Annotated in this window: 43 protein-coding genes; 26 read left to right on the top strand and 17 right to left on the bottom strand. The window is 71.8% G+C overall.

The window, feature by feature from the left end:
- Nucleotides 1-153: 153 nt before the first annotated feature.
- Both OG2516_RS04790 and OG2516_RS04795 read right to left on the bottom strand, forming a co-directional pair.
- The gene (locus tag OG2516_RS04790; protein ID WP_007254497.1) at nt 154-609 is read right to left on the bottom strand and encodes a DNA polymerase III subunit chi; all 456 of its coding nucleotides are present in this window, start codon (nt 607-609) and stop codon (nt 154-156) included.
- Nucleotides 609-2,078, bottom strand: coding sequence for a leucyl aminopeptidase (locus tag OG2516_RS04795; RefSeq protein WP_007254498.1), 1,470 nt, complete (start codon nt 2,076-2,078; stop codon nt 609-611). Before OG2516_RS04795 ends, OG2516_RS04790 begins: the two co-directional genes overlap by 1 nt.
- Nucleotides 2,079-2,144: 66 nt before the next feature.
- On the opposite strand from OG2516_RS04795, the gene lptF reads away from it, so the two are divergent.
- Genes lptF through rsmA form a run of 6 tightly spaced genes read left to right on the top strand, consistent with a single transcriptional unit; the run spans nt 2,145 to nt 9,622 of the window.
- Nucleotides 2,145-3,353 (top strand): LPS export ABC transporter permease LptF, encoded by a 1,209-nt coding sequence (lptF, locus tag OG2516_RS04800; protein WP_342626084.1) that lies wholly within the window; start codon nt 2,145-2,147, stop codon nt 3,351-3,353.
- Nucleotides 3,350-4,450 (top strand): LPS export ABC transporter permease LptG, encoded by a 1,101-nt coding sequence (lptG, locus tag OG2516_RS04805; protein ID WP_007254500.1) that lies wholly within the window; start codon nt 3,350-3,352, stop codon nt 4,448-4,450. Before lptF ends, lptG begins: the two co-directional genes overlap by 4 nt.
- A complete protein-coding gene (locus tag OG2516_RS04810) occupies nt 4,447-6,573 on the top strand; it encodes an LPS-assembly protein LptD (protein ID WP_007254501.1) in 2,127 nt (708 codons plus the stop codon). The genes lptG and OG2516_RS04810 overlap by 4 nt, the downstream gene beginning before the upstream one ends.
- 18 nt (nt 6,574-6,591) lie before the next feature.
- Nucleotides 6,592-7,809, top strand: coding sequence for a peptidylprolyl isomerase (locus OG2516_RS04815; RefSeq protein ID WP_007254502.1), 1,218 nt, complete (start codon nt 6,592-6,594; stop codon nt 7,807-7,809).
- Nucleotides 7,806-8,777, top strand: a complete 972-nt coding sequence (gene pdxA, locus OG2516_RS04820; protein ID WP_007254503.1) for a 4-hydroxythreonine-4-phosphate dehydrogenase PdxA — start codon at nt 7,806-7,808, stop codon at nt 8,775-8,777. Before OG2516_RS04815 ends, pdxA begins: the two co-directional genes overlap by 4 nt.
- Nucleotides 8,777-9,622: a 16S rRNA (adenine(1518)-N(6)/adenine(1519)-N(6))-dimethyltransferase RsmA gene (rsmA, locus tag OG2516_RS04825; protein ID WP_007254504.1), complete on the top strand. Its 846-nt coding sequence runs from the start codon at nt 8,777-8,779 to the stop codon at nt 9,620-9,622. The genes pdxA and rsmA overlap by 1 nt, the downstream gene beginning before the upstream one ends.
- A gap of 66 nt (nt 9,623-9,688) precedes the next feature.
- Here rsmA and OG2516_RS04830 read toward each other — a convergent pair whose 3' ends face one another.
- On the bottom strand, nt 9,689-10,522 hold the full coding sequence (locus OG2516_RS04830) for an inositol monophosphatase family protein (RefSeq protein WP_007254505.1): 834 nt from the start codon (nt 10,520-10,522) through the stop codon (nt 9,689-9,691).
- Between the two features lie 107 nt (nt 10,523-10,629).
- A complete protein-coding gene (locus OG2516_RS04835) occupies nt 10,630-11,364 on the bottom strand; it encodes a GntR family transcriptional regulator (RefSeq protein WP_040614978.1) in 735 nt (244 codons plus the stop codon).
- Nucleotides 11,365-11,622: 258 nt separating this feature from the next.
- Between OG2516_RS04835 and OG2516_RS04840 the strand changes: the two genes are divergently transcribed.
- Complete coding sequence (locus OG2516_RS04840; protein ID WP_007254507.1) at nt 11,623-12,129, top strand: flavin reductase family protein; 507 nt, start codon at nt 11,623-11,625, stop codon at nt 12,127-12,129.
- 73 nt (nt 12,130-12,202) lie between these two features.
- Here the strand turns inward: OG2516_RS04840 and xylA are convergent, their stop codons facing one another.
- The 5 genes from xylA to xylF all read right to left on the bottom strand — a co-directional run bounded on the left by xylA (nt 12,203) and on the right by xylF (nt 18,108).
- Complete coding sequence (xylA, locus tag OG2516_RS04845) at nt 12,203-13,507, bottom strand: xylose isomerase (RefSeq protein WP_007254508.1); 1,305 nt, start codon at nt 13,505-13,507, stop codon at nt 12,203-12,205.
- A gap of 1 nt (nt 13,508) precedes the next feature.
- A complete protein-coding gene (gene xylB / locus OG2516_RS04850) occupies nt 13,509-14,945 on the bottom strand; it encodes a xylulokinase (protein ID WP_007254509.1) in 1,437 nt (478 codons plus the stop codon).
- A complete protein-coding gene (locus tag OG2516_RS04855; RefSeq protein WP_007254510.1) occupies nt 14,945-15,709 on the bottom strand; it encodes an ATP-binding cassette domain-containing protein in 765 nt (254 codons plus the stop codon). The genes xylB and OG2516_RS04855 overlap by 1 nt, the downstream gene beginning before the upstream one ends.
- Before the next feature lie 3 nt (nt 15,710-15,712).
- Nucleotides 15,713-17,005, bottom strand: coding sequence for a sugar ABC transporter permease (locus OG2516_RS04860; RefSeq protein WP_007254511.1), 1,293 nt, complete (start codon nt 17,003-17,005; stop codon nt 15,713-15,715).
- A 77-nt stretch (nt 17,006-17,082) separates the two neighbouring features.
- The gene (xylF, locus tag OG2516_RS04865) at nt 17,083-18,108 is read right to left on the bottom strand and encodes a D-xylose ABC transporter substrate-binding protein (RefSeq protein ID WP_007254512.1); all 1,026 of its coding nucleotides are present in this window, start codon (nt 18,106-18,108) and stop codon (nt 17,083-17,085) included.
- Between the two features lie 289 nt (nt 18,109-18,397).
- Between xylF and OG2516_RS04870 the strand changes: the two genes are divergently transcribed.
- The 11 genes from OG2516_RS04870 to OG2516_RS04920 all read left to right on the top strand — a co-directional run bounded on the left by OG2516_RS04870 (nt 18,398) and on the right by OG2516_RS04920 (nt 30,339).
- Nucleotides 18,398-19,558 carry an ROK family protein gene (locus OG2516_RS04870; protein WP_007254513.1) on the top strand — a complete coding sequence of 387 codons (1,161 nt, stop codon included), beginning with the start codon at nt 18,398-18,400 and terminating at the stop codon, nt 19,556-19,558.
- Nucleotides 19,559-19,604: 46 nt separating this feature from the next.
- On the top strand, nt 19,605-19,958 hold the full coding sequence (locus OG2516_RS04875; RefSeq protein WP_007254514.1) for a hypothetical protein: 354 nt from the start codon (nt 19,605-19,607) through the stop codon (nt 19,956-19,958).
- Nucleotides 19,955-20,524: a DedA family protein gene (locus OG2516_RS04880; RefSeq protein ID WP_007254515.1), complete on the top strand. Its 570-nt coding sequence runs from the start codon at nt 19,955-19,957 to the stop codon at nt 20,522-20,524. The genes OG2516_RS04875 and OG2516_RS04880 overlap by 4 nt, the downstream gene beginning before the upstream one ends.
- A 127-nt stretch (nt 20,525-20,651) precedes the next feature.
- Nucleotides 20,652-21,554, top strand: a complete 903-nt coding sequence (locus tag OG2516_RS04885) for a siderophore ABC transporter substrate-binding protein (protein WP_007254516.1) — start codon at nt 20,652-20,654, stop codon at nt 21,552-21,554.
- 1 nt (nt 21,555) lies between these two features.
- Complete coding sequence (locus OG2516_RS04890) at nt 21,556-22,500, top strand: iron chelate uptake ABC transporter family permease subunit (RefSeq protein WP_007254517.1); 945 nt, start codon at nt 21,556-21,558, stop codon at nt 22,498-22,500.
- A complete protein-coding gene (locus OG2516_RS04895) occupies nt 22,493-23,437 on the top strand; it encodes an iron chelate uptake ABC transporter family permease subunit (protein ID WP_007254518.1) in 945 nt (314 codons plus the stop codon). The genes OG2516_RS04890 and OG2516_RS04895 overlap by 8 nt, the downstream gene beginning before the upstream one ends.
- Complete coding sequence (locus OG2516_RS04900) at nt 23,434-24,195, top strand: ATP-binding cassette domain-containing protein (protein WP_007254519.1); 762 nt, start codon at nt 23,434-23,436, stop codon at nt 24,193-24,195. Before OG2516_RS04895 ends, OG2516_RS04900 begins: the two co-directional genes overlap by 4 nt.
- 91 nt (nt 24,196-24,286) lie before the next feature.
- The gene (locus tag OG2516_RS04905) at nt 24,287-25,132 is read left to right on the top strand and encodes a sulfotransferase domain-containing protein (RefSeq protein ID WP_007254520.1); all 846 of its coding nucleotides are present in this window, start codon (nt 24,287-24,289) and stop codon (nt 25,130-25,132) included.
- Nucleotides 25,133-25,203: 71 nt separating this feature from the next.
- Entirely contained in the window at nt 25,204-26,286 is a 1,083-nt protein-coding gene (locus OG2516_RS04910) for a Gfo/Idh/MocA family protein (RefSeq protein ID WP_007254521.1), read from the top strand.
- Between the two features lie 307 nt (nt 26,287-26,593).
- Nucleotides 26,594-28,468 carry an ABC transporter ATP-binding protein gene (locus OG2516_RS04915; RefSeq protein ID WP_040615511.1) on the top strand — a complete coding sequence of 625 codons (1,875 nt, stop codon included), beginning with the start codon at nt 26,594-26,596 and terminating at the stop codon, nt 28,466-28,468.
- Nucleotides 28,465-30,339 (top strand): ABC transporter ATP-binding protein, encoded by a 1,875-nt coding sequence (locus OG2516_RS04920; protein ID WP_007254523.1) that lies wholly within the window; start codon nt 28,465-28,467, stop codon nt 30,337-30,339. Before OG2516_RS04915 ends, OG2516_RS04920 begins: the two co-directional genes overlap by 4 nt.
- A gap of 2 nt (nt 30,340-30,341) precedes the next feature.
- Here the strand turns inward: OG2516_RS04920 and OG2516_RS04925 are convergent, their stop codons facing one another.
- Both OG2516_RS04925 and OG2516_RS04930 read right to left on the bottom strand, forming a co-directional pair.
- Nucleotides 30,342-30,752, bottom strand: a complete 411-nt coding sequence (locus OG2516_RS04925; protein ID WP_007254524.1) for an SRPBCC domain-containing protein — start codon at nt 30,750-30,752, stop codon at nt 30,342-30,344.
- A gap of 5 nt (nt 30,753-30,757) precedes the next feature.
- The gene (locus tag OG2516_RS04930; RefSeq protein WP_007254525.1) at nt 30,758-31,099 is read right to left on the bottom strand and encodes an ArsR/SmtB family transcription factor; all 342 of its coding nucleotides are present in this window, start codon (nt 31,097-31,099) and stop codon (nt 30,758-30,760) included.
- A 137-nt stretch (nt 31,100-31,236) separates the two neighbouring features.
- Between OG2516_RS04930 and OG2516_RS04935 the strand changes: the two genes are divergently transcribed.
- The gene (locus OG2516_RS04935) at nt 31,237-31,866 is read left to right on the top strand and encodes an ATP-dependent Clp protease proteolytic subunit (RefSeq protein ID WP_007254526.1); all 630 of its coding nucleotides are present in this window, start codon (nt 31,237-31,239) and stop codon (nt 31,864-31,866) included.
- A gap of 107 nt (nt 31,867-31,973) precedes the next feature.
- Nucleotides 31,974-33,242: an ATP-dependent Clp protease ATP-binding subunit ClpX gene (gene clpX, locus OG2516_RS04940; RefSeq protein ID WP_007254527.1), complete on the top strand. Its 1,269-nt coding sequence runs from the start codon at nt 31,974-31,976 to the stop codon at nt 33,240-33,242.
- A 20-nt stretch (nt 33,243-33,262) separates the two neighbouring features.
- On the opposite strand, the gene OG2516_RS04945 is transcribed toward clpX, so the two are convergent.
- Nucleotides 33,263-34,615: an enoyl-CoA hydratase/isomerase family protein gene (locus OG2516_RS04945; protein ID WP_007254528.1), complete on the bottom strand. Its 1,353-nt coding sequence runs from the start codon at nt 34,613-34,615 to the stop codon at nt 33,263-33,265.
- Between the two features lie 176 nt (nt 34,616-34,791).
- On the opposite strand from OG2516_RS04945, the gene OG2516_RS04950 reads away from it, so the two are divergent.
- Nucleotides 34,792-35,223, top strand: coding sequence for a protein tyrosine phosphatase family protein (locus OG2516_RS04950; RefSeq protein ID WP_007254529.1), 432 nt, complete (start codon nt 34,792-34,794; stop codon nt 35,221-35,223).
- A gap of 4 nt (nt 35,224-35,227) precedes the next feature.
- Here OG2516_RS04950 and OG2516_RS04955 read toward each other — a convergent pair whose 3' ends face one another.
- From OG2516_RS04955 to OG2516_RS04975, 5 genes are all read right to left on the bottom strand, one after another.
- The gene (locus OG2516_RS04955) at nt 35,228-36,397 is read right to left on the bottom strand and encodes a FliM/FliN family flagellar motor C-terminal domain-containing protein (RefSeq protein WP_050769113.1); all 1,170 of its coding nucleotides are present in this window, start codon (nt 36,395-36,397) and stop codon (nt 35,228-35,230) included.
- A 65-nt stretch (nt 36,398-36,462) separates the two neighbouring features.
- Nucleotides 36,463-39,144, bottom strand: a complete 2,682-nt coding sequence (locus OG2516_RS04960; RefSeq protein WP_007254531.1) for an ATP-binding protein — start codon at nt 39,142-39,144, stop codon at nt 36,463-36,465.
- Nucleotides 39,144-39,404 (bottom strand): hypothetical protein, encoded by a 261-nt coding sequence (locus OG2516_RS04965; protein ID WP_007254532.1) that lies wholly within the window; start codon nt 39,402-39,404, stop codon nt 39,144-39,146. Before OG2516_RS04965 ends, OG2516_RS04960 begins: the two co-directional genes overlap by 1 nt.
- Nucleotides 39,401-39,769: a response regulator transcription factor gene (locus tag OG2516_RS04970; protein ID WP_007254533.1), complete on the bottom strand. Its 369-nt coding sequence runs from the start codon at nt 39,767-39,769 to the stop codon at nt 39,401-39,403. The genes OG2516_RS04965 and OG2516_RS04970 overlap by 4 nt, the downstream gene beginning before the upstream one ends.
- A gap of 181 nt (nt 39,770-39,950) precedes the next feature.
- Complete coding sequence (locus OG2516_RS04975; protein ID WP_040615521.1) at nt 39,951-40,709, bottom strand: MipA/OmpV family protein; 759 nt, start codon at nt 40,707-40,709, stop codon at nt 39,951-39,953.
- A 115-nt stretch (nt 40,710-40,824) separates the two neighbouring features.
- Here OG2516_RS04975 and rlmJ point away from each other — a divergent pair, with 115 nt between their 5' ends.
- The 5 genes from rlmJ to OG2516_RS05000 all read left to right on the top strand — a co-directional run.
- Nucleotides 40,825-41,613, top strand: coding sequence for a 23S rRNA (adenine(2030)-N(6))-methyltransferase RlmJ (gene rlmJ / locus OG2516_RS04980; protein WP_007254535.1), 789 nt, complete (start codon nt 40,825-40,827; stop codon nt 41,611-41,613).
- 6 nt (nt 41,614-41,619) lie between these two features.
- A complete protein-coding gene (locus OG2516_RS04985; RefSeq protein ID WP_007254536.1) occupies nt 41,620-42,063 on the top strand; it encodes a tellurite resistance TerB family protein in 444 nt (147 codons plus the stop codon).
- Nucleotides 42,060-42,821, top strand: coding sequence for a phosphate/phosphite/phosphonate ABC transporter substrate-binding protein (locus OG2516_RS04990; RefSeq protein WP_007254537.1), 762 nt, complete (start codon nt 42,060-42,062; stop codon nt 42,819-42,821). Before OG2516_RS04985 ends, OG2516_RS04990 begins: the two co-directional genes overlap by 4 nt.
- Nucleotides 42,822-43,019: 198 nt before the next feature.
- Nucleotides 43,020-43,796, top strand: a complete 777-nt coding sequence (locus OG2516_RS04995; protein ID WP_007254538.1) for an ABC transporter ATP-binding protein — start codon at nt 43,020-43,022, stop codon at nt 43,794-43,796.
- 77 nt (nt 43,797-43,873) lie between these two features.
- A partial coding sequence (locus OG2516_RS05000) for a transporter substrate-binding domain-containing protein (protein ID WP_007254540.1) occupies nt 43,874-44,517 on the top strand: 644 nt, incomplete at its 3' end.

The following is a 44,517-nucleotide window of genomic DNA, read 5'->3' on the forward strand; positions in this document are numbered from 1 at the left end:
ATCTGGCTGCTGGGGCTGTCGTTCATCGAGATCGCCTCCATCGCGGCGGCGGTGGAGCTGATCGTGGGGACGCTCAAGTGCCGGCCGCCGGGGATGCGGGTCAACATCATGCCGCTCTATGCGTGGTACGTGATGGTGGTACCCCCCTCGCCCCTAGCGCTCCGCCTTCTTCTCCCAGCGCCCGCTCTCCTGGCTCCAGTACTGCGCCGCACATCCGGCGTCGGTGAGGCGGGCCCACTGGCCGCGGGCGATCTGGACGGCGCCGGGGTCGGCGCCGTCGAAGAGGATGCAGGTGCGCTCCAGCGCCTGCACCTCCTCCGCCGACACCTCCGCCCCCTCCACCGCGAGCAGGCAGGCGGCGTTGTTGGTGCCGCGGGTGTCGGTCAGCAGCACCGGCTGGTCGGCGTCGTGGGGGCCGCCGGCGAGGCCGTGCGGCAGGAAGCCGTCCTCGGGGTGCAGCCAGAGCTGCTCGTCGAGCCGGGCGAGGAGCGCGCGCGAGGTGGCGCGCACCTCGCAGCGCCAGCCGACCGTGCGCGCCTTCTCCAGCAGCATCGGCAGCGTCCGCTCGAGCGGGTCGCGCGTCAGGTGGTAGAAGTACGCCGCCCCCATCAGCCCTCGAACCGCTCCTTCACCAGCCGGTTCAGCGCCAGCACGCCCCAGCCGCTCGCGCCCTTCGGGGCGAGGTCGGTGGCGGCGTTGGCGAGCGCGACGCCGGCGATGTCGAGGTGGATCCACGGCACCTCGTCCTTGACGAAGCGGCCGAGGAACTGCGCGGCGGTGATCGAGCCGGCGGCGCGGCCGCCGACGTTCTTCATGTCGGCGATGCGGCTCTTGAGCAGCTTGTCGTAGCTGTCGCCCATCGGCAGCCGCCAAGCGCCCTCGCCCTCGGCGCGCGCGGCGGCGAGGAAGGCGTCGGCAAGCGCGTCGTCGTTGCCGAAGACGCCGGCCATGTCGTGGCCGAGCGCGACGATCATCGCGCCGGTGAGGGTGGCGAGGTCGACGATGGCGGCGGGCTTGAAGCGCTCCTGGGCGTACCAGAGCACGTCGGCGAGGACGAGGCGACCCTCGGCGTCGGTGTTGATCACCTCGATCGTGTCGCCCTTCATCGAGGTCACCACGTCGCCGGGCCGCATCGCGGTGCCCGAGGGCATGTTCTCGACGATGCCGACGAGGCCGACCACGTTGGCCTTCGCCTTGCGCAGCGCCAGCGCGCGCATCACGCCCGAGACGACGCCGGCGCCGCCCATGTCCATCGTCATCTCCTCCATGCCGCCCGCGGGCTTGATCGAGATGCCGCCGGTGTCGAACACCACGCCCTTGCCCACCAGCGCCAGCGGCGGCGTGTCGGCGTCGCCGCCCTGCCAGCGCATGACGACGACCTTTGACGGGCTGGCCGAGCCCTGCCCCACCGCGAGCAGCGCGGCCATGCCGAGCTCGACGAGCTGGTCCTCCTCGAGGATCTCCACCTCGAGGCCCAATTCCTGCATCGCGCCGAGGCGGGCGGCGAAGTCGTCGGTGGTGAGCACGTTGGAGGGCTCGTTGATCAGGTCGCGGGTGAAGAAGATGCCCTCGGCGAGCGCCGCGGCCTCCGCCGACGCCCCGGCCAGCGCCTCGGGCTCGCTCGCCATCACCGTCACTGCGCCGGGGGCGTCGGCGCGCGCCGACTTGTGCGCGTCGAAGCCGTAGCCGCGCAGCACGAGGCCGAAGGCGATGTCGGCGGCGCGGCGGCTCTTGCCGGCGAGCACCAGGAGCGGCGCGCTGCCCCGGCTCGCCGCGAGCGTGCCCCCGGCCTTGCGCGCCTCGGCCACGCCGGCGCGGCGCGGCAGCTTCACCAGGTGCACCGACTCCGCGGCGATGCCGACGGGGAACGCGATCTCCATGCCCTCGCCCGCCTTCAGCTTCTCGAACCGCTCGCTCTCCAGCGCCCGCACCAGCGCCCGGCGGGTGAGCGTGTTGAGCTTGCGCCCCGTGACGTCGAGCTTGCCCTCCTCGTCGGCGAACACGGCGATCCGTCCCTCGAAGCCGCCGAGGGCGTCGTGGTCGGTCTCGATGAAGCGCAGGGCGGCGGGAGCGGGCATGGGCAATCTCCGGTCTGGGGTCGGGTTGAGCCGTAGCTAGCCTGCCGGGGCGGGGAATGGCCAGATATGAGTTCAAACCGGCCGGGCGATCGGCTAGCTAGGGCCGATACCGGCAGCGGAGTGCCAGTGGGGCGGTTCGACAGATATCTACTCGGCCAGCTGATGACCCTGTTCGGCTTCTTCAGCCTCGTGCTGATCCTGCTCTACTGGGTCAACCGCGCCGTCGTGCTGTTCGATCAGCTGATCTCCGACGGCCAGTCGGCGCTGGTGTTCCTCGAGTTCTCCGCCCTGTCGCTGCCCGCGATCATCCGCATCGTGCTGCCGCTCGCCGCCTTCATCGCGGCGCTCTACGTCACCAACAAGCTGACCACCGAGAGCGAGCTGCTGGTGGTGCAGTCGACGGGCTTCTCGCCGGTGCGGCTGGCGCGGCCGGCGTTCGTCTTCGGACTGATCGTGACGCTGCTGACGGGGGCGCTGACCCACGTGCTCGTCCCCGTCGCCGCCGCGCAGCTCGGCGCGCGGCAGGACGAGATCGCCAGCAACATCACCGCCCGCTTCCTCACGCCCGGGCAGTTCCTGAACCCGGTCGACGGCATCACCGTCTACGTGCGCGACATCAACGACGCGGGCGCGCTGCAGGATTTGTTCCTCGCCGACACCCGCGAGTCCGGCCGGCAGGTGATCTACACCGCCGCGACCGCCTACCTCGTGCGCTCCGAGGGGGGGCCGCAGCTGGTGATGGTCGACGGCCTCGCCCAGACCCTGCGCGGCTCCGACCAGCGGCTCTACACCACCCGCTTCGACGACTTCACCTACGACATCGGCCGCCTGATCGTGTCCGAGGAGCCCGGCCGGCTGCGCGAGCGCAACGTCTGGAGCGGGCCGTTGCTGCAGGCGAGCCCGGCGCTGCAGGCGCAGATCGAGCGGCCGGCGGTGGCGCTGCGCGCGGAGGTGCACGACCGGATGAACAAGGCGCTGCTCGGCTTCGTGGGGCCGGTGCTCGGCTTCGCGGCGTTGCTGATCGGCGGCTTCTCGCGCTTCGGCGTGTGGCGCCAGATCGTCGTCGCGGTGGTGCTGGTGGTCGTCGTCACCTCGCTCGAGAGCGTCAGCTCCACCCTCGTCGACGCCGACCCGACGCGCTGGCCGCTGCTCTACATGCCCACCCTCGTCGGCCTCGCCATCGCGTCGGCGCTGTTCTGGCTCGCCGCCCACCCCGCCCTGCTGCGCCGCCGCCCCGCACCGCCGCCGCCCGAGCCGGCCGGAGGCGCGGCATGATCCTGCACCGCTACTTCGCCCGCCGCTACCTGACGTCGTTCCTGACCGTCTCGGGGCTGTTCTTCGTGCTGCTCGGGGCGATGGACCTCGTGGAGCAGGCCAACGAGGTCTCCGACGAGGCGGCGGCGCGCTGGAGCGACGTGCTGGCGCTGACGCTGCTCAACGCGCCCGCGAGCCTCTACGAGATCCTGCCGCTGCTGGTGATCCTGTCGACGATCGCGCTGTTCCTCGGCCTGGCGCGCTCGTCGGAGCTGGTCGTCACCCGCGCGGCGGGCCGCTCGGCGCTGCACGCGCTGGTGGCGCCGGTGCTGGTGGTGGCGCTGATCGGGGCGGTGGCGCTGGCGGTGCTGAACCCGCTCGTGGCGGCGACGTCGAAGGAGTACGAGGCGCGGGTCAGCGCGCTCGAGGATCGCGGCGCGAGCATCGTCAGCGTCGATGCCGGCGGGCTCTGGCTGCGCCAGGGCGGGCCCGAGGGGCAGTCGGTGATCCGCGCCGCGCGCGCCAACACCGACGGCACCGAGCTGTCGGGCGTCACCTTCATCACCTTCGCCGAGGAAGGCCGCCCCTCACGGCGCATCGACGCCCGCCGCGCGCGGCTCGAGGCGGGGGTGTGGCGGCTGGTGGAGGCGAAGTCGTGGCCGCTCGGCGACGCCGGCGTGCCCGAGGCGGCGGCGGAGGAGCACGACGTCTACGAGGTCGCCACCAGCCTCACGGCCGCGCAGATCCGCGACTCCTTCGGCGCCCCCTCCTCGATCCCGATCTGGGAGCTGCCGCGCTTCATCGACCGGCTGCAGACCGCCGGCTTCTCCGCCCGACGCCACCAGGTCTGGCTGCAGACCGAGCTGGCCAAGCCCGCGTTCCTCGTGGCGATGCTGCTGATCGGTGCGGCCTTCACCATGCGCCACCAGCGCGGCGGGCGCACCGGGCTGATGGCGCTGGTGGCGATCCTGCTCAGTTTCGGGCTCTACTTCCTGCGCAACTTCGCGCAGATACTCGGCGAGAACGGCCAGATCCCGGTGCTGCTCGCCGCCTGGGCACCGCCGCTGGCGGGGATCGCGGCGAGCGTGGCGCTGCTGCTGCACAAGGAGGACGGATGAGGGCCCTGCTGCTGCTCTGGCTGACGCTGACCCTGACGCTGACGATGGGGTTGCTCGCCGCCCCGGCGCGCGCGCAGATCCCGGCGACGCTCGTCGCCGACAGCGTCACCGTCACCCCCGAGCGCCAGCTGATCGCGCGGGGCAACGTCGAGGCGTTCTACGAGGACACGCGCCTGTCGGCCGAGGCGATCGTCTACGACGAGGCCAGCGACCGGCTCACCATCACCGGGCCGATCTTCATCCAGACCGCCGACGGCGACATCTTCACCGCCGAGCGGGCGAACCTGGACCCGCGGCTCGAGAACGGGCTGCTGATCGGCGCGCGGCTGGTGCTGAACGAGCAGCTCCAGCTCGCCGCCAACCAGATCGACCGCGTCGACGGGCGGCTGACCCAGCTCTACAAGGTCGCCGCCACCGCCTGCCGGGTCTGCGGCGGCGGCCCGCCGCTGTGGGAGATCCGCGCCCGCCGGGTGATCCACGACGAGGCCGCCGGCCAGCTCTACTTCGAGGCGGCGCAGTTCCGCATCGGCGGCGTGCCGGTGTTCTACCTGCCCCGGATGCGCCTGCCCGACCCGACCAACGCGCGCTCCACCGGCCTGCTGATCCCGCGCCTGCGCACCACCGACCGGCTCGGCACGGGCATCAAGCTGCCCTACTTCATCACCCTGGGCCCGCACGCCGACCTCACCCTGACGCCGTACCTCTCGCCCGCCACCCGCACCCTCGAGGCGCGCTTCCGCCGGGCGTTCCTGCGCGGCGACGTCGAGATCGACGCCGCCGTCACCAGCGACGACATCCTCGACGGCGGCAAGACCCGCGACTACGTCTTCGCCGAGGCGGAGTTCGCCTGGCCGGGCAACTGGCGGCTCGAGGCGCAGCTCCAGGCGGTGAGCGACCAGGCCTACCTGATCGACTACGACTATTCCGACACCGACCTGCTGACCTCGTTCCTGCGGCTCGGCCGGATCACCGAGGACAGCCGGCTGGGCTTCGACCTCACCGTCGTCGAGAGCCTGCGCGACGGCGACGAGAACGAGCTGCTGCCGACGCTGCTGCCCTCGGCCGTCTACGAACGTGTCCTGCGCTACCCGGGCCTGCCCGGCGCGCTGACGGCCTACGCCGAGGCCGAGGTCGCCGTGCGCACCTCCGAGCGCGACCGGGTCGGGCGCGACATCGTGCGGCTCGGCACCGGGCTCGGCTGGCGGCATCAGTCGGTGCTGCCGGGCGGGCTGCTGGCGGTGAGCGCGGCGGGGGTCGAGGTCGACCGCTACCGCATCGACGAGGACAGCGCCTTCCCCGACCACGTCACCCGCCGCACCCCCTACCTGCAGGCCGAGCTGCGCTGGCCGCTGGCGCGCACCACCGCGACGGGCAGCACCCACGTGCTCGAGCCGGTGCTCGCGCTGACCTGGTCCGACACCTACGGCGGGCGCGTGCCCAACGAGGACAGCCAGGTCGTCGAGCTCGACGAGACCAACCTGTTCGCCCTGTCGCGCTTCCCCGGCGAGGACGCCCGTGAGGACGGCTGGCGCGCCGCCGCCGCGCTGAGCTGGACCGTCGCCCGCCCCAGCGGCTGGCAGGCGCGCACCACAGTGGGGCGGCTGCTGCGCGCGTCGCCCGACCCGCGCTTCGCCTCCGGCACCGGGCTCGACGGCGACACCTCCGACTGGGTCGCCGTGGTCGGCCTCGACACCCCCACCGGGCTCAGCCTCGACGCCCGCGCGCTGTTCGACGACGATTACGACTTCGCGCGCACCGAGGCCCGGCTCGACTGGTCCAACGCGCGCTTCGACCTCGCCGCCACCTACGTCGAGCTCGCCGCCAACGAGGCCGAGGCCCGCCCCGCCGCCGTCGCCGAGTGGACCTTCGACGCCGACTACCGGGTCAGCGAGATGTGGGAAGTCTCCGCCGAGGCGCGCTACGACATCGCCGCCGACGCGCCGAAGTTCGCGGGGGTCGGGGTCGAGTACACCAACGAGTGCGTCACCGTGGGGCTTTCGGTCTCGCGCCGCTTCACCTCATCGACTACGCTTGAGCCCGAGACGGACTACGGGCTAAGCGTTGGCCTCAACGGCTTTTCGGCGGGGCGCCAAGGCACCCCGGTGCGCAGCTGCCGGAACTGACAGGGGATCTCTCGACCTATGACGACCCGCACGATCGCCACGCTCTTCGCCCTCGCGCTCGCCGCCCTGTCGCCCGCCGCCGCCGCGGCGCAGTCGCAGTTCTCGCCCGCGATCACCGTCAACGACAGCGCGATCAGCTTCTACGAGATCGACCAGCGCGCCAAGCTGCTGCGGGTCTTCAACACCCCCGGCGACCTCGAGGCGCTGGCCCGCGAGCAGCTCGTCGAGGACCGCCTCAAGCTCGCCGAGCTCGACCGCGCCGGGCTGCAGCTGTCGGAGGAGTCGCTCGCCGCCGAGATGGAGGCCTTTGCCGGCCGCGCCGACCTGCCTTACGAGCAGTTCATCGGGGTGCTCGCCGAGGCCGGCGTCGCCGAGGAGACGCTGCGCGACTTCGTCCGCGTCGGGGTGAGCTGGCGCGACTACATCCGCACCCGCTACCGCGGCCGCGCCGAGGTCAACGAGGCCGACGTCGACCAGACCCTCGCCGCGCCGCCCAACGGCGGCACCCAGATCGAGGTGCTGCTCAACGAGATCATCATCCCCGCCCCGCCGCCCCGCGCCGCCGAAGCGCAGGCAATCGCCGAGCGCATCAGCCAGACCACCAGCACCGCCGCCTTCGAGGCCGCGGCGCGGGAATATTCCGCCCTGCCCTCGCGCGAGCGCGGCGGCCGGCTCGACTGGCTGCCGATCGCCAACTACCCGCCGCCGATCCAGGCGCTGGTGCTCGGCCTCGCGCCCGGCGAGGTGACCGCGCCGCTGCCGATCCCCAACGGCATCGCGCTGTTCCAGCTGCGCGCGGTGCGCGAGGTGGCGGGGAGCCGGCCGCAGCCCGTCTCCGTCGAGTACGCCACGCTCTACCTCCCCGGCGGGCGCAGCGCCGCCGCGGTGGCCGAGGCGCGCGCCATCGAGGCGCGGCTCGACACCTGCGACGACCTCTACGGCATCGCGCGCGGCCTGCCGCCCGAGCAGCTGGTGCGCCGGGACCTGCCCGTCGGGCAGGTGCCCACCGACATCGCGCTCGAGCTGGCGCGGCTCGACGACGGCGAGACCTCGACCGCGCTGACCGCCAACGGCGGCCAGAGCCTCGTGCTGCTGATGCTGTGCGAGCGGCGCTACAGCGAGGAGCCGGTCGACCGCGAGGCGGTGGCGAGCAACCTGCGCTCGCAGCGGCTCTCGGGCTTCGCCGACCAGCTGCTCGCCGAGCTGCGCGCGGCTGCGGTGATCCGCGGCCAATGACCGTCGCGCTGACCTGCGGCGAGCCCGCGGGGATCGGACCGGAGATCGCCGTGGCCGCCTGGGCGGCGCTGCGCGGCGAGCTGGGCCTGCTCTACATCGGCGACCCGGCGCACCTGCCCGAGGGCACGCCCTGGGAGGCGACCGACCCGGCCGGCGCGCCGGAGGTCATGGCCCGCGCGCTGCCGGTGCTGGCGCGCGACTTCGGCGCGCCCCGCACCCCCGGCCGCCCCGACCCGACGCACGCGGCCCATGTCGTCGACGCCATCGCCGAGGCGGTGGCGCTGGTGAGTTCGGGCGCCTGCAGCGCGCTCTGCACCGCGCCGATCCACAAGCAGGCGCTGATCGACGGCGCCGCCTTCGCCTATCCCGGTCACACCGAATTCCTCGCCGCCCTCGCCGGCGGCGGCCGCCGGGCGGTGATGATGCTCGCCTGCCCCGAGCTGCGCGTCGTTCCGGCGACGATCCACATCCCGCTCGCCGACGTCCCCGCCGCGCTGACGGCGGAGCTGCTGGAGGAGACGATCCGCACCACCCGCGACGCGCTGGTGCGCGACTTCGGCATCGACGCCCCCCGCCTCGCCGTCGCCGGGCTCAACCCGCATGCCGGCGAGGGCGGCAAGATGGGCCGCGAGGAGATCGAGACCATCGCGCCGCTGCTCGAGCGGCTGCGCGGCGAGGGCTTCGACCTCGCCGGGCCGCTCTCGGCCGACACGATGTTTCACCCGCCCGCGCGCGCCCGCTACGACGCCGCGATCTGCGCCTACCACGACCAGGCGCTGATCCCGATCAAGACGGTGGACTTCGCCAGCGGCGTCAACGTCACGCTCGGCCTGCCCTTCGTGCGGACCTCGCCCGACCACGGCACCGCGTTCGACCTCGCCGGCACCGGCCGCGCCGACGCCACCTCGCTGATCGCGGCGCTGCGGATGGCGCACGAGCTCGGCGCGCGGCGGGCGGCGGTGGGCTGATGGCGGGCATCGACGACCTGCCGCCGCTGCGCGAGGTGATCGCGACGCACGGGCTCTCGGCGAAGAAGGCGCTTGGGCAGAACTTCCTGCTCGACCTAAACCTCACCGCCAAGATCGCGCGCGCGGCGGGCGATCTGACGGCGGCGGACGTGCTGGAGATCGGCCCCGGCCCCGGCGGGCTGACGCGCGGGCTGCTCGCCTCGGGCGCGCGCCATGTCGTCGCCATCGAGAAGGACCCGCGCTGCCTGCCCGCGCTCGCCGAGATCGCCGCCGCCTATCCCGGCCGGCTGACCGTGCTCGAGGGCGACGCGCTCGCCACCGATGCGACGGTGCACCTGACCCCGCCCTACCGGATCGCGGCGAACCTGCCCTACAATGTCGGCACCGAGCTGCTCGTGCGCTGGCTGACGCCGCCGAGCTGGCCGCCGGCATGGGAGAGCCTGACGCTGATGTTCCAGAAGGAGGTCGCGCAGCGCATCGTCGCGCGGCCGGGCTCGAAGGCCTACGGCCGGCTGGCGCTGCTGGCCCAGTGGCGGGCCGACGCGCAGATCGTGATGTCGCTGCCGCCCGGAGCCTTCACGCCGCCACCGAAGGTGTCGTCGGCGGTGGTGCGCCTCGACGCCCTGCCCCAGCCGCGCTACCCGGCCGACGCGGCGACGCTCTCGCGGATCACCGCGACGGCCTTCAACCAGCGCCGCAAGATGCTGCGCGCGTCGCTGAAGGGGCTGGCGCCGGACATCGAGCGCCACCTCGAGGCGGTCGGGATCGCGCCGACGGACCGGGCGGAGCAGATCGACCTCGAGCGGTTCTGCGCCCTCGCGCGGCGCCTCGCGCCGGAGCGGTAGCGCGGGGGCCCGGGCGGCGGAGCCTCCGGCGGGGATATTTTTAGGACAGAGACCGGGGCGGCGCGCTCAGGCGGTGAGCGGCGGCGCCCAGAGGGGCTGCAGCTCGTCCCAGAGGGCGGGGCTGCGGGCGATGAGCATGGGGCCCTCGGTGCGGGTCGGGCTGTAGGGGGCGGCGTCGAGCAGCGCGGCGCGCCCGCCCGCCTCCTGCACCGCGAGGACGCCCGCGGCGTGGTCCCACGGCTTGAGCTTGGCCGCGATCATGTAGTCGCCCGCGCCGGTGAGCAGCATCCGGTATTCGTGGCACGAGCAGCGCAGGGTGCGGGTGCCGGCGGTCTTCAGCCCGGTGAGGGCGAGGTCGGAGCGGCGGCGGCGGGCGAAGAGGTGGAGCGACATGTAGCCCGAGGCGGAGCGCGCCGCGCCGCCGGGCGCGAAGGTGAGGCGGCGGGGGGCGTCGCCGGGGCGCGCGAACCAGGTGCCGCCGTCCTTGTGGCTGACGATCCAGTCGTCGAACACCGGATCGTAGAGCAGGCCCCAGACCGTCTCGCCCTCCTCCACCACCGCGACGATCACGCCGAAGACGGCGAGGCCGCGGGCGTAGTTCCAGGTGCCGTCGACCGGGTCGACGATCACCGTGCGGCCCCGGCCGACGAGATCGAGCCGGGCGGGATCGGCGGCGACGCCCTCCTCGCCGACGACGTTGGCGCCGGGCAGGAGGCGCGCGACGCCGTCCGCGATGGCGGCCTCGGCGGCAATGTCGGCCTCGGTGACGAGATCGGTGGGGCCGGACTTGCTCGAGATCTCGTCGGGCGCGAGGCGGCGGAAGCGGGGCAGGATCTCGCGCTTGGCGACGGCGCGCACGAGGTCGATCAGCGCCGCGCTCTCGGTGTCGGTGAGGCTCATGGGCGCGCCCCCGCCTTGGTCCGCTCGGTCATCTGGCGCGTCCTCCGTCTGTGCGTGGCGGCTGCATGCAGGACGCGCCCGACCGGGTCAAGCGCGACGGCCGGCTGTCACTTTTCCAACCTGGCGCTGGCCTGCTTGAGGCGCGACACGTAGTTGGCCTTGGAGGAATCGAACCAGAAGCGGCCGTACTCGACCACCTCGCCGGTATGGCCGGTGGAGCGGCGCTCGCAGAAGGCGGAGACGTCGCCCGGCGCGACGCCGAAGCGGGCGGGCGCCCAATCGGGCACTTCGCGCGCGCCGAGGCGGTCCTCGACGGAGCGGATCTCGAGTCCGAGGGTCTCCTTGTAGAAGAAGTGAAGGCTCTCCACGATCTGGCTCGCCTTCAGCCGCTCGGCCCAGACCCCGTCGAGCCAGACCTCCTCGAGCGCGACCGGTTCGCCGTCCATCTCGCGCAGGCGGCGGACGCGGTGGGCGTCGGTGGACTGGCCGAACGGGGGCAGGTCGTCGGGCTTTTCCATGCGCTCGATCGACAGGATCTCGCCGCTCGGCAGGCCGGCGCCGGTGGGCGACTCGAGCCGGAAGAAGGCGTAGACCGACTCCACCGCCTCGCGCACGCGGATGTAGTTGCCCGAGCCCTGGACCCGCTCGAGCAGCCCCTGCTCCGCCATCCCCTCGAGCGCCTTGCGCAGGGTGCCCACCGAGACGCCGAGTTCCTGCGCCATCTGCCGCTCGGGCGGCAGGCGCTGCCCGTCGACGAGGCGGCCCGCGGTGATGTCGCGGATCAGCATTTCGGAAATCTGCAGGTACCTCGGCAGCGATCGCGCATATGCGGTTTCGCCCATAATGCTACACCCCCTAAAAAAACTTTCATGATCTTTTTGTCCGCGAGCGCCGGAAAAAGGCAAGGTATAACCAAGCTTTGTTTGCGTTCGCGGTAGTAGATGTCACCGATTTGCACGTATGGCGCGAAGATGTCATTCAGTCAACGTGAGACGAAGGAGACCCGTCGGAGGCGCCTGTCCGCCCGCTTGGTCTCGCCAAAGCCGGCTTGCGCCCCAAGTCTGTGGCAGGATAGCCCGAGGTGCTCGAATGGAGACGACATGGACGGAACCGGCGCGCCGATGACCAGCTTCGACCCCGATACCTCGCCGCGCGCCTTTCGCGATGCGCTGGGACGTTTCGCGACCGGCGTGACGGTGATCACCACCCAGGGCCCCGACGGACCGGTGGGGATCACCGCCAACAGCTTCGCCTCGGTGTCGCTCGACCCGCCGCTGGTGCTCTGGTGCCCGGCCCGGGCGACGCGGCGCTACGAGTTGTTCGCCGACGCCCGCCATTACGCCATCCACGTGCTCGACGGGCATCAGCAGGCGATCTGCGACGCCTTCACCCAGAGCGCCGACGGCTTCGAGGGGCTGGACTGGCGCCGGGGGGAGCACGACGTGCCGCTGATCGAGGGATGCCTGGCGCGCTTCGAGTGCCGTCTGGAGGCGGCGCACGAGGGGGGCGATCACCTGATCCTCGTCGGCCGGGTGCTGCGGGCGGCGGCGCGGGACGGGCTGCCGTTGCTGTTCCAGGCGGGGCGGTTCGTGAGCTTGAAGGGGTAGGCCGAGGCGGGCCGGGCTGAAGCCCGGCCTACGGGGCGTGAGGGTGGGCGGGCCGGGCCGCCCACCCTGCTCGTCAGAGGTAGCGGTTGACGAGGTTTTCGAGCCGCTCCTGGCGGCCTGAGACGGGCTGCGGCTCGAGGCCCTCGGCCTCGACGCGCGCGGCAGCGTCTTCCAGCGTGCCCTCCAGCATCTGCATCGCCGGCTCGCCGTTCCAGCCCGTGTAGCGAGCCTCGCGGGCCTCCTCGAGCTTGCCGTCCTCGAGCATCCGCGCCGCCGCCTTGAAGCCGGCCGCGCAGGTATCCATGCCGCCGACATGGCCGAGAATGAGGTCCTCGGCGTCGAGCGACTGGCGGCGCAGCTTGGCGTCGAAGTTGGTGCCGCCGGTGGTGAAGCCGCCGGCCTTGAGCACTTCGTAGTAGGCCAGCGCGACCTCGGGGACGTTGTTGGGGAACTGGTCGGTGTCCCAGCCGGATTGGTAGTCGTTGCGGTTCATGTCGATGGAGCCGAAGATCCCCAGCGCCGTCGCCAGCGCCAGCTCGTGCTCGAAGGAATGGCCGGCGAGGATGGCGTGGCCCTGCTCGATGTTGACCTGCACCTCCTTCTCGAGGCCCGCGTCCTTGAGCATGCCGTAGACCGTGGCGACGTCGTAGTCGTACTGGTGCTTGGTCGGCTCCTGCGGCTTGGGCTCGATCAGGATCGCGCCCTTGAAGCCGATCTTGTGCTTGTACTCCACCACCTGCTGCAGGAACCGGATCGCGTGGTCGCGCTCGCGCTTCATGTCGGTGTTGAGCAGCGTCTCGTAGCCCTCGCGGCCGCCCCAGAGCACGTAGTTCTCGCCGTTCAGGCGGTGCGTGACGTCCATGCACGCCTTCACCGACGCGGCGGCGTAGGCGTAGACGTCCGGGTCGGGGTTGGTGGCCGCGCCGGACATGAAGCGGCGCTCGGAGAACATGTTGGCCGTGCCCCAGAGCAGCTTGACGCCGGTTTCGTCCATCTTGCGCTCGAAGATGTCGGCCATCTCGTTGAGCCGGTCGCGGCTCTCGGCGAAGGTGGCGCCCTCGGGGCGGACGTCGGCGTCGTGGAAGCAGAAGAACGGCGCGCCGAGCAGGGTGAACATCTCGAAGGCCACGTCGGCCTTGAGGCGGGCGTTGTCCATCTCGTCCTGCGGATACCAGGGCCGCTCGAAGGTGCGCCCGCCGAACGGATCGCCGCCTTCCCAGGCGAAGCTGTGCCAGTAGGCGATCGAGAAGCGCAGGTGCTCCTTGAGCGGCTTGCCCATGACCACCTCGTCGGGATTGTAGCGGCGGAAGGCGAAATCGTTTTCGGAAGTCGGCCCTTCGTACTTGATCGGGCCGAGCCCGTTGAAGAAATCACTCATGTTACTGTCCTTTCAGTGCCTCGTAGGCGGCGCGGTAGCGCAGGTGCGCCTCGGCGAAGTCGCCCGCCAGTTCGATCTCCGGGTCCACGATGCGCGCGATGGGCGGTGCCGTGGCGATCTCGACGCCGGCCCCGGTGGCCGCCATCATTCCCAGTCGGGCGGCGCCGAAGGCCCCGCCGAAATCTCCCGCCTCGGGCAGCTCGACGGGCAGGCCGAGCGCGGTGGCGATGGCCTGCACCCAGTAGTCCGAGCGCGAGCCGCCGCCGACGGCGATGAGCCGCTCGATCCGCGTGCCCGTGGCCGAGAGGGCCATGAAGCTGTCGCGGATGGCGAAGGTCACCCCTTCGAGCACCGCGCGGGTCAGCGCGTCGCGGTCGGAGGCGTGGTCGAGATGCAGGAAGTGGCCGCGCACGGCGGCGTCGTTGTGGGGCGTGCGCTCGCCGCCGAGGTAGGGCAGGAACAGCGTGCGGCCGGGGGCCCGCAGCGCGCCGAGCCCGTCGGTCAGTGCCGAGGCGGGCCGGTCGACGAGGCGCGCGTACCAGTTCAGCGCGTCGGCCGCGGCGAGGATCACGCCCATCTGGTGCCAGGTGCCGGGCAGCGCGTGGCAGAAGGTGTGCACCGCCGTCGCCGCGTCGGGCTGGTAGGCGTCGGAGGCCGCGAACAGTACCCCCGAGGTGCCCAGCGACACGAAGGCCTCGCCCGCCTTGACCACGCCGACGCCGACGCCCGAGGCGGCGTTGTCACCCCCGCCCCCGGCCACCACCACGCCCGCTGGCAGGCCCCAGCGGCTGGCCAGCGCGTCGCGCAGGGTGCCCGAGACCTCCGAGCCCTCGACGAGGCGCGGCATGTGCTCGCGGCCCAGGTCGGTGGCGGCGAGCAGCTCGTCGGACCAGTCGCGCGCGCCGGTGTCGAGCCAGGCGGTGCCGGCGGCGTCGGACATCTCGGCGACGTGCTCGCCGGTCAGCCACAGCCGCAGGTAATCCTTGGGCAGCAGCACCTTGGCGACCTTGGCGAAGGTCTCGGGCTCGTTGTTCCTCACCCAGGCGAGCTTGGGCGCGGTGAAGCCGGGGAAGACGATGTTGCCGGTCAGCGCGCGGAAGGCGGGCTCGGCGTCGAGCGCCGCCGCCTCCTCGGCCGAGCGGGTGTCGTTCCACAGGATGCAGGGGCGCAGCACCCTGTCGGAGGCGTCGAGCAGGGTGGCGCCGTGCATCTGCCCCGAGAGGCCGATGCCGCGCACGGCGGACAGGTCCACCTTCCCCTTCAGCGCGTCGAACACCGCCTCGCAGGCGGCGATCCAGTCGGCCGGGTCCTGCTCCGACCAGCCGCTGTGGGGCCGGGCGACGGAGAGCTCCGCCGTCGCCTCGCCCAGCACGTTCTGCGCGTCGTCCATCACGAGCGCCTTGAGGCCGCTCGTCCCGAGGTCCAGTCCGATATACATCAGGCGGCCAGGTGCTCGGGTCGCTTGCCCAGGATGATCATCGCCAACAGGTCGTCCTCGCTCACCTCGTCCACCTTCACCACGCCCACGAGCTTGCCGTTCTTCATCACCGCCGCGCGGTCGCACAGTTCCTTCACCGCGCGCACGTCGTGGTCAATGAGGAAGATCCCGAGCCCGTCCTTCTTGAGCTCCTGGATCAGCTCGGCGACCATCTGCGTCTCCTGAGGGCCGAGCGCGGCGGTCGGCTCGTCCATGATGAGGATCTTGGCGTTGAAATAGACCGCGCGCGCGATGGCGACGGACTGGCGCTGCCCGCCCGAGAGCGCGCTGACGGGGGCGGAGAACTTCTGGAAGTTGGGGTTGAGGCGGTGCATGATCTTGCGCGTCTCGGCCTCCATGCGCGCGTCGTCGACCATGCCGAAGGGGGTGACGAGCTCGCGCCCGAGGAAGAGGTTGGCCGAGGCGTCGAGATTGTCGGCCAGCGCGAGCGTCTGGTAGATCGTCTCGACGTTGTACTTCCGCGCGTCGCGCGGGTTGTGGATCGTCGCCTTCTTGCCGTTGATGCGGATCTCGCCGCTGTCCATCTGGTAGGCGCCCGAGAGCACCTTGATGAGCGTCGACTTGCCCGCGCCGTTGTGGCCCAGCAGGCCGACGACCTCGCCGGGATAGAGATCGACCGAGACGTGGTCGACCGCGTGGATGCCGCCGAAGGAGACGGAGATGTCGTCCATCTCGACGAGCGGGGTGCCGGTTTGCGTGGTCATGGCTCAGTCTCCCGTGCGGCGGCGGTAGAGGATGTCGACGAAGACGGCGAGCACGAGGACCGCGCCGACCACGATGTTCTGGTAGGGCGCGTCGACGCCAACCATCGCCATGCCCGATTGCAGCGACTGCATGATCAGCGCGCCGAGGATGGCGCCGTAGATGGTGCCGATGCCGCCCGAGAGCGCGGTGCCCCCGATCACGGCGGCGGCGATGACGCGCAGCTCGTCGAGGGTGCCGATGTCGTTGGAGTGGAACGACAGCCGGGCCGAGGCGACGACGGCGGAGAGCGCGGCGAGGAAGCCCATCAGCGCGAAGACCTTCACTGTCAGCATCCGCGTGTTGATCCCCGACAGCTCGGCGGCGTCGGGGTTGCCGCCGGTGGCGAAGATGTAGCGGCCGAGACGGGTGCGCTGCGCGATCACCGTCATCACGATGGCGACCGCGATGAGCAGCAGCACCGAGATCGGCAGCCCGTAGGAGGCGGTGAAGCCCTCGGGCATGGTCTCGCCCCGCGCCTCGAACTGGCGCGACAACACCCGCGAGGGGATCTCGTAGGAGGTCAGCACCCAAATGAAGCCGAGGATGCCGGCGGCGACGATGCCGGCGACGACGTACTCCGCCCAGAGTGGCTTGACCGCGAAGCCGTGCGCCACCTTCGTGCGCCGCGCGTTCCACAGCGCGGCGAGCGCGGCCACCGTGGCGACGAGGCCGACGATCCACGACCAGAAGGTGCCGAGGGTGCCCTGGATGCCGCCGAAGAGCTGGAACGTCTCGTCGAGCGGGCCGATGGTCTGGCCGTTGGTGAGGTGCCAGGCGACGTTGCGCCAGATCAGCAGGCCGCCGAGCGTGACGATGAAGGCCGGGATGGTCAGGTAGCCGACCAGCCAGCCCTGGAACGCGCCGATGGCCGCGCCGACGAGCAGACCGCCGAGGATCGCGAGCCACGGCAGCGAGGCCGCGCCGAGGTCGAGGCCGAACCAGTCGAGCAGCCAGCGCGTCTGCAGCATCGCCATCACCGCCGAGCAGGTGGCGAGCAGCGAGCCGACGGAGAGGTCGATGTGGCGGGTGACGATGATGAACACCATCCCCGTCGCCATGATCGCGACGCTGACGGTCTGGATCGTCAGGTTGAACACGTTGCGCGGCGTCAGGAAGCGGCCGTCGGTGAGCAGGTTGAACACCACCGCGACGACGACGAACGCGCCGATCATGCCGAGCAGGCGGGTGTCGATTTCAAGCGATTTCAGGAAGCCGCGCTTGGGTACGCCCGCGGGGGCGCCGGTGGTGTCGGTCATCTTGGCCGGTCCGATCTGGTATGTGGCGGGCGGAGCCGGTGCGGCTCCGCCCTGTCGGGGACGTCAGTCCGTCCCGATCAGTTGCAGGGCGAGGGCCCGTTCTCGACGCCCTGGCAGAGCGCCTCCTGGGTGATCCAGCCCGCGTCTACGACCGCGTCGAGGTTGTCGGCGGTGATCGGCATCGGGTCGAGGAACTGCGCCCAGAGCGTCGTGCCGCCCGGCGAGGTCCACTGCTCGGCGCCCTCGATGGCGCTCATCTCGGTGCCGTCGGCCAGCTCGACCGCGATCTCGCCGGCGCGCCGGCCGAGTTCGCGGGCGTCCTTCCAGACCGAGACGGTCTGGGTGCCCTGGGCAACCCGGTTCAGCGCGGCGTGGTCGCCGTCCTGGCCGGAGACCGGGATCCCGTCCATGCCCTGGGCGGTGAGCGCCGCCACGGCGCCGCCGGCGGTGCCGTCGTTGGAGGCCACGACCGCGTCGACGTCGTTGTCGTTCTGGGTCAGGATCTGCTCCATGTTGCGCTGCGCGTTCGCCGGCAGCCAGCCGTCGGTGTAGGCCTCGCCGACGATGGTGATGTCACCGGCGTCGATGGCCTCCTGCAGCACTTCCTGCTGGCCGCCGCGCAGGAAGTCGGCGTTGGGATCGGTGGGCGAGCCCTTGATCATCACGTAATTGCCCTCGGGCGCCGCCTCGAGCACCGCGCGGGCCTGCATCCGGCCGACCTCGACGTTGTCGAAGGTCAGGTAGAAGGCGCGCTCGTCCTCGATCAGGCGGTCGTAGCCGACGACCGGGATTCCCTCGCGGGCGGCCGCCTCGACCGCCGGGCCGATGGCCTGGCTGTCCTGGGCGAGGATGATCAGGGCGTCGACGCCCTGGGCGATCAGGCTCTCCACGTCGGAGATCTGCTTGGACGACGACGACTGGGCGTCGGCGGAGATGTACTCGGCACCGGCCTCCTCGAGCGCGGCCTGGATGGCGGCCTCGTCGGTCTTCCAGCGTTCTTCCTGAAAGTTCGACCAGCTGACCCCGACGGTCAGATCCTGAGCCAGAGCGGCCGAACTGAAGCCTGCCGTCGCGATGACGGCGGCGATGATTGCGTTGCGCATGACGTCCTCCCAGTTGTCAGCCCCGCCGAGCGGGCGGAGCACGAGTCAGATGACCCGACGCGGCAGAGGGTGCCACAAACTTATTTCAGTTGTCAAAATAAATTTGACAGCCGAGTGCCTGGAGGGGCAGCATCGGCAGCGGAGGAGAGGTTCTGCACGCGCTGCGCTGCAGAAATATATTCAGGGAGTGAATAAAGAAATGAGCATCTCGGCCGATCCCGATGCGGAAGTGCCTGCGGGTTGCGGTCCCATCCTGCCCGTTCCGGGGAGCGATGCGAAGCCCCTGCGGATGCAGGTCTTCGACCATGTGCGCGCCTCGGGCCGGGCCGCGCGCGCCGAGATCACCCGCGCGCTCGGGATCAGCCCCGGCTCGGCCACCGCCGCCACCGCCGACCTCATCGCCGGCGGCTTCCTGCGCGAGGTGGAGGACCAGCCGCGCGAGAGCGGCCGGGGCCGTCCGCCGGTGGCGCTCGAGGTGGTGCCGACCCGCGCCCACGTCATCGGCGTCAAGCTCACCGACGAGCGCCTCTCGGCGGTACTGACCGATTTCGCCGGCACCCACCTCTGCGAGGCGCACCGCCCCACCCCCGGCCACCGCAAGGGGACCGACGAAATGGTCGCCGACATCGCCGCCCTGATCGAGCGGCTGCTCGCCGACAGCGGCGTGAGCCTCGACGCGGTCGGGGCTGTGGGGCTCGGCGTGCCGGGGATGGTCGACCACGAGACCGGCACCGTGGCCTGGTCGCCGCTCCTCTCCGAGCGCCACGTCGCGCTGCGCGCCGTGCTCGAGTCCGAGCTCGGCCGGCCCGTCGAGGTGGACAACGACACCAACATGCTCACCCTCGCCGAGCTGTGGTTCGGCGCGGGCCGCGAGAACGCCGACTTCGCCGTCGTCACCATCGAGCAGGGCGTCGGGATGGGGCTGGTGCTCAGCTCGCGGCTGTTCCGCGGCAGCCAGGGGATGGGGCTCGAGCTCGGCCATACCAAGGTGCAGCTCGACGGTGCGCTCTGCCGCTGCGGCCAGCGCGGCTGCCTCGAGGCCTACCTCGCCGATTACGCCCTCGCCCGCGAGGCCGCCACCGCGCTCGACCGGCCGAGCCGCAACCTGCAGAGCGCCGAGGCGCTGCTCGAGACGCTCTACCTGCGCGCCAAGGCCGGCGACACCGGCGCGGCCACGATCTTTCGCCGCGCCGGGCGCTACCTGGCGCTCGGCCTCGCCAACGTGGTGCAGCTGTTCGACCCGACGCTGATCATCCTGTCGGGCCAGCGGATGCGCTACGACTACCTCTACGCCGACGAGGTGCTGGCCGAGATGCAGCGGCTGATCCTGTCCGACGGCCGCGCCCCGCCGCGCGTCGAGATCCACGCCTGGGGCGACGACGCCTGGGCGCGCGGCGCCGCCGCCCTCGCCCTCGCGGCCACCACCGAGCGGCTGCTGACGGCCGCTTGATCGTTTTTCGACGGACAGCGCCGCCGGATGCGTTACATCAGCCGCGATGTTCGATGATCTGAAGCGCCGCTACCGGAAGCATCCCCGCGCGACGACGCTGTTCCTGCTCGCCGCCGCGGTGACGCTGTTCTTCAGCGCCCGGCTGCTGGTGGGCGCGCTGTTCATGCCGCCGCCGGGGCCGCGCCCGATCGAGCCGTGGATGACGATGCGCATGGTCGCGCACATGCACCACCTGCAGGCCCGCGACATCGACGAGCTCGCCGGCCTGCCGATGCCCCGCCCCGGCCGCGCGCCCACCCTCGCCGACCACGCCGCCGCGCAGGGCGTGCCGGTGGGGCTGCTGATCGTCGAGGTCGAGGAGGCCATCGCCCAGCTCCTCGCGGAGCGCGACGGCCAATGACGGAAACCCTGCTCGCCCTCGTGCCGCAATACGGCCCCCCGCTCCTCGCGGCGGCGGTGTTCCTGTCGTGCTTCGCGCTGCCGGTACCGGCCTCGATCCTGCTGCTCGCCGCCGGGGGCTTCGCCGCCGTTGGCGATCTGTCGATGGTCAGTGTCGCCCTCGCCGCCTTCGCCGGGCTCGCGGCGGGCGATCACACGGTCTACGCGCTCGGGCGCAAGGGCGGCACCCGCGTCTTCGCCCGCGTCGCCCGCCACGCCGCGCCGCTGGAGCGGGCGCAGGTCGCGCTCGCGAACCGGGGCGGGCCGGTCATCTTCCTGTCGCGCTGGCTGTTCTCGCCGCTGGGGCCGTACGTCAACTTCGCCGCCGGGGCCGCCGGGCAGCGCTGGCGCAGCTTCGCGCTCTGGGGCACGGCGGGCGAGCTGGTCTGGCTGACGATCTACCTGGGCCTCGGCTACAGCTTCACCGGCAGCCTGGAGGACGCCTCCAACCTCGTGATGAACGCCCTGCTCGCCATCGGCGCGGGCGTCGTCACCATCGCCCTCGGCGTCTGGATCTACCGCACCTGACCCTGCCAATCGCAGCGGCCCCTGCTGTTTCCGCTTGCGCTCCCGCTATTCCCGAGTCTTTTAGTCGGCACATACCGTAGTATTTTTGTCGGATTCGCCGGCAAGCGTGCAGACCAAGGAACAGTACATGCGCACAGCTCTCCCCGCCCTCGCTCTCTGCCTCGCCCCCGGCCTCCTCGCGGCGCAGGACGTCACCGTCGAGACCGCCGCCGGCCCCGTGGCCGCGCCTGTCGCGCCCGGGACCGTCGCCGTCTTCGACCTCGCCGCGCTCGACACCATCTCCGCGCTCGGCGTCCCCGTCGCGGGCGTGCCCGACATCACCCCGCCCGCCGACCTCGACGAGGTCGTGGCGGGGGCCGAGATCGTCGGCACCCTGTTCGAGCCCGACTTCGAGGCGCTCGCCGCCATGGGCCCGGACCTGATCGTCGCGGGCGGGCGCAGCCAGACGCAGGTGGCGCCGCTGTCGCGCATCGCGCCGACGCTCGACATGACGATCTGGGGCGGCGACATGGTCGAGCAGGCCCTGTCGCGGCTCGCCGCCTACGGCACGCTTTTCGAACGGGAAGAAACCGCCGCGGCGCTCGCCGAGGCGCTCGAGGCCGACCTCGCCGAGGCCCGCGCGGTGGTCGCCGGCAAGGGCGACGCGCTGATCCTGCTCGCCAACGGCGGCAAGATCTCCGCCTACGGCAACGACAGCCGCTTCGGCTGGCTCCACACCGCGCTGGACCTGCCCGAGGCCTACGCCGGCCTCTCCGCCGAGACCCACGGCGAGGCGGTGTCGTTCGAGTTCGTCGCCGAGGTCGACCCGGACTGGATCCTCGTCGTCGACCGCGGCGCGGCAATCGGCCAGGACGGCGAGGCCGCCGAGGCGACCCTCGACAACCCGCTCGTCGCCGCGACCAAGGCCGGGCAGGCCGGGCAGATCGTCTACCTCGACGCCGCACCGCTCTACCTGTCGGGCGGGGGCGTGCAGTCGATGACGATCACCCTCGGCGAGATCACCAGGGCCTTCGGCGCCGCCGGAAGCTGAGATGATCGCCCGCCCTGCCCTCCTGCTCCCGGCCGGCCTGTTGCTGCTGGCCGGGGCCAGCCTCGCCATCGGGGCCGCCGACCTGCTGCGGGGCGATCTCGACGCGGGCCTGCTGCTCGCGGTGAGCCGGCTGCCGCGCACGCTCGCGGCGCTGCTGGCGGGGGCCGGGCTGGCGCTGGCGGGGGTGGTGGTCCAGCTGACGGTGCAGAACCGCCTCGTGGAGCCGGGCCTCACCGGCACCCCCGAGGCGGCGATGCTGGGGCTGCTGGGAGTCACGCTCCTCGCGCCCGGCGCGGCGCTGCTGGTCAAGATGAGCGCCGCCGCCGCCGCGGCGATGGCGGGCACCGCGGGATTCCTGCTGCTCGCCCGCCGCGTGCCGCGCCACGACCCGATGCTGCTGCCGCTGGTCGGCCTGATCTACGGCGGCATCCTCGGCGCGGTGGCGCTCTACCTCGCCTGGGTCACCGACCTCGTGCAGTATCTCGGCGTCTGGCAGTCGGGCGAATTCTCCGGCGTGCTGCGCGGGCGCTACGAGCTGCTCTGGCTGGTCGCCGCCCTCGGCCTCGCGCTCTACGCCGCCGCCGACCGGCTCACCCTGCTCGGTCTCGGCGAGGCGCAGGCCCGCAGCCTCGGGCTAAACTACCGCCAGACCCTCGCGCTCGGCCTCGCCATCGTGGCGCTCACGGTGTCGGTGGTGGTGGTCACCGTGGGCAGCCTGCCCTTCGTCGGCCTCGTCGTGCCCAACATCGTCTCGCGCTGGCGCGGCGACAACCTGCGCGCCAACCTGCCCCTCGTGGCGGGCCTCGGGGCGCTGATGGTGCTGGCCGCCGACCTCGTCGGACGGCTGGTGCGCCACCCCTACGAGATCCCGGCGGGCACCGTCTTCGCCGTGGTCGGCGCCGGGCTGTTCCTGTGGCTGCTCCACGCGGCGCCGCGCCGTGGCTGAGCGCCGCCTCGCCCTGCTCGCGCTCGGCCTCGGCGGGCTGGTCGCGCTGTTCCTGCTGTGGCAGCTGCGCGCGCCGGCGGGCTTCATCCTGTCGCTGCGCGCGGCGAAGCTCGGCGCGCTGCTGCTGGTGGGCGCGGCCACCGGCGCGGCGACGGTGCTGTTCCAGACCGTGGCCGCCAACCGCCTGCTCACACCCGGCATCGTCGGCTTCGACGCGCTGTTCGTGTTCCTCCAGACGGCGCTGGTGCTGGCGCTCGGCGGCGTCGGCTACGCGGCGCTTCCGGGGATGGCGAGCTTCCTCGCCGAGACCGCCTGCCTGATGGGCGCGGCGATGGCGCTGTTCGGGGCCCTGCTGCGGCGCGGGGCCGACGACGTGGTGCGGATGATCCTCACCGGCGTCATCCTCGGAGTGCTGCTGCGCGGGCTCGCGGGCTTCGCCCAGCGCGTCCTCGAGCCGAGCGAGTTCGCGATCGTGCAGGCCGCCTCCTTCGCCACCTTCGGCGCGGTCGATCCCGGCCAGCTCGCCATCGCCGCGCTCGTCCTCGCCGCCGCGCTGGCGGGCGCGCTGCGACTGGCCCCGGCGCTCGACGTCGCCGCGCTCGGCCGGGTCCGGGCGCGCACCCTCGGGCTCGCCCACGACCGGCTCGTACTCGCCGCGCTGGGGCTGGTCGCGGCGATGGTCTCGGTGGCGACGGCGCTGGTCGGGCCGATCACCTTCCTCGGCCTGCTCGCCGCCGCCCTCGCCCGCGCCGCCGTCGGCACCGACGCCCACGCCCGCCTGCTCCCCGCCGCCGCGCTCACCGGTGCGCTGATCCTGGTCGCCGGTCAGACCCTGTTCGAGCGGCTGCTCGGGATGCAGTCGACCCTCGCGGTGATCGTCGAATTCGCCGGCGGCCTGCTCTTCCTCGCCCTCGTCCTCCGGAGACGCCCCGCATGATCGAGATCGACCGCCTCACCGTCGCCCACCGCGGCACGCCGGTTCTGCACGACCTGTCGCTGCGCCTGCCCGCGGGCGGCATCACCGCGCTGATCGGCCCCAACGGTGCCGGCAAGTCGACGCTGCTGCACGCCATCGCCGGCCTCGTCCGCCCCGCCGCCGGGACGGTCCGGCTCGACGGCACCGACATTCCAACCGCGCCCGAACCGGTCCGCGCCCGCCTGTTGGCGCTGCTGTCCCAGAGCCCGGCCGCCCTGCCCCGGCTCAGCGTGCGCGAGCTCGTCGGCTTCGGCCGCTGGCCGCACCACCACGGCCGCCCCGGCCCGGCCGATCACGCCGCCGTCGCCGAGGCGCTCGCCGCGTTCGATCTCCAAGCCGTCGCCGAGCAGCAGGTCGATACCCTCTCGGGCGGGCAGTACCAGCGCGCCGCCGTGGCCATGGCCTACGCCCAGTCGACGCCGTGGATGCTGCTCGACGAACCGCTCGCCGCGCTCGATCCGCGCTACGCGCGCGACATCATGGACCGGCTTCACGCCCTAACCCGCCCCGGCGCGACGGCGCGCAGCGTCGTGATCGTGCTGCACGACCTCGCCATGGCCGCCCGCTACGCCGACCGCTGCGTCACCCTCAAGAACGGCCGCCTGCACGCCGCCGGCCCCCGCACCGAGACCCTCACCGCCACCGCCCTCTCCCGGCTCTACGACACGCCGCTAGAAGTGGTGCGCATCGGCGGCCGCGACGTGGTGCTGCCCGCCTGACACGGGCCGCCCGCCGGCGTGCGCCGGCGGCTTTCCATCGGCCCGCGCAGCGCCTAAAGGGAGGGCCGACCAGACAAGAGGCGCGCGCTCCATGACCCTGTACCTCCACATCGGACTTCCCAAGACCGCCACCTCGTTCTGGCAGGCCGTCGTCTTCCCGCACGTCGAGGACCTCGTTCTCGTGCACCGCAAGCAGGAGGTCGCGAACGGGATCATCGAGCCGCTCAAGATCTACTGCCACGACGGCGACCAGAACAACGGCGAGCGGCTCGGCCGGCTCGTCACCAACATCGGCCAGCTGCGCGACCGGGCCCGCGCCGAGGGCATCGACGACATGCTCATCACGAACGAGAACATGTCGATGATGCCGCTCGACATCTGGGAGGGCACCGGCCCCGGGCCGGAGCTGGTCATCGAGCGGCTGCAGGCGCTGGTGCGCGCGCTCGGCAGCCCCGAGACGAAGGTGATGTTCGGCACTCGCACGCCCGAAGAGTGGCTGCCCTCCCGCTACGCCGAGACGGCGAAGCTTCGCGAGGATTTCAGCCAGGAGGATTTCGAGCGCCGCGTCGAGGCGATGTGCAATTCCTCTGAGCTCTCCGAGCAGGAGAGCTGGCTGCACTACGACCACGTCGCCCGCCTGCTGCGCGCCGCCTTCGGGGCCGGCAACGTGCTGGTGATGCCCATGGAGCGCCTCTCCGAGGACAACGAGGCGGCGATCCTCGAGGTCGGCCGCTTCCTCGGCGGGCGCGACCTGACGCCGGCGATCGCGAAGATGCGCGAGGCCGGCTCGCTCGAGCGCAAGCGCAACCGCCTGCGCCGCGACGATGGGTCGTGGAAGATGAAGGGCCACACGGCGCGAATCGCCATCGACGACGCGCTCAGCGCCCGCGTCCGCGCCCGCTTTGCCGACCCGACGGGCGCCGAAGCCGCCGGCTGAGCGGCCGGCGCTGTTCCCTTGCGCGCTCCGCCCGCTATGGTCAGAGCGGTCAGCAAGGGAGTGAGACCAGCATGAGTGACCCCGTCCGTATCCTCGTCGTCGGGCTCGGCAACATGGGCGCGTCCCATGCCTCGGCCTACCACCGCAACGAGGGCTTCGAGATCGTCGGCCTCTGCGCCCGCTCGATCCGCCAGAAGCCGGTCCCCTCCGAGCTGAACGCCTACCCGCTGTTCGACGACTACGAGGCAGCCCTGGCCGAGACCCGCCCCGACGCGGTTTCGATCAACACCTGGCCCGACACCCACGCCGCCTACGCGATCCGCGCCATGGAGGCCGGCGCGCACGTCTTCATGGAAAAGCCCATCGCCACCAGCAACCGCGACGCCGCCGCCGTCGTCGCCAAGGCGCGCGAGACGGAGCGCAAGCTGGTGCTCGGCTACATCCTGCGGGTCCACCCGTCGTGGATGCGCTTCATCGAGCTCGGGCGCGGCATGGGCAAGCCGCTGGTGATGCGCCTCAACCTCAACCAGCAGAGCTCGGGCGCCGCCTGGGAGGGGCATCGGCGGCTGATGGAGAGCCTGACGCCGATCGTGGATTGCGGCGTGCACTACGTCGACGTCATGTGCCAGCTCACCGGCGCGAAGCCGGTGCGGGTCCACGGCATCGGCGCGCCGCTCTGGGAGGCGACGGAGCGCGACAATTACGGCCACCTGCACGTCACCTTCGACGACGGCTCCGTCGGCTGGTACGAGGCGGGCTGGGGCCCGATGATGTCGGAGACGGCCTACTTCGTGAAGGACGTGATCGGCCCGCGCGGCTCGGTCAGCCTGGTGCCCGACGACACCCCCCGCAGCGCCGCCTCGCAGCTGTCGAGCAGCGCCGACATCGACAAGCACACCCGCACCGACGCGATCCGGGTGCATTATGCCGAGGTCGACGAGGCGCATGAATTCGTGCGCGAAGACGAGGTCCTGTCGATGGAGGACGAGCCGGGCCACCAGGAGCTGTGCGACCGCGAGCAGGCCTTCTTCCTGCGCGCGATCCGCGAAGACCTCGACCTGACCGACTCGATGGAGGCCGCCGTCAATTCCCTGCGCATCGTCCTGGCCGCCGAGGAGAGCATCGCCACCGAACAGGCCGTCCGCCTCGACTAGGTTCGATCAGTGCAGGTCGCGGCCGCCCCAGGCGCCGCGCCTCCCTTCATCTGGCCGGAAATATGCAAACTCCGCCGGCGGCCGCACAAACTACTCGCCGGGTCTCTATTGTCCGGCCGTCGCCTGAATGGCCAACCCGCCGCACCCGACTTCGGTTTTCCCTATCCCGAGCATAGGCCGGACCGCTGCCCCCGGAGGCAGCCGCGGCCTTGTGGTCCCAAACCGCGGGCGATAGATCCCTTGCATGCGCGCCGCCCGGCCGAACCGGGGCTGCCTCGTGCGCGCGCTCCAGGACGGCACATTTCCGATGACCCAGACAACCGACGTCACCGCCGGCGAGGCCGGCGACCCTTCGCAACGACTGTTCCGCCGCACCGCCGGCACGGACCCGGGCCAGGGCTTCAGCGCGCTGGTGCGCATCACCCGCATGACGCTGGGCTATCCCGGCCGCGTTGCCGTCGCGCTGGTCTCGACGCTGTTCGCCGTCGCCGCGCAGCTGTCGATCCCGGTGCTGTTCGGCCGCGCCGTCGACGAGACGCTGATCCTCGCCGGCGACGACGCCGCCGGCCGGGCCTCGCTCGTCGCCATCGCGCTGACGCTGTTCGCGGTGAGCGTCGCGCGCGGGCTGTTCACCATGGCGCAGAACTACACCGCCGAATCCGTCGGGCACGCGCTCGCTCACGACCTGCGCCTCGCCGTCTACGACAAGATCCAGCGCCTGCCCTTCTCGTTCCACGACCGCACCCATTCGGGCGACCTCATCACCGTGGGGATGCTCGATCTGGAGGGCGTGCGCATGTACTTCTCGACCGCGCTCGTACGCACGGTGCTGCTGACGCTGCTGATCGGGATCGGCGCCTGGATGCTGATCACGACCGACCCGCTGCTGGGCCTGCTGGCGCTGTCGTTCGTGCCGTTCGCGGCGTGGCGCTCCTCGGCGATGCAGCTGACCCTGCGGCGGACCTGGCTGGTGCTGCAGGAGCGGCTGGCGATCCTGAGCCGGGTGATGGAGGAGAACCTCGCCGGCATCCGCGTGGTGCGCGCCTTCGCCTCGTCGCGCCACGAGCTCGGCAAGTTCGACGCCGCCTCCGCCGAGGCGCTGGCGCTGTCGCACGACCGGGTGAGCATCCGGGTGAAGAACACCTCGGCGATGACGCTGGCCTTCTTCGCGGCAATGGGTCTCGTGCTCTGGGTCGGCGGGCGGCAGGTGGCGGCGGGGGAGATCACCGTGGGCACGCTGGCGACGTTCCTGACCTTCATGACCATCCTGCAGATGCCGGTGCGCCAGCTCGGGCTGATGGTCAACGCCTACGCCCGCGCCTCGACCTGCGGCGCGCGGCTGTTCGCGCTGCTCGACATGCCCGTCGAGGTCGACGACAAGCCCGGCGCGCGCGATCTCGAGGTGACGGAAGGGACGCTGCGGCTCGACAACGTGTCGTTCGCCTACGCCGGCAGCGACGGGCGTACCGCCGTCACCGATGTCAGCCTCACCGCCCGGCGCGGCGAGACGATCGGCATCGTCGGCCCGCCCGGCTCGGGCAAGACGACGCTGATGCACCTGATCCCGCGCTACTACGACGCCACCTCCGGCTCGATCAGCATCGACGGGCAGGACATCCGCGACGTCACCCTGTCGTCGCTGCGCCACGCGGTGGCGGTGGTGCAGCAGGACAGCTTCCTGTTCACCACGACCATCGAGAACAACATCGCCTACGGCGACCCCTACGCCCGCGACCGCCGGATCCGGGGCGTCAGCGAGAGCGCGCAGCTGCACGATTACGTGCTCGGCCTGCCGCGCGGCTACGAGACGGTGGTCGGCGAGCGCGGCGTGTCGCTGTCGGGCGGGCAGCGCCAGCGGCTGTCGATCGCGCGCACGCTGATGCTCGAGCCGGCGGTGCTGATCTTCGACGATTCGACCGCCGCCATCGACGCCGGCACCGAGAGCCGCATCCGCTCCGCCCTGCGCGGCTACGCCGCCGACCGGGTGACGCTGATCGTGGCGCACCGGCTCAACAGCCTGATGCACGCCGACCGGATCCTGTTCCTCGAGGAGGGCCGGGTCGTCGAGCAGGGCACCCACGAGGAGCTGCTCGCGCTCGGCGGCCGCTACAAGGCGCTGCACGACCTGCAGATGCGCCCCGAGGGCGACGTGCTCGACGAGATGGAAGAGGCCGCGACATGACCATGAACACCGCCGAAGTGCGCGACCCCCACGACGACGGCCGCCCGCGGATGCGCGCGGTGGTCGGCTCGCACCGGATCGAGGAGGAGATGTTCGGCCGGGTCTTCGACGGCAAGGTCGTCAGCCGGATCTGGGAGTTCGTGCGGCCCTACAAGCGACGCGTCGCGCTCGCCGTCGCCGCGGTGCTGACCTTCACCGCGACGCAGCTGTCGATCCCGCTCATCGTGCGCTACGCGATCGACCACGGCATGGCCCCCGGCGGCGTCGACGGCGGCGTGCTGGCGGGGATCATCGCGGTATTCGCGGTGGTGATCGCGATCAACTACGCCGCGAGCTGGGTGCAGGAGGCGGTGACCGGACGGATGGCCGAGAACGTGCTGTTCGACATCCGCCGCAAGATGTTCTCGCATCTCCAGAAGGTGTCGCTGTCGTTCATGGACAAGACCGAGGTCGGCCGGCTCATGAGCCGGCTCCAGGGCGACGTGAACTCGATGCAGGAGTTCCTCGAAACGTCGGTGCTCTCGGTGGGCGACATCATGCTGCTGGTCGGCATCGTCGCGGTGATGCTGTGGCTCGACTGGCAGCTCGGGCTGCTGGTTCTGACGGTGCTGCCGATCCTGCTCGTCGTCCGGGTGCTCTGGATCAAGCGCGCCCGCGCCGCCTTCCTCGCCGCCCACGAGGCCAACTCGGTCACCAACGGCGCGCTCGCCGAGGCGATCCACGGGGTGCGCGCGGTGCAGGGAATGGACCGCGCCGGGCTCAACCAGAAGCTCTACGGCGAGCTCGTCGACCGCAACTACCGCGCCCACCTGCGCGCCTCGCGGATGGCGCAGATCATGGTGCCCATCGTCGACACCCTGACCGGCATCGCCATGGCGCTGGTCATCGTGGTCGGCGGCTCGATGGTCGTCTCGACGCGCATCGACGTGGGCGTGATGGTCGCGTTCCTGTTCTACATCCAGCGTTTCTTCGATCCGATCCGCTCGCTGACGATGCAATATTCGGTGATGCAGCGCGCGATGGCCTCGGGCCACCGGCTGACCGAGGTGCTCGACGTGGCCGTCGACGTCGAGGACAAGCCCGGAGCCGTGCCGCTGACGCCCGAGGATGATGCCGGCGTCGAGTTCCAGGACGTCACCTTCGGCTACAATCCCGAGCACCCGATCCTGAAGAACGTCAGCTTCAAGGTGAAGTCCGGCGAGACCGTCGCCCTCGTCGGGCCCACCGGCTCGGGCAAGTCGTCGGCGATGGCGCTGGTACACCGTTTCTACGATGTCCAGCAGGGCGCGGTGCTGGTCGGCGGGCGCGACGTGCGCGACGTGACGCAGGAGAGCCTCGGCCGGCACATCGCGATGGTGCTGCAAGAGCCCTACCTGTTCACCGGCACGGTGATGGAGAACATCCGCTACTCGACCCACTGGGCCAGCGACGACGCGGTGCGCGAGGCCGCCGAGGCGGTCGGCGCGCACGACTTCATCGAGCGGCTGCCGCAGGGCTACGACACCGTCCTCGACGAGCGCGGCGGCAACCTCAGCCTCGGCCAGCGCCAGCTGCTCAGCTTCGCCCGCGCGCTGGTGGCCGACGCCCGCATCCTCGTGCTCGACGAGGCCACGGCCAACATCGACAGCTACACCGAGATGCTGATCCAGAAGGCGCTGCAACGGCTGCTCGAGGGGCGCACGGGCCTCGTCATCGCCCACCGGCTCGCGACGATCCGCAACGCCGACCGGATCATCGTGCTCCAGCAGGGCGAGAAGATCGAGGAGGGCAGCCACGACGCGCTGATGCGCAAGGACGGGCTCTACGCGAAGCTCTATTCGCTCAACTACGCGTCGTTCGACGACATCCCCGCCGAGCTGACGGGCACCTGACCTCAGGCGGCGGCAAGCGCCGGGCCGCAGGTCTCGTTGGCCGCGCGCCGGGTGAAGCCGCCGTGGGTCAGATCGACGCGGGTGCCCTCCGGGACCGGGGCGAACAGCACCAGCAGGCGCGTCGGCGCGGCGGCGGAGTCCTCGTCATCGCCGAGGCGCCAGTCGACGCCGAGGGCACGGCCCTCGTCCCAGCGAGTGATCTCGCCCCAGACCGCGCGGCGCCCGTCGGCGGTGGTCTCGACGATGCGCCCGCCCTCCCCCGGCTCGACCTCGAGCGCCGCCGGACGCGCGCCCTGCCCGGCCGAGCGCGAGTGCCGCTCCACCGGCCACCAGCTCGCCAGCCCTTCGGTGAACAGCCGGAACGCCTCGGCGGGCGGCAGCGGCACGGTGAGGCTCTTGGTGATCGGCTGCATGACGGCTACTCCCTCGCTTTCGCTTCGGCTTTTTCGTCCGCCGCGCGCGCGAAAGCCGCCAGCGCGTCGTCCCACAACGTATCTAGGTAGCGCCGCAGGCTTTCGACACCCTCGGGCGCGAGGGAATAGTAGCGGCGGTTGCCGCGCGCGGTGGCGCGGGCGAGGCCGGCGTCGGTCAGCACCTTGAGATGCTGCGACACCGCCGGCCGCGACACCGGCAGGCCGCCCGCGAGCACCCCCACCGGCTGCGGCCCGGCGCGCAGCGCCTCCACGATGGCGCGGCGGGTCGGATCGGCGAGCGCGGCGAAGATGTCGGGCGCGGCGGGGGTTGAAGGTCGGTCAGTCACGACTTACCGTTAGACACGGCTTACGATTCGAGTCAAGCGCCCCGCCCGGCGCCATTCGCTTGAAGCCCCTTCGCGGCCCCACTAAGACTCCGTGAAGCTTTTCGACGTACAAGACGCACAAAGAGGCAGGCCGCGCGATGCATGACCCGATCGAAACGTACATGAACCTCGTTCCCATGGTCGTCGAACAGACGTCCCGCGGCGAACGCGCCTACGACATCTTCTCGCGCCTGCTCAAGGAGCGGATCATCTTCCTCAACGGGCCCGTCCACGACGGCATGGCCTCGCTCATCGTGGCGCAGCTCATCCACCTCGAGGCGGAGAATCCGAAGAAAGAGATCTCGATGTACATCAACAGCCCCGGCGGTGTCGTCACCTCCGGCCTGTCGATCTACGACACGATGCAGTACATCAAGCCGCCCGTCTCCACCCTCGTCATCGGCCAGGCCGCGTCGATGGGCTCGCTGCTGCTCGCCGGCGGCGAGAAGGGCATGCGCCTGTCGCTGCCCAACAGCCGCATCATGGTCCACCAGCCCTCCGGCGGCTACCAGGGCCAGGCGACCGACATCATGATCCACGCCGAGGAGACGCTGAAGCTCAAGCGCCGCCTCAACGAGATCTACGTCAAGCACACCGGCCAGACCCTCAAGAAGGTCGAAGCCGCCCTCGAGCGCGACAACTTCATGTCGCCCGAGGAGGCCAAGGACTGGGGCCTGATCGACGAAATCTTCGAAAACCGTGCCGGCGCACCGGGCGCCGGGGCATAGAAACCGCGTAACAAAACCGCGACGAATTTCGCGTTGTAGCGCCTTTCGGGCTGTCCTAGGGTACCTCCAAGGGCAGTCCGCACGGCAATCCGTAAGGGAATTTCACCATGGCGAACGCGTCAGGCAGCGACAGCAAGAACACGCTCTATTGCAGTTTTTGCGGCAAGAGCCAGCACGAGGTCCGCAAGCTGATCGCCGGTCCGACCGTGTTCATCTGCGATGAATGCGTCGAATTGTGCATGGACATCATCCGCGAGGAGACGAAAACCTCCGGCCTCAAATCGTCCGACGGCGTCCCCACCCCGCGCGAGATCTGCGAGGTGCTCGACGACTACGTCATCGGCCAGATGCATGCCAAGCGCGTGCTCTCCGTCGCGGTGCACAACCACTACAAGCGCCTCAATCACGCCGACAAGTCGGACATCGAGCTGGCCAAGTCCAACATCCTGCTGATCGGCCCCACCGGCTGCGGCAAGACGCTGCTGGCGCAGACGCTCGCGCGCATCCTCGACGTGCCCTTCACCATGGCCGACGCGACCACCCTCACCGAGGCCGGCTACGTGGGCGAGGATGTCGAGAACATCATCCTCAAGCTGCTCCAGGCCAGCGAGTACAACGTCGAGCGCGCCCAGCGCGGCATCGTCTACATCGACGAGGTCGATAAGATTACCCGCAAGTCCGACAACCCCTCGATCACCCGCGACGTCTCGGGCGAGGGCGTGCAGCAGGCGCTGCTGAAGATCATGGAAGGCACTGTCGCCTCCGTGCCGCCGCAGGGCGGGCGCAAGCATCCGCAGCAGGAATTCCTGCAGGTCGACACCACCAACATCCTGTTCATCTGCGGCGGCGCCTTCGCCGGGCTGGACAAGATCATCGCCCAGCGCGGCAAGGGCTCGGCCATGGGCTTCGGCGCCGACGTTCGCGATGTCGAGGAGCGGGGCGTGGGCGAGGTGTTCAAGTCGCTCGAGCCGGAAGACCTGCTGAAGTTCGGCCTGATCCCCGAATTCGTCGGCCGCCTGCCGGTCATCGCGACGCTCGAGGACCTCGACGAGGAGGCCCTGGTCACGATCCTGACCCAGCCCAAGAACGCGCTGGTCAAGCAGTACCAGCGGCTGTTCGACCTCGAGGACACCAAGCTGACCTTCACCGACGACGCCATGAAGGCCATCGCCAAACGCGCCATCGAGCGCAAGACCGGCGCCCGCGGCCTGCGCTCGATCATGGAAGACATCCTGCTCGACACGATGTTCGACCTGCCGGGCATGGACAGCGTCAACGAGGTGGTCGTCAACGAGGAGGCCGTCGGCCCCGACGCCACGCCGCTGATGATCTACGCCGACGACAAGAAGGACCCGGCGGCCGCCAGCGCCGGCTGATCCAGGGGGCCGGGCGCCGCTCAGGCGGCGCTCGGCACCACGACCACCTGGTCGAACCCGCCGGCGAACTTGATCGCCTGCACCAGGAGCCGCGGCGGCGCCCAGATCGCGCTGTCCTCGGCCCACGTCTCCATCTGCCGCTTGAGCTTCAGCAGACCCATTGTCTGGGCCGCGCGCATCGGGCCGCCGTGCCAGCGCGGGAAGCCGAGGCCGTGGACCGCGAGCACGTCGACGTCGCTGGCGCGGTCGACGAGCCGGTCCTCCACCAGCCGCCCGCCCTCCGCCATCAGCGCCGCGATCAGCCGGCGCAGGATCATCTCGTCGTCCGGGCCCGCCGTGGCGGCGACGGGGGCCTCGGGGCGCTGCGAGAAGCCGTAGACCGTCATCGCGTTGCCGATCTCGTCGGCGCCGTGGCCCTGCGCGGCGAGCGCCTGCACCGCGCCGCCGAGCACGTGGCGCAGCCGCGCGAGCACTTCGGTTCCGGCAGGCTCGCTGATCGTGCGCCGCCCGGTCGTCGAGGACAGCAGCCGCGCCGGAACGCGGCGCTCGGCGAGGTAGAGGTGGCGCAGGGCGACATGCTGTGAGTCGGCGAGGCAGTCCTGGCGCGCCGCCTCCTCGAAGGCGAGGCCGCTGTCGAACGGCAGCAGCAGCGCCGCCTCGACGCAATCGACGATGCGCCCGGCGGCGTGGATGCGGTGCCCGGCGAGCGCCTCGCGCCGCGCGGCGATGGCGGCGAAGTAGCCGGCGCTGTCGGCGAGCCTGTCGCGCCGGGTGCGGACCGGCTGCCATTCGCGCGCCCCGGCGCCGAGGGCGCGGGCGAGCGTGTGGGCGCCGGTCGCGAGGTGGCCGACGACGACGCCGTCGACCAGCCCCGCCTCGCGCGCCGCATGGCCGGAGAGGACGCGTGGCTCGAGCAGCATGTCGAGCGCCAGCGCGGCGCCGACGAGGCGCGGCAGCCGCTGGGTCGCGCCCGCGCCGGGGACGAGGCCAAGGCTGATCTCGGGCAGGCTCAGGCGCGCGTCGGGCTCCATCAGCCGGACGTGGGCCGCGAGCGCGAGCTCGGCGCCGGAGCCGATGGTGGTGCCGTGGAGCGCGGCGACGACGGGCTTGGGGCCGTCCTCGATGCGTCGGCAGAGCGCGGCGACGCCGGGCACGTCTGGGGCGGTGTCGAGCTCGCGCAGGTCGCTCCCCGCCGAGAGCCCGTTGCCCTCGCCCGACAGCACGATCGCGGTGACCTCCGGGTCGGCCTCGGCCTGCGAGAGCGCCGCGGCGAGGTCGGCGCGCAGCTCGGGGCGGAGCGGGTTCGTCGGCGGCTGCGCCAGCGCGATATGCGCGACACCCTCCGTGATCCGGATCTTGACCGAATTGCCCATCCCTGCCCCCTTGGCCGTCGTCCCGCGCCCATTCTGTCGCCTCGGGGCGCGCCGGGGCAAGCGGGGCTGGGCGAAACGGGGGAACCTGTTGCACCGGGAGCGGTTGCATCGGGCCGTGCCCCGTCTATTCTGCGCCGCGAGACCGATCTAGCGCGGGCGGGCGACAGGAGGACAGGATGGACTACACGCAGATAACGGACTCCTACGCCGTGAGCGGCCAGATCACCCCCGACGACATCGCCGACCTCAAGGCGCGCGGCTTTACGACGATCATCTGCAACCGCCCCGACGAGGAAGTCGCCGACGAGGTGCGTGCCGAGCCGGTGCGCAGGGCGGCCGAGGCGGCGGGGCTGAAGTTCGCGGAGATCCCGTTCTCGCACGCCGCCTTCTCCTTCGACCTCGTCGACCTGCAGGCGCAGGCGATGAAGGCGGACGACGGCAAGGTCTTCGCCTATTGCGCGACGGGCAACCGCTGCACGATCCTCTGGGGCCTCGTGCAGGCCAAGGACGGCACGCGCGACACCGACGACATCATCGCCACCGCCGCCCGGCAGGGCTACGACCTCAACCGCATCCGCCCGCAGCTCGAGTCGCTCGCGGGCAGCTGATCCGTCAGGGCATCCCTTCCCCCTCCTCGCCGGTGGGCGCGTAGGCCCGCGCGCCCGGATCCTCGTCCCAATGCGGCTGCGCCTCCGGCCCGTCGGTTGGCCACGACGCGGCCTCCTGCGCCCATTGCTCCGCCTCCGCCTCCGTCTGCGCCGGTGCCGGCCCCGGCTCCTGCCATTGCTCGGCGGCCCCGGGCGCGGGCCATGGGTCTTCCCCCGGCCCCTCCCCGACCTGCGGCCACGCCTCGGCGCCGGCCTCCGGCTGTGTCCGGTCGTCGGCCCCGGCTGGCGGCAGCGCGGGGCTGCGCTCGGTCAGCTCGGGGCGCGGCGGGGGGCCGAGGCGGATCGCCTTGAGCCCGGCCGACTGGCCGAGGCGGGCATGGCCGACGAGCGCCCGCTCCGCCCCTTCGAGCCGCACCGAGGCGACCGTCACGCCCTCGAGCGGCAGCACCTGCCCCGGCGCCAGCGCCTCGGCCCGCTCGAGCGGCAGCTCGAAGCGGTGCAGCACCGCGCGCAGCTCGGCCGGAGCCGCCTGCACCGCCCTGGCGAACTGTCCGGACCAGTCCGACGCGGTGGGCGCGGGCGCCTCCCGGGCCGGGAGCGCGACCAGCAGCCGCCCCTCGCGCGTGCCGGCGCCGAGATCGACCGTCAGCGCGACGAGCCGATAGCCCGCTTCCGCCAGCGACAGCCCCGCGCCCCGCGCCCCGTCGAGCCGGCCGGCCGTGGCGACGCCCTCGCCCCATCCGGCGAGGGCGGTGGGCGCGGCGGCGGCGAGGAGCTCCTCGAGGAAGGCGTCGACCACCGGACGCGTCAGCGCCGCGTCGGCGACGGAGACGGGCCGCTCGGGCGCGGGCTCGGGCGAGACGGCCCCCGTCGTCTGGCACTCCACGAGCGCGCTGCGCAGCTCGGGATCGAGCGCCGCCAGCCCCGAGACGCCCTCCGCCCCCGCCAGCGCGAGCACGAGATCGTCCGTGCCGAGCCGGGCGACGACCTCGTCGAGCACCAGCGCGGCCTCGCTCACCGCGACCACCGCGACCTGCGCGCCCGCCACCCGCTCGACCGCGCGCGCGAACGCCAGCCGCAGCGCACGCGCCGGGGTGACGACGCCGGACGCCGCCGCCTCGCCACCGACGCGCGCCTTGCGGGCGAGCACCGATCTGTCGTCCTCAGCCTGCATCCTGGCCCCGTCCGCTCTCTGACTCGCGGCGAGAGTAGCGCACCACCCTTACGGTAAAGCTAACGTCACTCCGCGGCGAGCGCCTCGCGGGCCGGCAGCGTCACGCGGAACGCCGCGCCGCCGCGGCCCGGCTGATAGCCGATCGCGCCGCCGAGCCGCGCCATGATCTCGCGGCAGATCGCGAGCCCCAGCCCCGCGCCGCCCGCCGTGCCCTGGTCGGTCAGGCGCGAGAACTTCTCGAAGATCAGCTCCGTGTCCTCGGGCGCGATGCCAGAGCCGTTGTCGATGAAGTCGACGGCGGTGCGCCCGCCCACCTCCAGCACCTCGATGCGCAGCTCCGGGCGCGGGGCGGCACAGTACTTGCCGACATTGGCGATCAGGTTGATGAACACCTGCGCGAGCCGGTCGAGATCGGTCTCCAGCGCCACGGCCGCCTCGCGCGCGCGGTTGCGCCGGACGGCGAGGCCCTCGGCCCCGGCGGCGGCGATGGCGCGGTCGAGCAGGTCGGAGAGCCGCCCCTCCTGCCGGTTCAGCGTCACCTGCCCGTTCTCCAGCACCGCGAGGTCGAGCAGGTCGTCGAGCAGCCGGGTCAGGCGCAGCGCCTCGTCGTGGATGATCCCGGCATAGCGCGCCTGCCCCTCCGGGCCGATCCCGCCGTCGCGCAGCAGCTCGGAGAACGAGCGGATCGACGTCATCGGCGTGCGCAGCTCGTGGCTGATCTGGGAGAGGAAGGCGTCCTTCTGGATCGACAGCGCCGTCAGCTTGGCGTTGGCCTCGCGCAGGGCGCGGGCGGTGCGCTCCTGCTCGCGGCTCTTTTCCTCGAGACGAGCGGAGTATTCCATGATCTGCGCCGCCTCGTCGGCGACCGCGATCAGGTCCTCGACGGAGACCGACGCGCCCTCGGTGATCTGCCCGATCATCGCGTGCGCCGTCGCCGCGCCGACCGAGCCGGAGAGCTCGCGCTCGAGCGCCTCCACGAAGGCGGGCGTCACGTCGGGCAGGTAGCCCTCCTTGCCCTGCCGCCGCGCGGCGCGCTGGAACAGCGCCTGCGCCTCGCTCGCGCCGATGATGCGCTGCGACATCACCAGCAGGTCCTCCGCCCCTGCCGAGCGCGTCGACCAGGCGCGCGGGCCGGGGGAGTGTTCGAAGACGTTGACGAACTGCGCCCCCTGCAGCCGCTCGAGCGGGGTCGGGAAGGTGAGGATGGAGGCGAGGAAGAACACCGCGCCGTTGAGCAGCAGGGACCACAGGATCGCGTGCACCACCGGGTCGAGCGTCGTCAGCCCGAGCAGTCCGTAGGGGCGCAGCCAGCCGATGCCGAAGGGGCCCTGCGCCATGAGCGTGGCGCTCATCAGGTTGCCCTCGCCGAAGCTTGGCAGGAACAGCGTCCACGCCCAGACGGCGAAGCCGGTGAGCAGCCCCGCCGCCGCGCCCCAGCGGGTCGCGCCGCGCCAGAAGATGCCGCCGATCAGCGCCGGCAGCACCTGCACCAGCCCGGTGAAGGAGATCAGCCCGATCGCCGCCAGCGCCGCGCCGCCGCCCGACAGGCGGAAGTAGAGGTAGCCCAGCGCCAGCACGCCGAGGATCGACAGCCGCCGCGCCATCACGACCACCCGGCGCACGTCGCCCGACACCATCGCGCCGTCCGAGCGCGCCGACAGCCACGCGGGGACGACGATGTGGTTGGAGACCATGGTGGCCAGCGCGATGGTGGCGACGATGACCATCGAGGTCGCCGAGGACAGCCCGCCGAGGAAGGACAGCATCGCCAGCCCCTCGCGCCGCTCCGCCAGCGGCAGGGTCAGCACGAAAAGATCGGGGTTGGCGCCCGCCGGCAGCCGGTCGAGCCCGACGACGGCGATCGGCACCACGAACAGGCTCATCGCGAACAGGTAGAGCGGGAAGGCCCAGGAGGCGGTGCCGAGGTGGCGCTCGTCGCTGTTCTCCACCACCAGCACCTGGAACATCCGCGGCAGGCAGATGATCGCGGCCGCCGACACGAAGGTCAACGCCACCCAGCGGCTGCCCGAGGGCTTCCACGCGGCGATGGGGGAGGCGTCGATCAGCGCCAGCGTCTCGCGCACGCCGCCGGCGAGGCCCCAGACGACGAAGATGCCGACCGCGAGCAGCGCGCAGAGCTTGACGACGGCCTCGACGGCGATGGCGATGACGATGCCGTGGTGGCGCTCGTTGGCGTCGAGGTTGCGGGTGCCGAACAGGATGGTGAAGATCGCCAGCCCCGCGGCGACCCACAGCCCCGCCACGGTCAGCTCCGTGCCCTGCCACTCGCGGCCCGCGGCCTCGGCGAAGACCGAGAAGGAGAAGGTGACCGATTGCAGCTGGAGCGCGATGTAGGGCGTCGTGCCGACCACCGCGAGCAGGGTCACGATCACCCCGAGCGCCGTCGACTTGCCGAAGCGCGAGGAGATCAGGTCGGCGATCGAGGTGATCCGGTGGGTGCGCCCGATCCGCACCAGCTTGCGCAGCACCCACCACCAGCCGACCATCACCAGCGTAGGGCCGAGGTAGATCGTCAGGTACTCCAGCCCCGAGCGCGCGGCGTAGCCGACCGCGCCGTAGAAGGTCCAGGCTGTGCAGTAGATCGACAGCGACAGGGTGTAGATCGTCGACGAGCGCATCCACGCGTCGCGGCCCTGCTCGGCACGGCGTTCGGCGGCGAAGGCGATCAGGAACAGGAACGCCACGTAGGCCAGCGCGACGGCGACGAGCAGGTTGAACGACACCATCAGTCGGCGCCGTCGCGCGGCGGGCTCTCGTCGGCGAGCCGGCGCGACAGCAGCGCGGCGACGGCCACCAGGAGCGCCCAGAGGACGAACAGGTAGATCAGCACGCCCCCGGTGCGCGCGGCCGGGTCGGCGCCGCGCAGCAGGGGCAGCAGGATGAGGACGGCGCCGAAGAGCGGCAGCATCCGCGCCAGGTCGCGCAGGCGGCGGCGGCCGTAGGTCTCGCGCGCCAGGAACACCGGCCCCCGCGGCGCGCCGCTCATGGCCCCGCCAGCGCCCGCACCCGCTCGAGCACCTCGGCGTTGGAGAAGGGCTTGGTCATGAAGTGGTCGACCCCGAGCCGCTCGGCGAGCTCGCGGTCCTTGGCCTGCCCGCGCGCGGTGAGCATCAGCACCGGCAGGTGGCGCAGCTGCGGGCTGTGGCGCACGTCCTGCAGGATGTCGTAGCCGCTGCGCCCGGGCAGCATCACGTCGAGGATCACGACGTCGGGCGGGTAGGCCGCGAGCCGCTCGAGCGCGGTGGTCCCGTCGGCGTGGGTGTGGACCGTCCACCCGTCGCGCGACAGGATGAAGCAGATCGCCTCGATGATGTTGGGCTCGTCCTCGATGAGGAGAACACGCTTCGCCATCCCCTCCTCCCCAGGATCCGGACTGCCGGGCGTTTATGTCCGCATTGGTGCGGGGGAGTCAAAAGAATGCGGATGGGGGCGGACGATGGGGGGGGTGGCGGCGCAGGAGGGGGGGCCGGGCTGAAGCCCGGCCTACGGGGCGCCGTATCGTAGGCCGGGCTTCAGCCCGGCACGCGCGCCCCTAGAATCCGAGGCTGATGTTGCGCGTGACGCCGATGCGCAGGGACAGCTGTTCGTCGGAGCCTTGCTCGACGATCGGGCTGTCGGCGGCGGAGCCGACGAACCGGTCGTAGCGCACCGCGCCGTCGACGCCCCAATCCTGATTGATGTCGTAGGTCATGCCCAGCTCGACACCTGCGGAGACCGGCCCGCCGTCGGCCTCGTAGGCGGCGAGGGTGCCCGAGGCGGCGGACTCGGCGGCGCTCACCCCGAAGTAGGTGTCGGAATATTGCTCGCTGCCGAACAGCATCCGCGGCCCGACGCTCATCGTCAGCCCGCCGAGCGGGCGGAACACCGCGTCGGCGCCCACCTCCGCGACGAGCGACTCGTGGCCGATCACGCCGTAGCGCACGTCGGCGAAGGCCTCGAAGGCGGAGGAGGTGTAGCCGAGCCCGGCGCCGAGCTCGAGGCTGGCGTCGACGTCGTCGAGGCCGGCGAGCTCGCCGTACTCGTCGGCGCTGCGCTCGGGGATGTAGCGGAACGAGCCGCGCATGCCGAGGCCGTAGCCCGGCGCGCCGCCGCCGAAGTCGCGGCCCATGAGCGAGACCTGCAGGTTGCTCACCGCCAGGTCGGGCCCGTAGCTCAGTTCGTCGGAGCCGAAATACCCCGGCTTCGCCGCCACGCCGCCGCGCAGGGTGAAGGACAGACCCGTCTGGGCGGCCGCGCTCGTGGAGGTCAGCAGGGCCAGCGCCGTCGCGGCGGTCAGGAGGGGTCGAATCATGTGGTCGTCCAGCATTGGGGGTGCGGTCACCGGACGCTAGCCCGGGGGCCGCGCCCGGCCAATCGATTCGCCGCCCGCGCTTGTCTTCTTCTCGCGGGCGCGGCAGAGCTGCATCATGCTCTCCTACCAGCACGCCTACCACGCCGGGAACATGGCCGATGTGCACAAGCACGCGGTCCTCGCCACGGCGCTCGCCTACATGACGGCCAAGCCCAAGCCGATCACCTACATCGAGACCCACGCCGGCCGCGGCCTCTACCGGCTCGACGGGGCCGAGGCGGCGAAGACCGGCGAGGCGGCGCAGGGCATCGCGCGCCGGGAGGCGGACTTCCCGCCCGGCCACCCCTACCGCGACTGCCTCGACGCGGTGCGCGCGGCGCATGGCGCGACGGCCTACCCCGGCTCGCCGCTGATCGCCGAGACGCTGCTGCGGGTGGGCGACGTGCTGCACCTCGCCGAACTGCACCCCCGGGAGCACGCGGCGCTCGACGCGCTGCTCGGGCGGCGCGCGCGGGTCCACCGGCGCGACGGGGCGGAGCTGGCGCTGTCGCTCTGCCCGCCCGACCCGCGCCGGGGACTGATGCTGATCGATCCGTCGTGGGAGGTGAAGGACGAGTGGGCCGAGATGCCCCGGCTGCTCGCGCGGCTGCACCGGGTCTGGCCGGTGGGCGTGCTGATGCTGTGGTACCCGCGTCTCGTGAGCGGCGCGCACCTTTCGATGGTGCGCGACGTGCGCGCCCGGCTGCCCGAGGCGCGGCTGCACGAGATCGGCTTCCCCCCCGCGCGGCCCGGGCACGGGATGATCGGTTCGGGGCTGGTGCTGGTCAATCCGCCCTGGGGCGTCGAGGACGAGCTCGCGCGGCTCTCGGCGCTCTTTCCAACCAGCGCCTCCGGCCCTAGTTAAAGCGCCATGTTCGCAGACCTCCTCAAGCGGCTGACCGCCGCCGAGCCCGACCCGCTCCCCGACACCGATGCCCGGCTGGCGCTGACGGCGCTCCTGGTGCGGCTGGCCAAGTCCGACGGCGACTACGACAGCGCCGAGATCTCGCGCATCGACCGCATCCTGAGCGCGCGCTACGCGCTCAACCCGGTCGAGGCGGCGCAGCTGCGCGCCGAGGCCGAGCGGCTCGAGCGCGAGGCGCCCGACACGGTGCGCTTCACCCGCGCCATCAAGGACGCCGTGGCCTACGATCAGCGCGAGGCGGTGATCGAGGCGCTCTGGGAGGTGGTGCTCGCCGACGGGGTGCGCGACGAGGAGGAGGACGCGCTGATCCGGATGGTCGCGCCGCTGCTCGGCGTCTCCGACCCCGAGAGCGCCATGGCCCGCCAGCGCGTCGAGGCGCGCCAGAAGTGACCGCCGAGCCGCGCGCGGCGCTGCCGATGTACGCGCGGCCCGAGACGGCCGAGGCCGAGGCGCGGCTCTGGGCGCTGATGCGCGCAGCGCTGCCCGACCTGCCGGCCCGTCTCGGCACCCCGGATGACCTGGTCGCCCATTGGCGCGCGCCCGACCTCGTCCTGTCGCAGACCTGCGGCCTGCCCTACCGGACGTTGCTGCACGACAGGGTGCAGCTCGTCGGCACTCCCGACTACGCCCTCCCCGACTGCCCGCCCGGCCACTATCGCTCCGTCCTCGTGATGCGCCCCGACGCCGCCACGCGGGACCCGGAGGCCTGGGCGCGGGCACGCTTCGCCACGAACTCGCGCGGCTCGCACTCGGGCTGGGCCGCGCCGGTGACGCACCTCGCGACGCACGGCCTCGCCTTCGCCGACGTGCTCGAGACCGGGGGCCATGTCGCGTCGCTCCGGGCGGTCGCCCGCGGCGACGCCGCCCTGGCCGCCATCGACGCCCAGAGCTGGCGCCTCGCCCGGCGATGGGAGCCCGCGGCGGCGGGGCTGGTCGAGGTCGGGCGGACCGCGCCGACACCGGGGCTGCCGCTCATCACCGGCCCGGCGGGCGACGCGGCGGCGCTCGCGGCGGCCTACGCGGCAGCGGTCGGGGATCTCGGCGCGGCGGCGCGGGAGCGGCTGGGGCTGGCGGGGCTGGTGGCGATCCCGGCGGAGGCGTACCTGGCGGTGCCGACGCCGGAGTCGGTGCGGGCCTCGGAGGTCTAGCGGCGATCGCTCGGGGGTCGCGGGGCGCCAGGGGCCCGACTTCGGGGCGGCTGGACCGGCGGGATTGCATATTTCTGGCCAGATGAAGCGGCTTGCGCGCGCGCAGGCGGGAGCCGGCGGCCCGGTAACGCAGGGGCAGTATTGATTTTTGAGCGCGGCTGCGCCCTACTTCCCGCGACGCAGGAGACAGGGCAGCGCATGAGTGACACCGCCCCGGTGATCGAGATCCGCAACCTCCACAAGAGCTACGGCTCGCTGGAGGTGCTGCGGGGGGTCGATATCACCGCGCCGGCGGGGCATGTCGTGTCGCTGATCGGCTCGTCCGGGTCGGGGAAGTCGACCCTCCTGCGCTGCGCCAACCTGCTCGAGGAGAGCCAGCAGGGCGACGTCGTCTTCTGCGGCGAGCCGGTCAAGTGGCGCGGCAGCGGGATGAACCGCCACCCGGCCGACCGCAAGCAGATGATCCGCATCCGCACGAACCTGTCGATGGTGTTCCAGCAGTTCAACCTCTGGGCCCACATGACCATCCTGCAGAACGTGATGGAGGCCCCGGTGACGGTGCTCAAGCGCGAGCGCGCGGAGGTCGAGGCGGCGGCGCGCGGGTACCTCGAGAAGGTCGGCATCGGCGACAAGGCCGACGTCTACCCCGCCCAGCTGTCGGGCGGGCAGCAGCAGCGCGCGGCGATCGCGCGGGCGCTGGCGATGGAGCCCAAGGCGCTGCTGTTCGACGAGCCGACCTCGGCGCTCGACCCCGAGCTCGAACAGGAGGTCGTGCGGGTCATCAAGGCGCTCGCCGAGGAGGGCCGCACGATGGTCCTCGTCACCCACGACATGTCCATGGCGCGCGACGTGTCCGATCACGTCGTGTTCCTGCACAAGGGCCTCATCGAGGAAGAAGGCCCGCCCGAACAGCTGTTCGGTGCTCCGCGATCCGAGAGGTTGCGGGGCTTCCTCAGCGCCGGGCAGGCCGCGTGAGCCCCCTGCTCGACCCGGCGAGCCGGGCCGAGAACCCGGCCGCCGCAACGAAAACGACCAACGGGAGACCACCCAGCATGAAGACCCTTCTCACCACAGCCGTCGCGCTCGCCCTCGCCGGCGGCGCCGCCTTCGCCGAATCGCACGCGATGGACACGGTGCGCCTCGGCACCGAGGGCGCCTACCCGCCCTACAACTTCATCGACGACGACGGCGAGGTCGCCGGCTTCGAGATCGAGCTCGGCAACGAACTCTGCGCGCGCGCCGAGCTGACCTGCGAGTGGGTGATGAACGACTGGGATTCGATCATCCCCAACCTCGTCTCGGGCAACTACGACGTCATCCTCGCCGGCATGAGCATCACCGACGAGCGCGACGAGGTGATCGACTTCACCCAGGACTACTTCCCGCCGACCGCCTCGGCCTATCTCGGCGCCTCCGAGGATGCCGACTGGCAGGGCGGCGTCGTCGCCGCGCAGACCGCGACCATCCAGGCGGCGCACGTCGCCACCGGCGACGCGGTGCTGCTCGAGTTCGCCACCCCCGAGGAGACCGTCGCCGCGGTGCGCAACGGCGAGGCCGACGCGGTGTTCGCCGACAAGGACTACCTCGTCCCGATCGCCGAGGCGTCGGGCGGCGAGCTGGTGTTCGTCGGCGACGAAGTGGCGCTGGGCGGCGGCATCGGCGCGGGCGTGCGCGAGAGCGACACCGAGCTGCGCGA

It is taken from the genome of Oceanicola granulosus HTCC2516, assembly GCF_000153305.1.
In the GTDB taxonomy this organism is placed as follows: domain Bacteria; phylum Pseudomonadota; class Alphaproteobacteria; order Rhodobacterales; family Rhodobacteraceae; genus Oceanicola; species Oceanicola granulosus.

Coding starts and splice junctions, on each gene's coding strand:
- OG2516_RS04965 (WP_007254532.1), bottom strand. CDS start 39,404: ATGAGCGGCGCGCCGCGGGGGCCGGTGTTCCTGGCGCGCGAGACCTAC.
- OG2516_RS04890 (WP_007254517.1), top strand. CDS start 21,556: ATGATCGCCCGCCCTGCCCTCCTGCTCCCGGCCGGCCTGTTGCTGCTG.
- OG2516_RS04905 (WP_007254520.1), top strand. CDS start 24,287: ATGACCCTGTACCTCCACATCGGACTTCCCAAGACCGCCACCTCGTTC.
- OG2516_RS04795 (WP_007254498.1), bottom strand. CDS start 2,078: ATGCCCGCTCCCGCCGCCCTGCGCTTCATCGAGACCGACCACGACGCC.
- rlmJ (WP_007254535.1), top strand. CDS start 40,825: ATGCTCTCCTACCAGCACGCCTACCACGCCGGGAACATGGCCGATGTG.
- xylF (WP_007254512.1), bottom strand. CDS start 18,108: ATGCGCAACGCAATCATCGCCGCCGTCATCGCGACGGCAGGCTTCAGT.
- OG2516_RS04910 (WP_007254521.1), top strand. CDS start 25,204: ATGAGTGACCCCGTCCGTATCCTCGTCGTCGGGCTCGGCAACATGGGC.
- OG2516_RS04840 (WP_007254507.1), top strand. CDS start 11,623: ATGGACGGAACCGGCGCGCCGATGACCAGCTTCGACCCCGATACCTCG.
- OG2516_RS04815 (WP_007254502.1), top strand. CDS start 6,592: ATGACGACCCGCACGATCGCCACGCTCTTCGCCCTCGCGCTCGCCGCC.
- OG2516_RS04925 (WP_007254524.1), bottom strand. CDS start 30,752: ATGCAGCCGATCACCAAGAGCCTCACCGTGCCGCTGCCGCCCGCCGAG.
- OG2516_RS04950 (WP_007254529.1), top strand. CDS start 34,792: ATGGACTACACGCAGATAACGGACTCCTACGCCGTGAGCGGCCAGATC.
- OG2516_RS04915 (WP_040615511.1), top strand. CDS start 26,594: ATGACCCAGACAACCGACGTCACCGCCGGCGAGGCCGGCGACCCTTCG.
- OG2516_RS04900 (WP_007254519.1), top strand. CDS start 23,434: ATGATCGAGATCGACCGCCTCACCGTCGCCCACCGCGGCACGCCGGTT.
- OG2516_RS04855 (WP_007254510.1), bottom strand. CDS start 15,709: ATGACCACGCAAACCGGCACCCCGCTCGTCGAGATGGACGACATCTCC.
- xylA (WP_007254508.1), bottom strand. CDS start 13,507: ATGAGTGATTTCTTCAACGGGCTCGGCCCGATCAAGTACGAAGGGCCG.
- OG2516_RS04975 (WP_040615521.1), bottom strand. CDS start 40,709: ATGATTCGACCCCTCCTGACCGCCGCGACGGCGCTGGCCCTGCTGACC.
- OG2516_RS04860 (WP_007254511.1), bottom strand. CDS start 17,005: ATGACCGACACCACCGGCGCCCCCGCGGGCGTACCCAAGCGCGGCTTC.
- OG2516_RS04935 (WP_007254526.1), top strand. CDS start 31,237: ATGCATGACCCGATCGAAACGTACATGAACCTCGTTCCCATGGTCGTC.
- lptF (WP_342626084.1), top strand. CDS start 2,145: ATGAGTTCAAACCGGCCGGGCGATCGGCTAGCTAGGGCCGATACCGGC.
- OG2516_RS04810 (WP_007254501.1), top strand. CDS start 4,447: ATGAGGGCCCTGCTGCTGCTCTGGCTGACGCTGACCCTGACGCTGACG.
- lptG (WP_007254500.1), top strand. CDS start 3,350: ATGATCCTGCACCGCTACTTCGCCCGCCGCTACCTGACGTCGTTCCTG.
- OG2516_RS04880 (WP_007254515.1), top strand. CDS start 19,955: ATGACGGAAACCCTGCTCGCCCTCGTGCCGCAATACGGCCCCCCGCTC.
- xylB (WP_007254509.1), bottom strand. CDS start 14,945: ATGTATATCGGACTGGACCTCGGGACGAGCGGCCTCAAGGCGCTCGTG.
- pdxA (WP_007254503.1), top strand. CDS start 7,806: ATGACCGTCGCGCTGACCTGCGGCGAGCCCGCGGGGATCGGACCGGAG.
- OG2516_RS04920 (WP_007254523.1), top strand. CDS start 28,465: ATGACCATGAACACCGCCGAAGTGCGCGACCCCCACGACGACGGCCGC.
- OG2516_RS04830 (WP_007254505.1), bottom strand. CDS start 10,522: ATGAGCCTCACCGACACCGAGAGCGCGGCGCTGATCGACCTCGTGCGC.
- OG2516_RS04790 (WP_007254497.1), bottom strand. CDS start 609: ATGGGGGCGGCGTACTTCTACCACCTGACGCGCGACCCGCTCGAGCGG.
- OG2516_RS04985 (WP_007254536.1), top strand. CDS start 41,620: ATGTTCGCAGACCTCCTCAAGCGGCTGACCGCCGCCGAGCCCGACCCG.
- OG2516_RS04885 (WP_007254516.1), top strand. CDS start 20,652: ATGCGCACAGCTCTCCCCGCCCTCGCTCTCTGCCTCGCCCCCGGCCTC.
- OG2516_RS04995 (WP_007254538.1), top strand. CDS start 43,020: ATGAGTGACACCGCCCCGGTGATCGAGATCCGCAACCTCCACAAGAGC.
- OG2516_RS04970 (WP_007254533.1), bottom strand. CDS start 39,769: ATGGCGAAGCGTGTTCTCCTCATCGAGGACGAGCCCAACATCATCGAG.
- OG2516_RS04870 (WP_007254513.1), top strand. CDS start 18,398: ATGCAGGTCTTCGACCATGTGCGCGCCTCGGGCCGGGCCGCGCGCGCC.
- OG2516_RS04945 (WP_007254528.1), bottom strand. CDS start 34,615: ATGGGCAATTCGGTCAAGATCCGGATCACGGAGGGTGTCGCGCATATC.
- OG2516_RS04955 (WP_050769113.1), bottom strand. CDS start 36,397: ATGCAGGCTGAGGACGACAGATCGGTGCTCGCCCGCAAGGCGCGCGTC.
- OG2516_RS04875 (WP_007254514.1), top strand. CDS start 19,605: ATGTTCGATGATCTGAAGCGCCGCTACCGGAAGCATCCCCGCGCGACG.
- OG2516_RS04960 (WP_007254531.1), bottom strand. CDS start 39,144: ATGGTGTCGTTCAACCTGCTCGTCGCCGTCGCGCTGGCCTACGTGGCG.
- rsmA (WP_007254504.1), top strand. CDS start 8,777: ATGGCGGGCATCGACGACCTGCCGCCGCTGCGCGAGGTGATCGCGACG.
- OG2516_RS04835 (WP_040614978.1), bottom strand. CDS start 11,364: ATGGGCGAAACCGCATATGCGCGATCGCTGCCGAGGTACCTGCAGATT.
- clpX (WP_007254527.1), top strand. CDS start 31,974: ATGGCGAACGCGTCAGGCAGCGACAGCAAGAACACGCTCTATTGCAGT.